Source organism: Paenibacillus oceani, from assembly GCF_014705615.1.
Taxonomy (GTDB): Bacteria; Bacillota; Bacilli; order Paenibacillales; family NBRC-103111; genus Paenibacillus_AB; species Paenibacillus_AB oceani.
On record NZ_JACXJA010000022.1, the window covers coordinates 115,343 to 168,947 of the forward strand.

General features: G+C 54.8%; 47 protein-coding genes and 1 pseudogene. 36 read left to right on the top strand and 12 right to left on the bottom strand.

Annotated elements, in window-relative coordinates:
- The first annotated feature begins 20 nt into the window (after window positions 1-20).
- The 3 genes from citZ (at window position 21) to mdh (ending at window position 3,849) form a co-directional block, all read left to right on the top strand.
- Window positions 21-1,133 (top strand): citrate synthase, encoded by a 1,113-nt coding sequence (gene citZ / locus IDH45_RS17560; protein ID WP_190929425.1) that lies wholly within the window; start codon window positions 21-23, stop codon window positions 1,131-1,133.
- Window positions 1,134-1,501: 368 nt separating this feature from the next.
- Window positions 1,502-2,800 (top strand): NADP-dependent isocitrate dehydrogenase, encoded by a 1,299-nt coding sequence (gene icd, locus IDH45_RS17565; protein ID WP_190929426.1) that lies wholly within the window; start codon window positions 1,502-1,504, stop codon window positions 2,798-2,800.
- A gap of 107 nt (window positions 2,801-2,907) precedes the next feature.
- Window positions 2,908-3,849, top strand: a complete 942-nt coding sequence (gene mdh, locus IDH45_RS17570; protein WP_190929427.1) for a malate dehydrogenase — start codon at window positions 2,908-2,910, stop codon at window positions 3,847-3,849.
- Window positions 3,850-4,590: 741 nt separating this feature from the next.
- Here the strand turns inward: mdh and IDH45_RS17575 are convergent.
- Window positions 4,591-5,376, bottom strand: coding sequence for a helix-turn-helix domain-containing protein (locus IDH45_RS17575; protein ID WP_190929428.1), 786 nt, complete (start codon window positions 5,374-5,376; stop codon window positions 4,591-4,593).
- A gap of 256 nt (window positions 5,377-5,632) precedes the next feature.
- Between IDH45_RS17575 and IDH45_RS17580 the strand changes: the two genes are divergently transcribed.
- From IDH45_RS17580 to IDH45_RS17600, 5 genes are all read left to right on the top strand, one after another.
- On the top strand, window positions 5,633-7,534 hold the full coding sequence (locus IDH45_RS17580) for a right-handed parallel beta-helix repeat-containing protein (protein ID WP_190929429.1): 1,902 nt from the start codon (window positions 5,633-5,635) through the stop codon (window positions 7,532-7,534).
- Window positions 7,535-7,558: 24 nt separating this feature from the next.
- Window positions 7,559-8,926, top strand: coding sequence for an ABC transporter substrate-binding protein (locus IDH45_RS17585; RefSeq protein WP_190929430.1), 1,368 nt, complete (start codon window positions 7,559-7,561; stop codon window positions 8,924-8,926).
- A 39-nt stretch (window positions 8,927-8,965) separates the two neighbouring features.
- On the top strand, window positions 8,966-10,117 hold the full coding sequence (locus IDH45_RS17590; protein WP_190929431.1) for an amidohydrolase family protein: 1,152 nt from the start codon (window positions 8,966-8,968) through the stop codon (window positions 10,115-10,117).
- Window positions 10,117-10,491 carry a Rieske (2Fe-2S) protein gene (locus tag IDH45_RS17595; RefSeq protein WP_190929432.1) on the top strand — a complete coding sequence of 125 codons (375 nt, stop codon included), beginning with the start codon at window positions 10,117-10,119 and terminating at the stop codon, window positions 10,489-10,491. Before IDH45_RS17590 ends, IDH45_RS17595 begins: the two co-directional genes overlap by 1 nt.
- A gap of 172 nt (window positions 10,492-10,663) precedes the next feature.
- On the top strand, window positions 10,664-11,053 hold the full coding sequence (locus tag IDH45_RS17600) for a hypothetical protein (RefSeq protein ID WP_190929433.1): 390 nt from the start codon (window positions 10,664-10,666) through the stop codon (window positions 11,051-11,053).
- A gap of 69 nt (window positions 11,054-11,122) precedes the next feature.
- Here IDH45_RS17600 and yfbR read toward each other — a convergent pair whose 3' ends face one another.
- Window positions 11,123-11,716 carry a 5'-deoxynucleotidase gene (yfbR, locus tag IDH45_RS17605; RefSeq protein WP_190929434.1) on the bottom strand — a complete coding sequence of 198 codons (594 nt, stop codon included), beginning with the start codon at window positions 11,714-11,716 and terminating at the stop codon, window positions 11,123-11,125.
- 87 nt (window positions 11,717-11,803) lie between these two features.
- Here yfbR and IDH45_RS17610 point away from each other — a divergent pair, with 87 nt between their 5' ends.
- Window positions 11,804-12,538 (top strand): glycerophosphodiester phosphodiesterase, encoded by a 735-nt coding sequence (locus IDH45_RS17610; RefSeq protein WP_190929435.1) that lies wholly within the window; start codon window positions 11,804-11,806, stop codon window positions 12,536-12,538.
- Between the two features lie 52 nt (window positions 12,539-12,590).
- On the opposite strand, the gene IDH45_RS17615 is transcribed toward IDH45_RS17610, so the two are convergent.
- Window positions 12,591-13,451 carry a polysaccharide deacetylase family protein gene (locus IDH45_RS17615; RefSeq protein WP_190929436.1) on the bottom strand — a complete coding sequence of 287 codons (861 nt, stop codon included), beginning with the start codon at window positions 13,449-13,451 and terminating at the stop codon, window positions 12,591-12,593.
- Between the two features lie 309 nt (window positions 13,452-13,760).
- On the opposite strand from IDH45_RS17615, the gene IDH45_RS17620 reads away from it, so the two are divergent.
- The 5 genes from IDH45_RS17620 (at window position 13,761) to IDH45_RS17640 (ending at window position 20,006) form a co-directional block, all read left to right on the top strand.
- Window positions 13,761-15,296: a fumarate hydratase gene (locus IDH45_RS17620; RefSeq protein WP_190929437.1), complete on the top strand. Its 1,536-nt coding sequence runs from the start codon at window positions 13,761-13,763 to the stop codon at window positions 15,294-15,296.
- Window positions 15,297-15,661: 365 nt separating this feature from the next.
- The gene (gene pnpS, locus IDH45_RS17625) at window positions 15,662-17,458 is read left to right on the top strand and encodes a two-component system histidine kinase PnpS (protein WP_190929438.1); all 1,797 of its coding nucleotides are present in this window, start codon (window positions 15,662-15,664) and stop codon (window positions 17,456-17,458) included.
- A gap of 234 nt (window positions 17,459-17,692) precedes the next feature.
- The gene (locus IDH45_RS17630; protein ID WP_190929439.1) at window positions 17,693-18,409 is read left to right on the top strand and encodes a response regulator transcription factor; all 717 of its coding nucleotides are present in this window, start codon (window positions 17,693-17,695) and stop codon (window positions 18,407-18,409) included.
- Between the two features lie 218 nt (window positions 18,410-18,627).
- The gene (locus tag IDH45_RS17635) at window positions 18,628-19,101 is read left to right on the top strand and encodes a ferritin-like domain-containing protein (RefSeq protein ID WP_190929440.1); all 474 of its coding nucleotides are present in this window, start codon (window positions 18,628-18,630) and stop codon (window positions 19,099-19,101) included.
- A 185-nt stretch (window positions 19,102-19,286) separates the two neighbouring features.
- Window positions 19,287-20,006: a DUF421 domain-containing protein gene (locus IDH45_RS17640; protein WP_317891230.1), complete on the top strand. Its 720-nt coding sequence runs from the start codon at window positions 19,287-19,289 to the stop codon at window positions 20,004-20,006.
- A gap of 56 nt (window positions 20,007-20,062) precedes the next feature.
- On the opposite strand, the gene IDH45_RS17645 is transcribed toward IDH45_RS17640, so the two are convergent.
- Complete coding sequence (locus IDH45_RS17645) at window positions 20,063-20,215, bottom strand: hypothetical protein (RefSeq protein ID WP_190929441.1); 153 nt, start codon at window positions 20,213-20,215, stop codon at window positions 20,063-20,065.
- 194 nt (window positions 20,216-20,409) lie between these two features.
- Between IDH45_RS17645 and IDH45_RS17650 the strand changes: the two genes are divergently transcribed.
- Window positions 20,410-21,348: a hypothetical protein gene (locus tag IDH45_RS17650; RefSeq protein ID WP_190929442.1), complete on the top strand. Its 939-nt coding sequence runs from the start codon at window positions 20,410-20,412 to the stop codon at window positions 21,346-21,348.
- Between the two features lie 666 nt (window positions 21,349-22,014).
- Here the strand turns inward: IDH45_RS17650 and IDH45_RS17655 are convergent.
- Window positions 22,015-22,974 (bottom strand): helix-turn-helix transcriptional regulator, encoded by a 960-nt coding sequence (locus IDH45_RS17655; protein WP_190929443.1) that lies wholly within the window; start codon window positions 22,972-22,974, stop codon window positions 22,015-22,017.
- A gap of 272 nt (window positions 22,975-23,246) precedes the next feature.
- On the opposite strand from IDH45_RS17655, the gene IDH45_RS17660 reads away from it, so the two are divergent.
- Window positions 23,247-24,131: an SDR family oxidoreductase gene (locus IDH45_RS17660; protein WP_190929444.1), complete on the top strand. Its 885-nt coding sequence runs from the start codon at window positions 23,247-23,249 to the stop codon at window positions 24,129-24,131.
- A gap of 395 nt (window positions 24,132-24,526) precedes the next feature.
- Window positions 24,527-27,073 (top strand): PAS domain S-box protein, encoded by a 2,547-nt coding sequence (locus IDH45_RS17665; protein ID WP_190929445.1) that lies wholly within the window; start codon window positions 24,527-24,529, stop codon window positions 27,071-27,073.
- A gap of 2 nt (window positions 27,074-27,075) precedes the next feature.
- Here IDH45_RS17665 and IDH45_RS17670 read toward each other — a convergent pair whose 3' ends face one another.
- Entirely contained in the window at window positions 27,076-28,821 is a 1,746-nt protein-coding gene (locus tag IDH45_RS17670; RefSeq protein ID WP_190929446.1) for a methyl-accepting chemotaxis protein, read from the bottom strand.
- A gap of 302 nt (window positions 28,822-29,123) precedes the next feature.
- On the opposite strand from IDH45_RS17670, the gene IDH45_RS17675 reads away from it, so the two are divergent.
- The 6 genes from IDH45_RS17675 (at window position 29,124) to IDH45_RS17700 (ending at window position 35,751) form a co-directional block, all read left to right on the top strand.
- Window positions 29,124-30,122 carry a PstS family phosphate ABC transporter substrate-binding protein gene (locus tag IDH45_RS17675; protein WP_397327085.1) on the top strand — a complete coding sequence of 333 codons (999 nt, stop codon included), beginning with the start codon at window positions 29,124-29,126 and terminating at the stop codon, window positions 30,120-30,122.
- A gap of 106 nt (window positions 30,123-30,228) precedes the next feature.
- Window positions 30,229-31,155, top strand: a complete 927-nt coding sequence (pstC, locus tag IDH45_RS17680) for a phosphate ABC transporter permease subunit PstC (protein ID WP_190929447.1) — start codon at window positions 30,229-30,231, stop codon at window positions 31,153-31,155.
- Entirely contained in the window at window positions 31,155-32,021 is an 867-nt protein-coding gene (gene pstA, locus IDH45_RS17685; RefSeq protein WP_190929448.1) for a phosphate ABC transporter permease PstA, read from the top strand. Before pstC ends, pstA begins: the two co-directional genes overlap by 1 nt.
- Window positions 32,022-32,035: 14 nt before the next feature.
- Window positions 32,036-32,788: a phosphate ABC transporter ATP-binding protein PstB gene (gene pstB, locus IDH45_RS17690; protein ID WP_190929449.1), complete on the top strand. Its 753-nt coding sequence runs from the start codon at window positions 32,036-32,038 to the stop codon at window positions 32,786-32,788.
- Window positions 32,789-32,810: 22 nt separating this feature from the next.
- Complete coding sequence (gene phoU / locus IDH45_RS17695; RefSeq protein ID WP_190929474.1) at window positions 32,811-33,470, top strand: phosphate signaling complex protein PhoU; 660 nt, start codon at window positions 32,811-32,813, stop codon at window positions 33,468-33,470.
- 55 nt (window positions 33,471-33,525) lie between these two features.
- The gene (locus IDH45_RS17700) at window positions 33,526-35,751 is read left to right on the top strand and encodes a GGDEF domain-containing protein (RefSeq protein ID WP_190929450.1); all 2,226 of its coding nucleotides are present in this window, start codon (window positions 33,526-33,528) and stop codon (window positions 35,749-35,751) included.
- 169 nt (window positions 35,752-35,920) lie between these two features.
- On the opposite strand, the gene IDH45_RS17705 is transcribed toward IDH45_RS17700, so the two are convergent.
- Window positions 35,921-36,676 (bottom strand): HAD family hydrolase, encoded by a 756-nt coding sequence (locus tag IDH45_RS17705; RefSeq protein WP_190929451.1) that lies wholly within the window; start codon window positions 36,674-36,676, stop codon window positions 35,921-35,923.
- Between the two features lie 267 nt (window positions 36,677-36,943).
- On the opposite strand from IDH45_RS17705, the gene polA reads away from it, so the two are divergent.
- The 5 genes from polA to IDH45_RS17730 all read left to right on the top strand — a co-directional run bounded on the left by polA (window position 36,944) and on the right by IDH45_RS17730 (window position 43,046).
- Window positions 36,944-39,586, top strand: a complete 2,643-nt coding sequence (polA, locus tag IDH45_RS17710; protein WP_190929452.1) for a DNA polymerase I — start codon at window positions 36,944-36,946, stop codon at window positions 39,584-39,586.
- 510 nt (window positions 39,587-40,096) lie between these two features.
- Window positions 40,097-40,954 (top strand): DNA-formamidopyrimidine glycosylase, encoded by an 858-nt coding sequence (mutM, locus tag IDH45_RS17715; RefSeq protein WP_190929453.1) that lies wholly within the window; start codon window positions 40,097-40,099, stop codon window positions 40,952-40,954.
- A 95-nt stretch (window positions 40,955-41,049) separates the two neighbouring features.
- Window positions 41,050-41,802, top strand: coding sequence for an MntP/YtaF family protein (locus tag IDH45_RS17720; RefSeq protein WP_190929454.1), 753 nt, complete (start codon window positions 41,050-41,052; stop codon window positions 41,800-41,802).
- A 78-nt stretch (window positions 41,803-41,880) separates the two neighbouring features.
- A complete protein-coding gene (gene coaE, locus IDH45_RS17725; protein ID WP_190929455.1) occupies window positions 41,881-42,477 on the top strand; it encodes a dephospho-CoA kinase in 597 nt (198 codons plus the stop codon).
- Window positions 42,474-43,046: a lytic transglycosylase domain-containing protein gene (locus IDH45_RS17730; RefSeq protein WP_190929456.1), complete on the top strand. Its 573-nt coding sequence runs from the start codon at window positions 42,474-42,476 to the stop codon at window positions 43,044-43,046. The genes coaE and IDH45_RS17730 overlap by 4 nt, the downstream gene beginning before the upstream one ends.
- 76 nt (window positions 43,047-43,122) lie before the next feature.
- Here the strand turns inward: IDH45_RS17730 and IDH45_RS17735 are convergent, their stop codons facing one another.
- Window positions 43,123-43,344, bottom strand: coding sequence for an alpha/beta-type small acid-soluble spore protein (locus IDH45_RS17735; RefSeq protein ID WP_190929457.1), 222 nt, complete (start codon window positions 43,342-43,344; stop codon window positions 43,123-43,125).
- Between the two features lie 405 nt (window positions 43,345-43,749).
- Between IDH45_RS17735 and nrdR the strand changes: the two genes are divergently transcribed.
- The 3 genes from nrdR to IDH45_RS34120 all read left to right on the top strand — a co-directional run bounded on the left by nrdR (window position 43,750) and on the right by IDH45_RS34120 (window position 46,604).
- Window positions 43,750-44,223 carry a transcriptional regulator NrdR gene (nrdR, locus tag IDH45_RS17740; RefSeq protein WP_190929458.1) on the top strand — a complete coding sequence of 158 codons (474 nt, stop codon included), beginning with the start codon at window positions 43,750-43,752 and terminating at the stop codon, window positions 44,221-44,223.
- Between the two features lie 735 nt (window positions 44,224-44,958).
- Window positions 44,959-46,377 carry a methyl-accepting chemotaxis protein gene (locus IDH45_RS34115; protein WP_223836750.1) on the top strand — a complete coding sequence of 473 codons (1,419 nt, stop codon included), beginning with the start codon at window positions 44,959-44,961 and terminating at the stop codon, window positions 46,375-46,377.
- The gene (locus IDH45_RS34120) at window positions 46,371-46,604 is read left to right on the top strand and encodes a hypothetical protein (protein ID WP_223836751.1); all 234 of its coding nucleotides are present in this window, start codon (window positions 46,371-46,373) and stop codon (window positions 46,602-46,604) included. The genes IDH45_RS34115 and IDH45_RS34120 overlap by 7 nt, the downstream gene beginning before the upstream one ends.
- A 189-nt stretch (window positions 46,605-46,793) precedes the next feature.
- Here the strand turns inward: IDH45_RS34120 and IDH45_RS17750 are convergent, their stop codons facing one another.
- Window positions 46,794-46,994 carry a hypothetical protein gene (locus IDH45_RS17750; protein WP_190929459.1) on the bottom strand — a complete coding sequence of 67 codons (201 nt, stop codon included), beginning with the start codon at window positions 46,992-46,994 and terminating at the stop codon, window positions 46,794-46,796.
- Between the two features lie 244 nt (window positions 46,995-47,238).
- On the opposite strand from IDH45_RS17750, the gene IDH45_RS17755 reads away from it, so the two are divergent.
- On the top strand, window positions 47,239-48,291 hold the full coding sequence (locus IDH45_RS17755; RefSeq protein WP_190929460.1) for a CobW family GTP-binding protein: 1,053 nt from the start codon (window positions 47,239-47,241) through the stop codon (window positions 48,289-48,291).
- 220 nt (window positions 48,292-48,511) lie between these two features.
- On the opposite strand, the gene IDH45_RS17760 is transcribed toward IDH45_RS17755, so the two are convergent.
- Window positions 48,512-50,149 carry an immunoglobulin-like domain-containing protein gene (locus IDH45_RS17760; protein WP_190929461.1) on the bottom strand — a complete coding sequence of 546 codons (1,638 nt, stop codon included), beginning with the start codon at window positions 50,147-50,149 and terminating at the stop codon, window positions 48,512-48,514.
- Between the two features lie 119 nt (window positions 50,150-50,268).
- Between IDH45_RS17760 and IDH45_RS17765 the strand changes: the two genes are divergently transcribed.
- The 4 genes from IDH45_RS17765 (at window position 50,269) to IDH45_RS17780 (ending at window position 52,690) form a co-directional block, all read left to right on the top strand.
- The gene (locus IDH45_RS17765; RefSeq protein ID WP_190929462.1) at window positions 50,269-50,676 is read left to right on the top strand and encodes a hypothetical protein; all 408 of its coding nucleotides are present in this window, start codon (window positions 50,269-50,271) and stop codon (window positions 50,674-50,676) included.
- A 135-nt stretch (window positions 50,677-50,811) separates the two neighbouring features.
- Window positions 50,812-51,126, top strand: a complete 315-nt coding sequence (locus IDH45_RS17770; RefSeq protein WP_190929475.1) for a winged helix-turn-helix transcriptional regulator — start codon at window positions 50,812-50,814, stop codon at window positions 51,124-51,126.
- 19 nt (window positions 51,127-51,145) lie between these two features.
- The gene (locus IDH45_RS17775; RefSeq protein ID WP_190929463.1) at window positions 51,146-52,063 is read left to right on the top strand and encodes a DsbA family protein; all 918 of its coding nucleotides are present in this window, start codon (window positions 51,146-51,148) and stop codon (window positions 52,061-52,063) included.
- Between the two features lie 210 nt (window positions 52,064-52,273).
- Window positions 52,274-52,690 (top strand): MarR family winged helix-turn-helix transcriptional regulator, encoded by a 417-nt coding sequence (locus IDH45_RS17780; protein ID WP_317891231.1) that lies wholly within the window; start codon window positions 52,274-52,276, stop codon window positions 52,688-52,690.
- 284 nt (window positions 52,691-52,974) lie between these two features.
- Here the strand turns inward: IDH45_RS17780 and IDH45_RS17785 are convergent, their stop codons facing one another.
- Both IDH45_RS17785 and IDH45_RS17790 read right to left on the bottom strand, forming a co-directional pair.
- The gene (locus IDH45_RS17785) at window positions 52,975-53,253 is read right to left on the bottom strand and encodes a hypothetical protein (RefSeq protein ID WP_190929464.1); all 279 of its coding nucleotides are present in this window, start codon (window positions 53,251-53,253) and stop codon (window positions 52,975-52,977) included.
- A pseudogene (locus IDH45_RS17790) lies at window positions 53,235-53,605 on the bottom strand (hypothetical protein); the annotation flags it as partial. The pseudogene IDH45_RS17790 and the gene IDH45_RS17785, both read right to left, overlap by 19 nt.

Sequence of the window (53,605 nt, forward strand, 5' to 3'; positions counted from 1 at the left end):
CCGAAAAGGAGCGAAATAAGATGACAGCAACCAAAGGTCTTGAGGGTATCGTAGCGACGACGTCCTCGATCAGCTCGATTATCGACGGCGTACTCACGTACCGGGGGATCGATATTGACGACTTGGCCGAGCATGCTTCTTTTGAAGAAGTCGTATATTTGCTTTGGTACGGCAAGCTGCCTAACAAATCAGAACTGGAGCAGCTTCACGCCGATCTGAGCGCTAGCGCGCCGGTAGCCGATTCCGTTATCCAGCAATTGAAGCTGTATCCGAAAAATACGAATTCAATGGCAGCCCTCCGTTCGGCGGTTTCCGCATTGGCGCTTTACGACGAGGAAGCGAACGACATGAGCCCAGCGGCGAATTTGCGCAAAGCGATTCGTCTGCAGGCGCAGCTTCCGACCATCGTCGCGGCGTTCGCACGTATTCGTGAAGGCAAGGAGCCGATCGCCCCGAAAGCGGGAGTATCGGTGAGCTATAATTTCTTGTACATGCTAACAGGCAACGATCCGGAGCCGATTGCAGTCGAAGCGCTCGACAAAGCTCTCGTCCTGCACGCCGACCACGAGCTGAACGCGTCGACGTTCGCCGCTCGCGTCACGGTAGCTACGCTGTCCGACATTTATTCCGGCGTCACTTCCGCGATAGGCGCTTTGAAAGGACCGCTGCACGGCGGCGCTAACGAGGCCGTTATGGCAATGCTGGAGGAGATTGGTACAAGCTCTGACGTCGAAGCTTACATCAACAACAAGCTGGCGAACAAAGAGAAGATTATGGGCTTTGGCCACCGTGTCTACAAAAACGGCGACCCTCGTGCGAAACATTTGCAGAAGATGTCCCGTGAGCTCGGCAAAATTACGAACAACATGAACTGGTACGACATGTCGATCAAAATCGAAGAGCTCGTAACCGGTCAAAAAGGGTTGAAGCCGAACGTCGACTTTTATTCCGCATCGGTATACACGTCCCTTGAAATTCCGCGCGACTTGTTTACGCCGATTTTCGCGATCAGCCGCGTATCCGGATGGACCGCTCACATTTTGGAGCAATACGAAAATAATCGTCTGATTCGTCCGCGCGCCGAGTACACCGGTCCGGTCAATCAGAAATACGTTCCGATCGAAAGCCGTTAAGCGAATCCGGAGTGTTCCTCTGCTCTTGAGGCCGTTCCCCAATTCGTAGTTGTCCCCCAAGTGTGGTACACTTGGGGTATCGGCGGCATGGATGGATTCAGATTTTGCCGCGAGCGGGGTGTTACGGACTGGGTGTGATTCTCTCACACAATGAGGGATTCACATTGGGTGTGATTTTCTCGTGCATATGAGGGATTCACACTGGGTGTGATTCTCTCACACAATGAGGGATTCACACTGGGTGTGATTTTCTCGTGCATATGAGGGATTCACATTTGCACAGGTCTGCGACTCCCGTTCTTTTGCGGGCATGAACGCCCTTACGCTGGCGTTTTCCCATATACTACTATTATCTCAGGAGGTTTCCCATGGCTCAATTCGAACATTACGCAGCGCCGACCGAAGGCGAGAAACTGTCGATCGTTGACGGTAAACTGGTAGTCCCTAATAATCCGATCATCCCGTTCATCGAAGGCGACGGCACGGGGCCGGACATTTGGGCAGCATCCAAACGCGTTCTCGACGCAGCTGTTGAGAAAGCTTACAAAGGCGAGAAAAAAATCGCTTGGTACGAAGTGTTCGCCGGCGAAAAAGCGTTCAACAACTACAACAGCTGGCTGCCTAACGATACGCTGGAAGCAATCCGCGAATATATCGTAGCGATCAAAGGTCCTTTGACGACTCCGGTAGGCGGCGGCATCCGCTCGCTGAACGTGGCTCTTCGTCAAGAGCTCGACCTGTACGTCTGCTTGCGTCCTGTTCGTTACTTCAAGGGCGTGCCTTCCCCGGTTAAACGTCCGGAGCTTGTCGATATGGTTATTTTCCGCGAGAACACAGAGGACATCTACGCTGGCGTCGAGTGGCAAGAAGGTTCGGCCGAAGTGAAGAAAGTGCTTGAGTTTTTGCAAAACGAAATGGGCGTTAAGAAAATCCGCTTCCCTGAAACTTCCGGCATCGGCGTAAAACCGGTTTCCAAAGAAGGTTCGGAGCGTCTCGTTCGCGCCGCTATCGAATACACGATCAAGCATGGCCGCAAGAGCCTTACGCTTGTTCATAAAGGCAACATCATGAAGTTCACCGAAGGCGCGTTTAAAAACTGGGGCTATGAGCTTGCAGAGCGCGAATACGGAGACAAAGTATTCACTTGGGCGCAATATGACCGCATCAAAGAAGAGCAAGGCGCGGAAGCGGCTAACAAAGCTCAAAAAGATGCGGAAGCAGCCGGCAAAGTCATCGTAAAAGACGCAATTGCCGACATCGCCCTGCAGCAAGTATTGACTCGTCCGACCGACTTCGACGTCATCGCGACGCTGAACCTGAACGGCGACTACTTGTCCGACGCGCTCGCAGCTCAAGTTGGCGGCATCGGGATTGCTCCGGGAGCGAACATCAACTATGTGACGCACCATGCGATCTTCGAAGCTACTCACGGTACAGCTCCGAAATACGCGGGTCTCGACGTCGTGAACCCGGGTTCGGTTACGCTGTCCGGCGTTATGATGCTGGAGCATCTGGGCTGGCTGGAAGCGGCTGACCTGATCTACAAAGGGCTGGAGAAGTCGATCGCCGACAAAACGGTAACGTATGACTTCGCACGTCTGATGGAAGGCGCAACGGAAGTTAAATGCTCCGAATTCGCTAACCTTGTTATCAAAAACATGGACTAATACGAGTTGTAAAATAGCGGAATTTAAATTCCGCTATTTTGCTTTAAATGGCGTCAATTTGTCTACAATGATCCTGTAAAGACCCGAACCAAGGAGGATTCTTTATTATGGCGATCAAGCGTAAAAAGATTACCGTTGTAGGTGCAGGCTTCACAGGGGCGACTACCGCGTTCCTGCTCGGACAAAAAGAACTTGGCGACGTTGTATTGCTCGATATCCCGCAGCTCGAAAATCCGACCAAAGGCAAAGCGCTGGATATGCTCGAATCGAGCCCGGTGCAAGGGTTTGACAGCAACATCGTCGGTACCGCCAACTATGAGGATACGGCAGGCTCCGACGTGGTGATCATCACTGCCGGCATAGCCCGCAAGCCGGGCATGAGCCGCGACGATCTCGTGAATACGAACGCCGGCATCGTCAAATCCGTGTGCGAAAACGTTAAAAAATATTGCCCGGATTCCTACGTGATCATTTTGAGCAACCCGGTAGACGCTATGACATATGTCGCTTACCAGGCGCTCGGCTTCCCGAGAAACCGCGTTATCGGCCAATCCGGTGTGCTCGACACGGCCCGTTACAACACGTTCATCGCCCAAGAGCTGAACGTGTCGGTTGAAGACGTCCGCGGCGTCGTTCTCGGCGGCCACGGCGACGATATGGTTCCGCTCGTCCGTTACTCGAGCGTCGGCGGCATTCCGATCGAAAAGCTGATCTCTAAGGAGCGCATCGATGCGATCGTACAGCGGACGCGCACAGGAGGTGGCGAGATCGTCAACCTGCTCGGCAACGGCAGCGCGTATTACGCTCCGGCGGCTTCGCTCGTCCAGATGACGGAAGCGATTTTGAAGGACAAGAAGCGCATTGTGCCTGCCATCGCTTTGCTGCAGGGCGAGTATGGTTACAACGACCTGTTCATGGGCGTGCAGACGGTTCTCGGCGGCGACGGCATCGAGAAAGTGATCGAGCTCGAGCTGACCGACGAAGAGAAAGCGGCGATGGATAAGTCCGCGCAATCGGTACGAAGCGTAATCGCGATCGTGAACGGTTAATTTTTGGCGGGACCCCGAAGGAAGGGGCTGCTCTAAAAATATCCGCCTGCCTGACAGGGGAACGTCCGGATTTACAAACAAAAGGACCTCGACATCCGACAAAAGGACCTCAGCTTCCACAGAAACGTGGAGGCGGAGGTCCTTTTTCTTGTGGAAAATTGGGTCCAAGTAAGGCTCAGCAAAATCAAGCAAATAATGGTGTGAGACAGCCCCATATTTATGGGGGAGACTTGTGCATCCCCTGCTTTTCGGGCAGGGAGGAGCGAATAGGGGTGGTTTGTACCCTTTATTTGGTCCGAAACCGGCTTGGACGGGAAAATAAGAGCGGTTTGAGACGGCTAAAATCGGCTGAAAGGGTGCAGATCCGTTCAGGTGGTGGATATAAGGGGTGCAAACCGCTTTTATTTGTTTCGATTAATCGAAAAGACCGAAAATAGAGGGTGCAAAAGACTGCTATTGGTTACTGAGCCAGTTCTAAGCCAGCTCCGAACCAACTTCTGATCCAACTTCGCCCCAGCTTCGCTTTAGCTCCGAGCCAACTTAGCCCCAACTTGGGCCAACACCGCTCCAACACGGCCCAACACGGCCCAACACGACTCTAACACAAAGCCGATACCTCTTCGTATCTTTCAACCAAAACGGGCATGGTTCGCATACCGGAGAAAAGCTGCTGCTGGTACAGGAACGGCCGCCCTCAAAAAAGCTCTCGTATAGATGTTCTTGATAAGTACGCAAGCCCAACTAGATTTGATGGTCGTGCCGGAACGCGGAAGGCGTCATGCCGACTTTCGCGCGGAACACCCTGCACAAGTAAGAGCCGTTCTCGTATCCGCAGCGGGAGGCGATCGCCTCGAGCGTATCGTTCGTCTCGCGCAGCAGCCGTTTCGCTTCCTCCAGACGAAGCCGCGTCGCATACTCAACCGGGGTACAGCCGTATGCCAGCCGGAATCGTCGGGTCAGCTCAGACGGCTTAATGCCGAGACACCCGGCGATGTGCTGCATGCGGATTTCTCCGGCCAGCTGCCGGTGAATATAACTTGCCGCCTGCTTCATCAGCGGGTCAGTCGTTTTTTTGCGATGGAGCGCCTGCTTTCGTTCCTCTTCGCACAAGTACAGCAAATCCAGCAGCATATGGCTGGCGTAATGAATCATTCCGGAGCCGCCGCCGTATGCGACCCAGCTTTTGCGCAAGTAGGAGTAAGTGGAAGAAAGCCGATTAACGTCGCCGATCGACACATTCCCAACAGGAAGCTCGGAGAGGGCTCCATCTGCTCCTGACAGCGCGGTGAATTGGAAGACGTGAAAGGAGATGTCCCCGAGCGATTGACGTCTGAAAACAGTGCCGGGAGGGCAAAACACGAGGTCTCCGAAGGAAGCCCGGCCGTGAAACGTCCCGATTCCATAGTCGAACGCCCCCATTTCCGCACCGATCAATACATAATTGTGATGGGTTTCATCGCCTTTGATAAATCCGGGCTGAGGCCCAGCGCATGTATACGTTTTCACTTCCAGCATCGCACTTCCCAATCTGCACTCCCCCCTCGGCGGCTGCAGCTGCCCGTTTCACGATCCCTCGAGATTACCATAACGAACCGTCAGGTCCAGCGTCAAGACCAAAAAAAGTGTCAGAAATAACTAAACTGCGTGTATTTCGCTTCAAATTTTGTGGAGGTATGATTAAAGCGAGATCTCGATGTATGCGCATACAATCCTCCGCAGAAAGTGCCAGTCAGACGGAAGCTGCAAGATCAGCGTTTACAGGTGGACGATAAGGAGTGATGGGATGCGGCAAAAACGGGAGAACGAGCAGAAAAGCGAAAGCCTGCCGGAAGACAGGTCGTCCGAAGTCCGGATTAGCCGAAGAAGACTGTTAACGTTAGGGGCCGCCGGCACCGTCGCCGTAACGGGAACGCTGCTGGGCGCCTCTGTAAGTATGGCTCGCCAGGAAGGCGATGTCACCCGCAGCGTCTATGGGGAGCCGGACGATTGCAGCAGCTGTGAGCCGTTTATTCGGCAAGTAGCCGAAGAGGCCGCCTCGGAAACGGTCCAGGAAGCTTTGCTGGGCGTGAATCTGAAGACAGACTGGCTATTCAATGTGAAGGAGTTCGGGGCGAAGGGAAACGCCAAATACCGGAACCCGGCCAACGGGCAATATTATCAGGACAGCGCCTACACGATGCCGGCCGATGACGACACCGCTGCGTTTAACCTGGCACTTCTCGCCAGCGAGGAGCACACGGGAGGGAACAATACGCCTCTCAAAAGAACCGTATTCGTCCCTGCGGGCGATTATCTGATAGCCGGAACGGTATATGTGCGCAAAGGCCAGCATCTGAAAGGAGACGGAATCGGCTCGGTGCGGATCTTGATACCGGTAACAAGCAGAACCGAGCCTACCTTTCTGATGGGTCGCGCGGTCATCGGCGGTGTAATGCAGGTCGATTCGGGCGGGTTGGCTCCGAGCATATCGGATCTGTCTACAGAAGGCGGTTCTACCGTATCAGCCGTTTTCGATTGCGGTACGACGGCGGGGATCAGTTTGTTCAACCTGTTCATCACGGCGGCCGGGATCGGCGTCGCGGGAGCCGCCGGCGATCTGCAAGCTTACAATCTGACGGTCGATATGTGCCAGATCGGCATGGTGCTGCCGGACCGGGGCCAGCGGAACGTAATCACCGCATGTTCGTTTTTCTGGAACAAGATCAGTATCCGGGTGACCGGGTCGACGTATGACACGATCATCTCGGATTGCAACTTCGCCTTTAATTCCTTTCAGGACATTGAGCTTCGGGCGCCGACGGATGGAGGCAGCATCAAAAACGTATCGATCCGCAACTGCAATTTTACGGCTAACGGGCAGTACGCGACTTATTCGGGAGCGATTATATTTTATAACGTCAGCGATACGGATGTGGCTATCTCGGACTGCGCGTTCCGCAACCTGTACGGCTACGGTGTCGTCTCGCTCGGCACATCGGCGAATAATGCCGTTGTCATCTCCGACTGCATCTTCGATGGCAACAAGACGCATCACGAGTTCGTCCAAGGCACGACCTCCAAAGGAATCAGCATGGGCAACAACGACGTAACCGTGTCCTCCTGCCTGTTCCGCAACCTGAAGGGCGGGTACGCGATACGGGTCGGAGGGACGAGTGGAAGGCTCATGGTCGATAACTGCAAGTGGAGAGGCAATACGGCAAATTATTTCATCGAGGTGACGGCTGCCGGAACCGAGGTGACCGCCGTACACAATACCGGCGACGATGTGTTGCCTCTAATCAATTGCTTCACCGGAGCGAAAGTGTTCTTGGCCGATAACCAAAAGTGGCTAGGGACCATTCAGACCGGGTCGTCCAAGAAATATGTCAAAATACCGACCTTCGACGGCCAGTTGAATGCGCTCGTCCGGATAACCGCCAACCCGCTGCCGGGAGGATCGGCCGCCTACAGAAAGACCGCCCTCTTCTCGGTATACCGGTATACCGATGCGGCCGGCGGAGCGGCCACCGACTATATAGCCAAGACGCTGCTTTCGCAGGCGCCTGCCGGGACAGCGCCCGCGATCGACATCGATCTCGCGCTGGATACCGTAACCGGCGGCGGATCGGGCGGATCGGTGCCGAACCGGTACGTGATCGTTGCCGTGCCGGAATCATGGACCAAGCTGGATATCGCCGTAGAGTGAACCGGATCACAAGGGGGATTTCGCATGAAGACAAAGAAGAGACAATGGTTAGGTTTTAGTCTTGCGATATGCATAGGCGTCGTGTCCGGCTGCTCCGGCGGTTCCGGTACGGGAACGAATGGGGGCGGCGGAAGCTCGGGAACCGGCGGGGGAGAATCGCCTGCTCCTGCGCCCGCGCCTGCCGCGTCAACCGAACCGGTGGAGCTCGTATTCTGGTTCCACGTCGGTTCGATTACGAACAACGATGGCTTTATGAGCGCCTTCGGGAACAAAATCAAAGAAAAGTTTCCTCATGTAACGCCGAAGTTTATCGCCCCTTCGAACAGTGTCAACTTGAAATCGCTGGTCGAATCCAAACAGCCGATCGATATTTTTTATGACGCTTACGGCCAAATATACAGTTATTTGATGGAGTACGGCTTGCAGTACGATATCTCCGGTCTGATTCAAACTCACAAATACGATGTGTCGCGTCTGGAGCCGACCGCGGTAGCGGCGATGAGGCAAATCGCGGGCGGCGGGATGTACGGGCTCCCGGTAACGGTTGATTCTGTCAATCTGATATACAATAAAGCGCTTTTTGAGCGATTTGGCGTGCCAGCCCCGAAGGACGACATGACGTGGGACGATGTATATGAATTGACCAGGAAGATGAGCCGGACCGAAAGCGGCGTGCACTATTACGGGATGGGCATGTCGCCCGGGGCGGTCGCGAACGGCGATCCGCTGTCTCCCGTGTTTATCGATCCGGTCAAGCACCTGGGAATGTTCGCCTCGGAGAAGCCGAGACGGATGTTCGAGACGCTGACGCAGTTTTATCGGATTGCAGGCAACGAGGTCGATTCGACGACTTCCGCTTACGCGACGCAGCTCAAGCTGTTCAGCGAGCAGCGGCTCGCGATGATGCTGGGACCGAACGCGCTCGGAACGAGATATTTTGCCGATAAAGATCCTCATCTCGAATGGGACATCGTATCGTATCCGCGTTACAAGGAGGCGCCTAACGCTGGACCGCAGCTGTCGCCGGGATACTTCCTGATTCCCGTCACCAGCACGCATAAGGAGACGGCGTTTCAGGTGGCGGCCTACGTCACGAGCGAGGAATTCCAGAAACATCTGGCCCGCCGCGGGTATTCGCCGGCTCTGCAAGGCGCCGATATTTGGAGCGAATACGGCAAAGACTTGCCGTACATGCACAATAAACATCTGAAGGCGATGATCCCGGATCGGCCTGCGCCGATCGCGCCGTTATCGAAGTATCAGGCGCTCGCGGCCCCGGAATTTACCCAGATCTTCCACGATATCGCGACGAATGCGAAGGATATCAATACCGCCTTGCGGGAAGCGGACGAGAGGATCAACAAGAAGATCGCCGAGCAAATGGCCAAGTAAACCTATAAATAAATAGATGATCACGGGGGAGAGAAACCAATGGAAACGATTCATCCGATTCAACCTCTTACTGGAACTGGAACCAAGCCGAAAAGGAAACGCTCCATCATCGACTGCGACCTTCATCTGGCCCCTCTGCGCGGGGGATACCAGGCGCTGAAGCCGTACATGTCCCGGTATTACCGGGAACAGATTGAGACCTGGGGACCGCGGGTGCCTGGGCAAATTGGCATGTACAACAACGGAGGGACAAACGGCACAATGCGGGACCATAAAATGCCCCCGGGAGACGAGACGGTCGCGCTCGATTATATTCGATCGAACCTGCTGGATAAATATCAGATCGACTACGGGATCATCACCGGCATGGACTACGGGATCAATACGATACCGGATACGGACTATGCGGCCGCCGTGTGCTCCGCGTGCAACGACTATACGATCGAGCACGTTCTTGCAAAGGAGCCCCGGCTGAAAGCTTCCATCATGATTCCGAAGCAGGACTCCGAGCTGTCGGCCAAAGAGATCAATCGCGTCGCCTCGCATCCCGGATTTGTCCAGGTTATCGTCTCGAACGGAGCCGAGAAGCCTTACGGACACAGGAGGTATTATCCGATCTACGAAGCTTGCGTCCGTCATAATTTGCCGTTTGCGATCCATGTCAGTATGGAAGGAATCGGGATCAATCCTCCTCCGACCGGAGCCGGTTATGTTTCACACTATGCCGAGTACAGGCTGGCCCGTGCGGGTATTATGATGACCCATCTGGCGAGCTTTATCTATGAAGGTGTATTCGAATTGTTTCCGACGCTGAAGGTCGTCATGATCGAAGCGGGCATGATGTGGATTGCTCCGGCCTTATGGCGAATGGACCAGGATTGGAAGGCGCTGCGCCACAATACGCCGTGGGTAAAGAAGCTGCCGAGCGAATATTACCGGGAGCATGTGCGGGTGACGTCGCAGCCGATCGAGCTGCCGGCCAAGCCGGAGATGTTTTTGCCGATGCTGGAGGCGATTCATGCCGATCCGTGTTTAATGTTCGCATCGGATTATCCTCATTGGGACTTCGATTCACCTGCGCTCGCCTTTCCGAAAATGCCGGACCCGCTCTGGGAACGCATCTTTTATACAAATGCTGCGGAGTTATACGGATTGCCGCAGCGAGGCGCGGCAAAGGGAGGGAACGACTAATGCCCAGCTACTTGGCAGGCCGTGTGTCCGAGATCCTTCCCGGCACGCGAAAGATCGTTGAATTGAACCGCCGCAGCATCGGGATCTACAATATCGACGGACGGTTCTATGCGATACGCAATCTGTGTCCCCATCAGGGGGCGCCGTTGTGCGAAGGCATTACATCAGCTTACGTCACCTCTCCGAGGCCGGGCGAGTTCGTATACGAGCGGGAGGGCGAGGTAGTCCGGTGCCCGTGGCATTTCTGGGAATTCGATATCAAGTCGGGCTGCATGATCGTCGACCCGGCGACGAGAACGAAGACGTATGACGTAACGGTGGAACGGTACGACGTCTCCGTAGAAGACGGCAATGTGATCGTTCATATGGCATAAGCGCAGGCCGGTCTGAAAAGCAAGCACCGGCCATACAGCCCGATCTCGGCAGCAGGCACTTGTTACACGTTCGTGACAAATGTCCGGAAAGATTTGTATCGGGACAGCCTTTCCGATATACTACATTTGAAACGAACTGCTATACGCAGAGATCGAAGGAGGCCGTTCAGCCGTGCATCAAGCGATGTATGTCGTGCATGTCATTTGCGCGCTTGCGCTCATTTTCTACATTTTGCTTCCGTTTTTGGCAGGAGGCGCGGTTAATCGTCCGACCGCGGTAGCGCTTCACCGCGGCAACCGGATCGGACAGTACGTTCTCATTCTGGCGTTTTTGTCCGGAGGGTATATGGTCAGCAAGGCCGAATATTCGGTATGGTGGATGGTGATGGCGATCGTACTCGTCCTTGTGATGTTCGCCATGACGGGGATGTCCTCGAAGCCGTTCAAGAAGCTGATCGCCGGAGACTCCACGGCGGCCGCCGTACGCAAGCTGCGGACGTTCACGCTGATCAACGGGGTCAGCTACGTGCTGCTGATGGCCATGATGCTTGGACCGAAGTAACGCAATACGAACAACCGGACTTTCCTATCCAGGGAAGTCCGGTTTTCGTCTTGTTGCACACCGGCCTTGTTACGGAGCCGGTTCGTTAAGCTCGTCGAGCGTTTTCTCGAAGCTGGGGGCGAGGTGCTGCAGAAAGTAACGGATCTCCGGCATATCGAGCTTGTCGATCGACTGCTCGATCTGTTTTTTGGCTACGGCGAATTCGCGATTGCCTGCCGACAGCTCGGAGGCGCATTTCAGATAAGCGTCCAGCAGATCGGCGCCTTTCATATAGCGGGCATGCTCCGGATCGGTATTTTTGCCCTCGATCAAGGGACCGTATACGTGCTGGAGCTCCGGAGGGACCATATTGACGAGCCGCTTCGCCGCGTGCTGTTCAATTTCGCGGAAGTTGCGCAAAATAACGGGATTGTGATGTTTGACCGGAGTCGGGATATCGCCTGTGAATACTTCCGTCGTATCGTGGAACAGCGCTGCGGTGACGATTCTCTCCGTCGGCAGACGACGGCCGTAAACGACGTTGGCGATCGTGCACAAGGCGTGCGTCAGCAGCGAGACGTGAAACGAATGCTCGGCCACGTTTTCCTTATGGACGTTGCGCATCAGGCTCCATCGCTCGATGTAGCGAAGACGGTATAAATAAGCGAGAAAATGACTTTCCATCAGCTTCACCTCATCTGCATTATACAAGACGGTTTTTGGGAAAACCAGCAAGCGGCATTAGCCCATATAGCGGAGGCCAGATACAATATGAGAACTACGCACCGTCAAATCGCGATAGTCGGCCATCGGGGAGCGGCCGGCGAGGCGCCGGAAAATACGCTGGGCTCGTTCGCGCTTGCCGTGGAGCAAGGGGCGGATGCGGTCGAACTGGATGTGCATCTGTCCAAAGACGGAAGCATCGTGGTTTGCCATGATGCGAAGGTGAACCGGACGACGACGGGGAGAGGGGCGATCGCGGAGTTGCTGACAAGGGAGCTGAAGCAGCTCGATGCCGGGATGTGGCACTCCGACAGGTACGCCGGGGAACGTCTGCCGCTGCTGGAGGAAGTATTAGACCTGCTTCCTCCGGCCGTAGGCGTGAACGTGGAGATAAAGATCGACAGCCCGGAGCTTCGGGACGGCCTGCTTCGTCTCCTTCGCGAACGGAGTATGCTGCAACGGGTGTTCGTATCCTCTTTCCACCATGGGGGGTTAACCCGTATGAAGCAGGAGGAGCCTGGCCTCCGAATCGGTCTGTTGGTCGACAAAAAGCCGATCATGCCGGAGGAAGCCGCGCGCAAATACGGGGTGGAGCTGTATTCGATGCATCCCCATCACAAGCTGGTCAACCGGCAGTGGATGGAACAGGCGAACCGGCTCGGCATCCGGGTATATCCATGGACGGTGAACAAAGTTCCGCGTATGGCGGAGTTAATCGCGTTGGGCGTGTCGGGCATCATCACCGACTTCCCGGCTCGCTTGCGGGCGCTGCTGAACAACTAAAAGGCCGCGGGCTCATACGGACCTCCGGTTGGTCGCGTCCCGCGGCAGCTTGTTATCGGATCACCGTTTCGATGCGCCGCTGGATCGTCTGGTGCAGCACTTCCGGCGAAATATGCGGACTGCCCGCATTGATACGCGGGATCTGCATCTTGTTCACGCTTCGGGTCGCCATCTCGGGCACGATCGTGAAGGCGTACTCGATGCCGGCTTCTCTCAGAAGCTCGGAGGAGATCTTATCGTACACGCCGTACGGGTACGCGAGCGTATTGACCTTCTCCGGACCGAGCGGCGTTAACCTTTGGATGCATGCCCGGGTGTCGGACACGATTCTTTGCCGGTACTGTTCTTCCGTCTCCTTTCCTCCGTCCGGGGTAGGCAGGCGGGTGACCATAAACGGCGCGTCGGGATTGTCATGCATCCCTTCCGTATGGCATTGCGCGCTTATAATGCCCGGCATCGCCGTCGTCATCGTCCGGATCTCGTCCGGGGTCATGAAGGTTGGCGTATGCTCGCGCGGGTTGTCGTGTTTGTTCGTAATGATAAAGTTCGCGGCCGGGATTCCCATCCGGGTCAAGATCGGATAAGCGTTCGCATACACGCTCTCGTATCCGTCGTCGAATGTAACGAGCACGGCATTGTCGGGGACGGCGGCGCCTTCCATAAAGGCCAGAAACTGCTGCAGCGAGATGAACGTGTAGCCGTGTTCCCGCAAATAAACGAGCTGCTCCTCGAACAGGTCTGTCGTAATCGTGCCGGAGCTTTCGTCTTCATTATAGATGTGATGATACATCAGGACAGCCACCTGTTCGGCGTACATCGTCTTGCCCTTAGAGACGCCAAGGACCGGCATGAGCAGTGCGATTCCGGCGACGAAAAATATCAGGGTACGGATTAACAGTTTGGTTCGATTCATAGCGGGTTGGACTCCTTGTGCCGGAACTTGTCCGGTTCCGGATGATAGACGGTTTGCGAGCTTCTTCTCTCTGCCAAGAAGCGTCACGGATTCACAATGGTTGGGCTGCATTCCTTTCCTTATCCTTCCGCGTCGAAAACTCTTCAAGGAGAGACGAGGTTGCAAGCCTCGATGATCCGAGCTGCCTTTGCCTTTAGGCATGGGAGTCGATACCGTTGTAAACGTTTGGCTTCATCTGGTATGATCAGGTTATATACGATTCACCCATCATCCCATACTTTTAGACGGCCGAAAGGAGCAGCATGTTTCATGCAACATTTTAAGGAAAGCATTTATAAGCTGATCGTAGAAACTTCTACCAATTTGCCGGCCGACGCACGCCGCGCGATTCAGCGCGCCCAGGAGAGCGAGGACGAAGGGACGCGAGCGGCTCTGTCGTTATCGACGATTTCCGAGAACATTACGATGGCGGAATGCAACGTGTCGCCCATCTGCCAGGATACCGGCATGCCGACTTTTATTATACATTGCCCGGTCGGAGCAAACCAGATCGAAATGAAGAAGAGCATCATTGAAGCGGTCCGCCAGGCGACGAAGGACAGCAAGCTTCGCCCGAATTCGGTCGACTCGCTGACCGGTGCGAACAGTGGCGACAACATCGGTCCGGGCGTTCCCGTCGTTCATTTCGAGCAGTGGGAAAAAGACGACGTCGATGTGCGGCTTATTCTGAAAGGCGGCGGCTGCGAGAACAAAAACATTCAATACAGCCTGCCGGCCGAACTCGAAGGCGTAGGCAAAGCCGGCCGCGACCTGGACGGCATCCGCAAATGTATCATGCACGCCATCTATCAGGCACAGGGACAAGGCTGCAGCGCCGGCTTTATCGGTGTAGGCATCGGCGGCGACCGCACGACGGGTTACGAGCTGGCCAAGCATCAGCTGTTCCGCGCAGTGGACGACGTCAACCCGAACGCCGACCTGCAGAAGCTGGAGGAGTATGTCTTGGCGAACGCCAACAAGCTCGGCATTGGCACGATGGGCTTCGGAGGCCAAGTGACGCTGCTCGGATGCAAAGTAGGCGTGATGGACAGGCTGCCGGCGAGCTTTTTCGTATCGGTTGCTTACAACTGCTGGGCGTTCCGTCGTCAAGGCGTGTTGCTCGATGCGGCGACAGGCGAGATCAAGGACTGGGTGTATGAGGGCGGCAGCAACGTTGCGATGGCCGATCCGGCGGACAAGACGAAGACAGGTGGAGAAGGACGCCGCGAGGTGGTGCTGCAGGCGCCGATCACTGAAGAGCAGATTCGCCAGCTCCAGGTTGGCGACGTTGTCGTCATCAACGGCCTGATGCATACCGGCCGGGACGCGCTTCACAAATATTTGATGGATCATGACGCTCCGGTCGATCTCGACGGACATGTTATCTACCACTGCGGACCGGTTATGGCCAAGGACGAGAGCGGGGAATGGCATGTCAAAGCGGCCGGACCGACGACGAGTATCCGGGAAGAGCCGTACCAGGGCGATATTTTGAAAAAGTTCGGGCTTCGCGCCGTAATCGGCAAAGGCGGCATGGGACCGAAAACGCTCGCTGCGCTTCAAGAGCACGGAGCGGTCTACTTGAATGCGATCGGCGGAGCGGCCCAGTATTATGCGGAGTGCATCAAGAAAGTCGACAGCGTCCATTTCATGGAGTTCGGCATCCCGGAAGCGATGTGGCATTTGCAGGTGGAAGGGTTTGCTGCGATCGTAACGATGGACTCGCACGGCAACAGTCTGCACGCGGACGTCGACAAAAACTCGCTGGAGAAGCTGGCTGACTTTAAAGAGCCGGTATTTAAATAACGGTCCGGTATTGTTCGAGTCGAACGTTATGCCGGAACGATCAGTATGAACGGGAAAGGCCCTGGTATCCGATACCGGGCTTTTCTTTTGCCGTCGGACGTTTACAAAATCTTTACTGGAAAAAACGGAAGGGGCGGACTACGCTATATAAGTTGAACTAAATCGGCTTATATAATTAAGATATCCGATTAAGCTTGGCCCCTGCCGGCAGTCCTGGGGCGTAGAAGGCCGCGCTTACGGATTTCGGGAATTCGGGGATAATAGAGGAGAACTGTGCCGGATTGCAGAGGCCGGGGTCCCGGTACAAGATCTGCTGTTTGCGGACGATGGGGAATGCAGACTGGCAAAGGAGCGAATAACTGTCCATGAAAAAGTTCAGAACGCGGCTGACGCTTCTGTTTGTGGTTCTGATCGGCTGCTCCGTGCTGGCTGCTGCGGTATTTGTAGCATTTATGCTGGAGAGGTCGCATATGAAAGCCCTTCAGGACGGCATGAAGCGCGAGATTCAAATTATTATCGCTACGGCGGAAGGAAGCATTCAGCAGTTTGAACGCCGCAACAGCGATTATTTTACCGAGAGAGCGGTATATTTGAAAGAGTCGGCCGACTCGCGCGTGACGTTCATCTCGGCCGACGGAGTCGTGCTGGGCGATTCCGACCTAGACTCGAAGCAGATGGACAATCACTTGTCGCGCGAAGAAATCCGTCAAGCGCAACAGTCCGGAGCCGGTTACTCGGAGCGGCGCAGCGAATCGACCGGCCAGAACATGTTGTACGTCGCGATGTCGGTGCGCAACGGGGCGGACACCGTAGGATTTATCCGGCTGTCGATGGGGCTTGAAGTGATCGAATCGACCATTAGCAACCTGTGGTGGGGACTCATCGGCGGATTGCTCGTCGTGTTCGTCATCGCCGGGCTGATCAGCTTTCGGGTAGCGCACCAGCTGACCCGGCCGATCGAGCGGATTACACGGGTAGCGCGGCAAATATCGAATCTGAACTACAAATCGCGCGTTTACTTGCGCAACCGGGACGAGATCGGTCAGCTTGGCCAGGCGATCAATACGATGGCGGACAGTCTGCAACTGCAAATGCACCGCATCCTCGAGAATGAAAGCCGGCTGTCCAGCGTGCTGGACAATATGGTGAGCGGGGTCGTCATGATCGACGCCGAAGGCAGGATCGTGCTGGTCAATCGTTCCGCAGAAGAGATACTTGGCTACTCGTCCAAAGATTTTATCGGCAAAAGGTTCGACAGCGCCAATCAGCCGTACGAGCTTGTGCAGATGATTAAGGAGTGCATCGAACGCAACGAGCGGATTCGCGATGAGATTTTGTTTTATTTCCCGGAGGAACGAATTCTCGAGGTGAATCTGGTGCCGATGCAGAGTGTCGACGACGATTGGCTCGGGCTGGTTATTGTTCTGCACGATATTACCGCGTTCCGCCGGCTGGAGCGGGTGCGCAGCGAGTTTGTGGCGAACGTCTCCCATGAGCTGAAGACGCCGGTGGCCGCCGTGAAGGGGTTTGCCGAGACGCTGCTTGCCGGGGCGATGAATGATGCGGATACCGCCAAATCGTTTCTGCAAATTATATACGATGAGAGCGAGCGGCTGAACCGGCTGATCGGCGATATTCTGGAGCTCTCCAAAATCGAATCGAAGCGGGCGCAGCTGCAATTTTCTCCCGTTCATCTGCATAGCTTTGTCGGCAAAACGCTGGATATGATGCGTCCGGCGGCTGACCCGAAGCAGATCGGGCTGGAGATGAAGGTGGATGAGGACATCTACATGGAGGCCGACGAAGACCGGCTGCGGCAAATTATGATCAACCTGCTTTCCAACGGGATCAACTATACGCCGGACGGCGGCAAGGTGAAGGTATCGGTAGAGACGGTGGAGGCGGACGCGGAAGACGAGGCGGAGAAAATACGGATCGTCATCTCCGATACCGGAATCGGCATACCGAAAAAAGATTTGCCGCGCATCTTCGAACGGTTTTACCGGGTCGATAAAGCGAGGTCGCGCAGCTCCGGAGGCACCGGGCTCGGGTTGTCGATCGTGAAGCATCTGGTCGAGCTGCATAAAGGCACGATCCGCGTGGAGAGCGAGCTGGGGCTCGGGTCGAGATTTATTTTGGAACTGCCGGTCATTCAGCAATAGAAGGTTCGGGATCAGGCGGGGAGCGGGCGGGTGAGGCGGCAGGTACTGGGCGGGGGAAGCGTGGAAAATAGAGAAATGGCGCCGATTCTGTTGCAGGACTGTCTGCTTCGCTCCTGTTCTTTATCGGAGTTTAGTCAAACGTGAAATTTTGTGGTAAGATTTTATTATCGTAAACCATTCTCCGGTTCAGGGAGAAGATGAATCTATTTATGCAATGTTTCGCAGGGGGGCTCCATGCCGAAAAACATTTTGGTTGTCGAAGACGAACCGACCTTGGCCCGGCTGCTGTCGTACAACTTGTCGCAGGAAGGCTACCAGACGAAGGTGGTCGACCATGGCGGGGAAGGGCTGCAGACCGCGCTTCAGGAATCGTTCGATTTGATTATTCTCGATATTATGCTGCCTGGGATGAACGGTTTTGAAGTGCTTGCCAAGCTGCGGCAAAAGGGCGTGAAGACGCCGGTGATCATACTGACGGCAAGGAACGCCGAGGAAGAAGTGGTACAGGGCCTCAAGGCCGGCGCTGACGATTACATTACGAAGCCGTTCGGGGTGGCCGAGCTGCTCGCAAGGGTATCGGCCGTCATGCGCCGGACTGGGACGGAAGACACGTTTGCCGTCGAGGAACCGGGAACGGATAAAGTGATTCAGATCGCCGATCTGAGAATTTATCCCGAGAAATACGAGGTCGTCCTGAACGGCGAGCAAATCCAGCTGCGTCCGAAGGAGTTCGAGGTGCTGCTTTATTTGGTGCAGCGGCCGGGCGTCGTAGTGACGAGAGACGATCTGATGAATATCGTCTGGGGATTCGATTATGTCGGCGGACAGCGTACGGTTGACGTCCATGTGAGCTCGCTGCGCAAAAAGCTTGAGATGAACCAGGAAACGGTGCAAATCGATTCGATTCGCGGTCTGGGCTACAAATTAATCGTGCATACGACCAAAAAGTAGGTCCATTTCCCGGGAAATGGGGGCGGCGAACGATAAACCGCGATGCTTTTTGTAAAATGATGCTGAAAAATCGCTTTCTCTTTATCGAGAGGGCGATTTTTTGTTTATCTGTCTATATCGACAGCTTGTGCTCCGGGCGGGTTTTTTCTGGATACGGGAACTCCATTGGGCATATGCGCATACGGTAACAGTAGATGATTGGAAGGGAGGAGAATCCCATGTACTGGATATCTCCATATTGGGTTCGTGCTGATTTCATACCGGTTTGGGCTACAACGATGCAGCAGGCGCTGAACCTGATCAAGGAGGCCGTTCAAGGAGAACGAAACGACGAGTTGTTCTACGACGAACTGATCCAGCTTGCCCCGAATCGGCAGCAAGCGGCGATAATCGAAGGAATCCGCAACGACGAACGGACACATAACCAGATGTTCCGGGATATGTACATGGCTCTAACCGGCCAACTGGTAACCGGTATCAGCAACGAAGCTTACATGAAAGTTGAATCATATGTCGAAGGGTTGGAAAGAGCGCTTAACGGCGAGCTGGCTGCGGTCGAAAAATACCGGAAGATTTGGTTTGGCCTGCCTGCCGGTATTTACAAGGATACCGTCTTCGGCATTATATTGGACGAAATGAAGCATGCGGACAAGTACAACTACTTAATTTCGTTAAACCGATCGGGAAGCTAGCCTGGGTTGCGACCGGGTCACGAGAGCTGCTCCAACAGACATTTTGGCTAACGGCTTCCGGCAGGGAGGCAGGCTGTCACCTTCAAGCCAAAAACTTATTAATCCGGCAATTTCCGGTTAAGGATTGTCCAAAGGAAGCATACTATGCCAAGGAACCGACTTCCAATCCAAGGAGACATCAGCTCGTGGCCGAATATATGCATATTTTTTTTCGTACCATGATTGCGTTCATAATGCTGCTCGTAATCGCGCGTATTCTTGGCAAACAAGTACTGTCCAATATGACGTTTCACGATTTTGTTACCGGTATTACTTTGGGAGCTATCGCCGCCAATCTGGCGTTTAATCCCAAGATCGAGTCTTCGTATCTGGTGCTTTCTCTTGCCGTGTTTACGACGACTTCCTTTGTGATCGCGGTAGTATCCATCAAAAGCAGAAAAGTGCGGAAATGGATCACAGGCTCACCGACGGTTCTGATCGAGGGAGGGAAACTATTAGAGGGCAATATGAAAAAAGTGAAATATTCACTGGATTCGCTTATTCAATCGCTGCGCGAAAAGGATGTGTTCGATCTCCATGAAGTTGAGTATGCGGTGCTGGAGGATAACGGCAAGCTGTCGGTACTCAAAAAGCACGACTATCGGACCATCACCAAAAAAGATTTGCATATTACGCCGAAGGCTCCGACAAACTTCCCGATCGAACTCATTATGGACGGTCAACTAATCGAACGGAATCTGAACGAACACGGCGTCTCGCGTAAGTGGCTGGAGTCTGAATTGGAGCATAAGAATAAGCGGATATCGGATGTTTTCTATGCGGTGAAAAGCACAAGCGGCAAGCTGATGCTCGATTTTTACCAGGACGGCTTAAAACAGCCAATCGATAAAGAACTGAACACATAACACAAAACGCCCCTTGTTTCCGGAACCGGATAGGGGCGTTTTTGGCTATAGGAGGGCTAAAAAGCGGCACTATCCGGCTCGATATTAATTCTCCCGTCCTGTTCGGTGTCGGTCTCATCAAGTTCGTCGTCTTGCCTTAAGCCTGGGCGTTCGTGGGCTTCCAAATCTTCGCCGACATCTTGCAGTACGGCCTGTTCCCGCTTATCCATCGTGTTCCTCCTTTCTGCTCGAACGTTAGCCTTTCCCGGGAGCATGGGCGATATTCGTTCCGGTACCAGAAAGCAGGCCCGGTCACCCGCCTTTCATACTCATCGCACCTGACGATTAACTGTTTTCGTATGGACTGAAACAAAGCGGGGCTTCTTTCGTAAATAGAAGAAACCGAATCTGGGAGGGAATGCCCGTGTGGGAAACGTTGAACCGGAAACTGGACGAAGCGAATGAGAAACGGCAAAAAAAGTTGAAGTACGAACGCCGGTTAACCGATATGCAGGCCCGCATCCGAGAGGTGCAAAGTCAGATTCCCCGGCTGGAGCTGAAGCTGGAGAAGGAAAACCGCGATGTGGAGCAATTGACGAAGCTGACGCTGACTAGTTTATTTCATACGATTTTGCGCAGCAAGGAGGAGCAGTTGGAGCTGGAGCGGCAGGAAGCGCTTCGTGCGGCGTTGCAGTTGCAGGAAGCGAAGGATCAGCTGGCCCAGTTGGAAAAAGAACGAAGCGAGGTCGGCCTGGCGCTGGCGGAGGTGAGGTTAGCCGAGCAAGAATATGAAACGCTGATGCGGGAGAAGGAATCGAAGCTGCAGCAGTATTCGGCCGAGACGGCAAGTCAAATCGCCAGGATGGACGAAGAAGCGGCCTTTACTTCGGAACGCCATGTGGAGCTGCGGGAGGCTGTCGACGCCGGAGAGCTGGCGCTGAATCTGCTGCGTCAGGCGGAAGGGAGTCTGGGCAAAGCCGAAGACTGGGGAACGTGGGACATGCTGGGCGGAGGCACGGTCAGCACGTATATCAAGCATGGCCACATCGACGATGCCCGTTCCATTATTCGTTCGGCGCAGCTCCGGATGCGTCAGTTCGAGAAGGAGCTGGCGGATGTGGGGCGGCATTCGGCGATGAGGATCGAGATTAGCGGCTCTTTGGAGTTCGCCGATTATTTCTTTGACGGATTGATTACGGACTGGATCGTTCAGGGGCGGATTCAGAACTCGCTGGAGCAGGTCCGCAAAGTGCGCCAGAACATGGCCCGCATCGTGGCTGATCTGCAGCGCGAAAGGGCGACAGCGGAAGCCGAACTGACAAAGCTGCGCTCTCGCCGGACGGCGCTGATCGAAGGGGCTTGAATCGCTTCCGGAATGTGAATGGTTTCTGGTGTCGGATCTGGCCGATCGTATCTTGCTTAACGCTAAAAGAAACGGGCTATGCAAGTATGTAAGTATCCAAGTACCTATTGGATTTCCTGTGCAAGTCCGATTCAAGTTACTGTCGGAGCACCCATTCGATTGCCTGTACAAGTATCGATCCAAGTTATCTATTCAGGCACCTAACCGAGCGTCTATCAAGTCCCGATCCGTGTCTAACCGGGATCGTGGTGGTCCGATTTCGATTTTCGGGTGTGTCGTCACTTCGAAAAGAGCGATCCTTATCCCTTATTTTGATGAATAATCGGTTTCCTGTGGAAATAAGAGCGGTTTGGAGCTTTTAATTTCCCTCAATAGAGTGAAATTATGGAAGGGATGCTGGAATAAGATGTGCAAACCGCTCCTAAATGCAAGCTTGGACACGGAATTTGCTTAATAAGACATACGAACCGCTCTAATCGGGTCAACCGACAAAAGAAGCACTACCCGCTCACATTGGATCAACCAATAAAAAGAAGCACGCCCCGCTCTCAATAGTTCAACCACGGAAAGTAAACGCCCATTGATACAAAATTGAAAACCATCCTAGCCTGGCATCTCGCATACGCCATTCGCAACCCGAACCTCTCGCGATTACCGGCCGCCAGGTTAGGGTTCCCCGTACAGAGCCGCCGCGCCCCGCGCCATCTCCGCGACTTTGGTTCGCAGCTCCGCCGGTTCGGCCAGCTCTCCGTGAGGGCCGAGACTTAGCGCGAACCGGCACGCTTCCTCCTCGCTTTGGAACCGCATCCGGCACGGCACGCGTCCGTCTTCGCCTGCAGTCCCTTGTTCCAGCACTTTGGAATATTTCCAGTACATCGTCAGATGGGTATAGGCCGCGTCGATCCGAAACGCCGCTTCGAACCGGGGCAGGGTCGTGACGAACTGCTCGGTCGAAGCTTCCCAGTAGGAAGCGAGCTGAAAGCCGGGAGGCCGCGCGGAAGCTTCGTCCAGCATCTCGCACTGGACGATCCGGGCGATGCGGTACGTTCGCGGCTCTCCCTGCACCCCCGCTACGAGGTACCAGACGGTTCCCTTAATGACAAGTCCGAGCGGATCGACGACCCGTTCGGAGACGCCTGCTTTTCCTTTATCGTAAGACAGCTTCACTTGCCGCTCCCGCAGTACCGCTTCCTGCAGCAGGGGGAGCGGTTCGACCGATTCGCCGGAATCGTGCCAGCCCGCCGCATCGATATGAATCCGCTCGCGGACGAACTCGGCCGTCCGGCGGCCGACGCTCGGCAGCGCGGCCAGCAGCTTGATTAGCGCGCCCTCCGACGCTCGGCGCAGCCCGAGATCGTGCAGAACGCGTTCCGGAGCGCCTACGAATAACGAAGCAATCTCCTCCTCATGCAGCCCGGTCAAGTTCGTCTTGTATTCGTTCATCAACTGCCAGCCCCCGCCGGTGCCCCGCATCGCCATAACCGGCACGCCCGCGCTGCCTAACGCCTCCATATCGCGATGAATCGTCCGTTCGGATACTTCCAGACGGTCGGCCAGCTCCGCCGTAGTTATCCGGCCGTAGGTCTGAAGCAGCAGCATAATCGATAACAGTCGATCGGCTCTCATTCGTCTCTCCTCCCGAAATTTCAATCGAATATCCCCACTATATTTCAATATGACAAAAGGTGTCAACAATGAACGAGTATACTGGATTTATCGGCATAGGCGAAGACATCGGCATCGAAGAAGACACCGGCACGGCATCGACATGTAATCAGCCTCGAATCGGAGCCGGCTGTGCCCGAATAGCCCCGGCAAGCACTGGGGACGCGGTATTGGCTAGCTCAAGCGCCGGGTTGCCGCTAAATGCTCGAAATGAATGAAAAGGAGAGATTCGGATGAAATCAACGAAACCGTTAGCCGGAAAAGTGGCCGTCGTCGCAGGAGGGACGCGCGGATGCGGGAGAGGCATTTCCATTATGCTGGGCGAAGCGGGCGCGACCGTTTACGTGACCGGCCGGAGTGTGAGAGGGCATGCGGCGACGGCCGGCAGGCCCGAGACGATCGAAGAGACGGCGGAGCTTATCCGCGCCAGGGGCGGACAGGCAATTGCCGTACGCACCGACCATACCGTAGAAGCGGAAGTGAAGTCGCTGTTTGAGCGTGTCCAGGACGAGCAGGACGGCCGGCTCGACATCCTCGTTAACGATATATGGGGAGGCGATTCCTTGACCCAATGGGAGACGCTGTTCTGGAACCATTCGCTCGACGACGGTTTGCTAATGCAGCAGCGCGCGGTTACCACTCATCTGATTACGAGCCATTACGGCGCTCCTTTGATGGTTGCCCGCAAACAAGGGCTGATCGTGGAGATCACCGACGGCTGTGACTACCGGTACCGGGGGAATTTGTATTACAGCCTCGCCAAAATCAGCACGATCCATCTCGCGCAGGCGATGGCGGCCGATTTGCAGCCTTACGGCGTAACGGCGCTCGCGCTGACGCCCGGCTTTTTACGCTCGGAAGCAATGCTGGATCTGTTCGGCGTAACCGAGAGCAATTGGCGGGATGCAATCGCACAGGACGTGCATTTCGCCCAGTCGGAGACGCCTGCGTATATCGGCAAAGCGGTTGCCGCTCTCGTTGCCGATCCGAACGTTGCCGCCAAGTCGGGGAAGGCGCTCATGTCCGGGGATTTGGCGGAGGAGTATGGATTTACGGATGCGGACGGCACGCAGCCGAACTGGAATGCGTACTACAAGAAGACATTTGCGGACCAATAAACAGGCGGCCGCAGCAGACGGGGGACGCTGCCGCCCGCCCGCGCTGCGGCCGAATTGCGTAAGGTCACCCGGCGAGCGGCAAGGGTCCCGTATGCCGGCAGCTATAGCGACCGACCTGCTTGCAGCCGGCAAAGTTCCCGGCTTGACGGCGTCCTTCCCAGCCGGCAGCGCAGCGTGAAGCGGAAGAACGGCGGACCCGCACGTCGTTCGACCTTCGTTTCAACCGTTCGGAGAAGGGAGGCAGACTCCTTCGCCGCACCGGCTTCGGCATCTATGCCAAACGCATTATTTTTTGCATAACCGGCATCTTTCGAGTTTTTTTCCAGCCCGATCCTTGATACAATGAAAACGCTGTTACCGTATCCATACAGTCGGTTTCAAGAGGGAGCTTGGGGATGGAAATCATAGCGGAAACCTATAACGGCTGGCTTATTTTGTTTTCTTTTGCGGTTGCTGTCGTATCTTCCTATACGGTCGTCACCTTGATCGGCAGGCTCGGGTATCGCAAAGACCAGCTTCGTATTTTCACCTCCGCATTTATGAACAGCATCGGTTTATGGGCCGTCCATTACATCGCTTTGACGGCTTACGGACTTCCGCTTCCCGCCGATCAGCTCTTTCCGTTTTTTTTCTTGTCCGTCACCATCTCCTTTTGTACGTCCTATGCCGCGATGAGTTTATTCTCGGGGAGTTCGCCCGGCCAGGATAATCTGATCGCCGGCAGCCTATTGATCGGCAGCGGAATTATGGCAATCCCGTTCATCGGGATGCAGGCGTTACGCGTCTACACCGAGGTCGAGTACGATCCGCTCTGGATCGGCTTCGCCTGGCTTCTGGCGTCGGTGGACGCTTATTCGTCGGTATGGCTCGCTTACCGGCTAAGGCGTCACGGGTTCGTCTGGCGGCTTGCCTGCTCGTTCCTGATGGGGATCGGGATTATCGGCGTCCACTTTACTTTCATATACGGAACGACCTTTCGCTCGACGATGCCGGGGATGGAGTCTTGGTCCATTTCGGTCAATCAATTATTTGCAAGCGCTGTAGGCATGGCCGCCCTGTTCATCTTGGGCATATGCGTCATGATGGTGCTGGTCAACCAGCGTCTGCGGGAGGCGGAGCAGAAGTTCAGCTCGTTGTTCGAGAACAGTCCTGATCTGGTGTTGTTCATCGATCGGGAAGGAGATATCGTCCGCTCCAACCCGAAAGCGTCGGAAATCGCAGGGTACGACCGTTCCGAGCTGACCGGACGCAAGCTGATCGAGCTCATCTCCCCCGAGGAGCGGAAGCAGGCGCAGGAGAGCTTCATTAAAGCGATGTCGGGTTATGGGCATGAGCTGGAAATCGGAGTTGTCGCCAAGTCCGGGGAACGGGTGGAGCTGTGGGTGTCTTCGATCCCGATGATCTTTGACGGTATCCGGGAAGGGATATGCGTCATCGCCAAAAACATTACGGCCGACAAAAAGATGAAAGAAGAGCTCAAAAGACTGACCGAGCGGCACGAGCTGATTTTGAACACGATGGTGGACGGCGTGTACGGTCTCGATATGGACCGCAGGACCGTATTCTGGAACAAAGCGGCGGAAGCGATGACCGGATTTGCGGCAGAAGAGCTGATCGGCCGAAAAGCACACGGCTATGTGCATCATTCGTACCCGGACGGCTCTCCTTACGAGGAGGACGACTGTCCGGTGTACTCCGTGCTGGAAGATCCCAGAACGCATACCATATCCGAGGATATGCTGTGGAGGAAGGACGGCACTTCCTTTTTCGTCGAATATACCGTTAGTCCGATCGTAGGCTCCAGTTCGGATTCGGCTGCCGCGGTAGTCACCTTTCGGGATATTACGGAAAGAAAACGGCACGAGAAGGCTTTGCTCCAGAGCGAAGCCCAATACCGGACGCTAGTGGAAAATTTGCCGGATGCGCTGATCGTCGTCAAGGAGGACAAGAGCGTGTACGCAAACGATACGGCGGTCCGGATGCTTGGAGGGAGCCGGAAGGAAGACGTGCTGCGCAGAACCGTGTTCGAGAAGCTGAGCCCGGAATGCATGGAGCTCGACCGGCTGATCCAGGCTCCCGAACGCGAGGAGCAGTTGCCGCTGCAATCGAGCGAGCATCGATTCAAACGGCCGGACGGACAGATGCGCGACATCGATATCATTACGTTCTCCGCCTGGTATGAAGGCAGTCCGGCCCGGTACATGCTGATGCGCGACGTGACGGAGCTGAAGCAGGCGAGAGAGCTGATTCAGCGTTCGGAGAAGCTTGCGGTAGCGGGAGAGCTCGCCGCCGGTATCGCGCATGAGATCCGCAATCCGCTGACGGCGATCAAAGGATTCATTCAGCTGATGAAGGAACGGATAGCGCCGAGCTATTACGAGGTGATCCAATCGGAGATTAGCCGGATCGAGCTCATTACCGGCGAATTGCTCATGCTCTCAAGGCCGCAGGCGATTCTGTACCAGCCGCGGAATATGGCGGTGCTGCTCGATCACGTGGCCACCTTGCTCGAGACGCAGGCGATCATGTGCAATGTGGTCATCGTTCGCCGCTATAATACGGCCTCACTGAACGTGAGCTGTGACGAGAACCAGGTCAAGCAGGTGTTTATCAATCTGGTGAAAAATGCGATCGAGGCGATGCCGGAAGGAGGGACCGTTACTCTGGAGGCGCGGATGGAGGCGGATGAGCTGCTGATTGCCGTGCGCGACGAAGGAATCGGCATCCCCGAAGACAAACTGGGCAAGCTCGGCCAGCCTTTTTATACGACCAAGGATAAAGGGACCGGTCTTGGACTGATGATCAGCATGAATATTATCGAGCATCATGAGGGGCGGGTTCGGGTGTACAGTCAGGTCGGTAAAGGAACGGAGTTCCAGGTGCTGCTGCCGGTCGTCCGTCCTCCCGAGACTGCGGCGGAACACGGCTTCCCGCTGAATTGAGCTTACGGGCCGTCTCTCCTGGCCGTAAGCTCCGTATCGTAAGGTGTCCGGAACTTGCCGATCTCGCCGAACAGGCCGGCTGCCAGCTCGTGCATCGCACCCGCCTGCTCGGCCACTTGCCGGACCGATTCGTTCTGCTCGGTCGAGGCCGAGTTCACTTCCTGAACGCCTGCGGCTGTCTCCTCCGCGATTGCGGCTACGTGCTGAATCGTGCCGATCAGGCTGACGCTGGCTTCTTCACCCCGCACCACCATCGCGTGAATCAGCTCGGTCTGACCGCTCAGGCCGGCGATCGATTGCTGAATCGTCCGGAACGATTCCAGCGTATCGCCCACCTTGCCGGATTGCGCCCGCGACGCCGCCCCGGCTGCCGCCATCTGACTCCGCACCTCCGCCATCTGCTGCTGCAAGGACCCGACGATCCCCGCGATCGACTGGGCCGACGTTTTCGTCTGCTCGGCCAGCTGTCTCACCTCGTCCGCGATGACGAGAAACCCTTTGCCGTGCTGGCCGGCGCGAGCCGCTTCAATCGAAGCGTTCAGCGACAGAACGTTTGTCTGGCTCGCAATCTCCGTAATTGCCTGAACGATTTTCGTAATATGGGCCGTGTCCGCAACGAACGTCTCGACTGCCAGATCGGCTTGCCTCAGCAGCCGATCGGCCGTCTCCGCCGCATCCTGGAGCTCCGATACTTTGGCGGCTCCTTGATCTGCATACTCCCCGGTTTGTCCGCTTAACCGTTTCATCTCGTCGGCGGACCGGGAGATCGCCTCGATTTGACCGCCCAGTTCGGAGACGAGCTGGGCGCTTCGCTCGACGTGGGAGGCCTGCTGATCCGCCCCTTGCGCGATCTCGCCGATTGCCTTCAGCACATCGCTGCTGACAGACGAGGTCGTCTGGGCGAACCGGCTGAATCCGGAAGAGCGGCCGTTCAGCTCGACGCCGATCTCCCGCATACGGACCAGCATCGTGCTGACGTTATCCATCATCTTGTCGAATCCCCGGCTGAGCTGCCCCAGCTCATCGTGGGCGCTGGAGCCGATGCGGTGCCGCAAATCACCTTCCCCGATCAATCCCATCGCCTGCTTCATCTTATGGATCGGCTTCTGGAACGAACGAATGATGTACAGCGATACAAGGAGAGCCAGCATAACGGCCGCTGCGGATACGTATAGCGCAATGGCCTTTACCTGCTTCGAGAGCTGTTCCGAACGCTGCATCGAGGCTGCGGCCGATTCCGTATACTTTCTATTAAATAAGTCGGCTTGCTCGAATATGTATTCTTTATGTACTTGCGACAAGGAGAACTGCTGATCCAACAGGCGTCCGGCTTCGCTGGCCGGGGCGCTGCGAAGCGTGTCCAGAGCGGCATGAAACGTGGAAGTGAATTCGCCGGAGACGGTCACCAGCGTGGCGCTCCATTTCCTTTCCTCCGAGCTGGAGGCCGTATCGGCGATCTGCTTGACATGCTCCGCGAACGATTTCTCGATCTGCTCATACGAGGCCGCATGGTCTTCCTGTCTCGTGACGACGAGCCCCGCGTGTAAAGAGGCCAGCTCCAGCACTTCCTGCTTCATCTTCATCGCAAGCAGCTGCTTTTCGGTTTCCGCGTTCTGCAGGGCGATTTGCCGCTCGATCTCGGCTTGCATATACGTTTGAAATCCGACGGTTCCCGTCAGCGCAAGAACGATCGCGGCAAAGCCGGCGGCGAGCTTAAAGCGCATCGTAACTCCCCGGGGTTTCCCCATCCAAAACTCCTTCTTTACAAATGCTGTGCGCTGCATCAAGCAGGTCTCCCCTTCCCATATCTTTCTAATGTCAGGTTCACACTCAGTATAGGAAAGGATCGTTAACGGACCGCCCGTTTTTTGTTAACGGATTGTAAATGTTGAGAAACGCAGACGCCCCGGCGGTTACGGCGAGAGTCTGAAACAAATATCGAAATATTTAACACTCCGTTTACAAAACATTAAAATTGCGAAAACATAGCGGCACTAGAATAAGTTTTGTAGGCAACAAGCAACATAAAAAAACGAACTGAAGCGAAGGAGTGGTCGAGTTGTTAAGCAACACGATGCGTAAAGGAACGATTATGATGTCTTCCGCGGTACTGGCTTTGACTCTTGCGGCATGCGGACAAAAACCGGCGGACGATAACAAGACGAGCGGAGGAGCGACTCCTGCGCCGACAAAAACCGAAGCGCCGAAACTTAGCGGAGAAATTAAAATCGACGGCTCTTCCACCGTATATCCGATCTCTCAAGCTGTTGCGGAAGAGTTTATGAAGAAAAATAAAGACGTAAAAGTAACGGTCGGCTTCGCCGGCAGCTCGGCAGGCATCAAAAAGCTGCTAAATAAAGAAATCGACATCGCCGACGCTTCCAAGCTGATGAAACAGGAAGAAATCGACGCGATTAAAGCGAAAGGCGACGACGTCGTCAAAATGCCGGTAGCCTTCGACGGAATTACAGTCGTCGTAAACTCGCAAAACGACTGGGCCAAAGATATTACCGTAGCCGAGCTGAAGAAAATTTGGGAGAAAGACAGCAAAATTACGAAGTGGAGCGAAGTTCGCGCCGGATGGCCGGATCAGCCGATCAAATTGTACGGTCCGGGAACGGCTTCGGGTACGTTCGAGTACTTCACCGAGGCGGTCAACGGCAAAGCGAAGGAATCCCGCAGCGACTTTACGCCTTCCGAGGATGACAACGTATTGGTCAAAGGCGTAACGGGCGACAAAAATGCGATGGCTTACTTCGGTTACGCCTACTACCTCGAGAACAAGGACAAGCTCAAGGCGCTCGCGATCAAAGTCGACGACAACGCACCGGCAATCGCGCCTACGGCAAAAACGATCGAAGACGGCACGTACAAGCCGCTTTCCCGTCAAATCTACATGTACCCGCTGAAATCGGCGCTGGACCGTCCGGAAGTGAAAGAGTTCATCAAGTACTATATGAGCGAAGACGGCAAAAAGCTGGTGGAATCGGTCGGTTACGTAAAACTGACGCAAAATCTGTACGACGAAAACTTGAAGCACGTGAAATAAGTTGAATCAAAGACGGTTATACCGTGGCTACTCATGGCTATGCAAGGCCGGGGCACTGCCGCGGTATTGCCGTGTTCGACAAGCCACTTTCAGTAGGGGGCGTACAATGCAGAGCACGCAAAATATGGAGAAACCGCTCAACTTAAAAATGAAAAAAAAGCTGATTTCGTCGGATGCAATTATGCCGAAGCTTCTGTTCCTGTTTGGCATGCTATCGATTTTGACGACAGTCGGAATTGTCTTGATCTTGCTGCTCGAGTCGGGAAAGTTTTTTGCCAAAGTGCCGATTTGGGAATTTTTCACGGGCACGAAATGGACTCCGCTGTTTAACGATCCGCAATTCGGCGTATTGCCGTTAATTGTCGGTTCTTTGATGGTTACTCTTATCGCGAGTATCGTCGCTTTGCCGATCGGAATCGGCAGCGCCATCTATTTAAGCGAATATGCGCCGCAGAAGGTTCGCTCCTTCTTGAAGCCGGTGCTGGAAATTTTGGCCGGCGTTCCTACGATTGTGTACGGTTTTTTCGCACTGACGTTCGTCACGCCGATCATTCGTTATTTGCTGCCGCAAACCGATATGTTTAATGCGCTAAGCGCAGGAATCGTCGTCGGCATTATGATCGTTCCGATGATTTCCTCGCTCAGTGAAGACGCCATGGCGGCCGTACCCCAGTCTCTGAGAAATGCCGCGTATGCGCTTGGCTCTACCAAGCTGGAAGTATCGACGAAAATTGTCGTCCCGGCTGCTTTCTCCGGTATTGTCGCTTCGTGCGTGCTCGGACTGTCCAGAGCGATCGGCGAAACGATGATCGTCACACTGGCTGCCGGCGCTTTGCCGAACATGTCGTTTAACCCGCTCAAGAGCATCGAGACACTGACCGCTTATATCGTGTCGGTAAGCTCCGGGGATACGACATACGGATCGGTTGAATATTTGACGATTTATGCGGTGGGCATCACGCTGTTTGCCCTTACGCTCGGAATGAATATTATCGCGGGTTACATCGCCAGAAAATTCAGGGAGGAATATTGATGAACGCTTTTCCCGAGGATCGCAACCTGGCCAAGCGAAAGCGCAAAAACAAAATATTCCAGACTCTGTTTTTGATGTCGACCTGTTTTGGCGTCGTTGCGCTCGCGTTATTGCTGATACAAGTGTTAAGTCAAGGAATCGGCTGGCTGAATTGGGATTTCCTAACCAACTTTTCATCGCGGATTCCGGAAAATGCCGGATTCAAAGCGGCCATATTCGGTACGCTGTGGATGATGTCCATTACGGCTCCGCTGACGTTTATCATCGGGGTAGCGACGGCGATTTACCTGGAAGAATACGCCAAGGATACGAGGCTGAGCCGGATTATCCAGACCAACATCTCGAATCTCGCCGGCGTGCCGTCAATCGTCTTCGGCTTGCTCGGCTTGACGATATTCGTCCGCCTGTTCGGATTTGGCAACAGCATCTTATCCGGCGGCCTGACGATGACGCTGCTCGTGCTTCCGATCATTATCGTCGCTTCCCAGGAGGCGATCAAAGCAGTCCCGATGTCGCTTCGCCATGCTTCGTTCGCGATGGGTGCGAACCGCTGGCAGACCGTGCTGCGCGTCGTGCTGCCGTCCGCCTTCCCGGGCATTCTGACCGGTACGATCTTGTCGATGTCCCGGGCGATCGGGGAGACGGCGCCGCTGATCGTTATCGGAGCGGTCGGCTACATCGCCTTTACACCGGAAAGCTTCTTCAGTCAGTTTACCGTTATGCCGATTCAAATATACGGCTGGGCGAGCTTGCCGAAGGCCGAGTTCCAAAATGTCGCAGCCGCCGGTATTATCGTTCTGCTGATCGCACTACTCGGCATGAACGCACTGGCGATCTACCTGCGTGGAAAATTCCAGAAAAAGTGACGGGGGGGCGCGATATGGCTATCGTAGATATTCACAATCTAGACTTGTACTATACCGAATTCCATGCTCTCAAAAAAGTAAACATGGCGGTCGAGGCCGGCTCGATTACGGCATTTATCGGACCGTCAGGCTGCGGCAAATCTACGCTGCTTCGCACGCTGAACCGGATGAACGATATGACCAAGGGCGTCCGGATCGAAGGCGCCGTATCGATCAACGGCACGAATATTTATGACAAGGACGTGAACGTAGAGACGCTGCGCAAAAATGTCGGCATGGTGTTCCAGCAGCCGAACCCGTTCCCGAAGTCGATCTATGACAATGTGGCTTACGGTCCGCGCATTCACGGCATTACGAACAAGCAGGAGCTTGACGATATTGTCGAGAAAAGCTTGCGCTCCGCGGCTTTGTGGGAAGAAGTGAAAGATTATATGAAGAAATCGGCCTACGGCCTGTCCGGCGGCCAGCAGCAGCGGCTGTGCATCGCCAGGGCGCTGGCGGTTAACCCGCAAATTTTGCTGATGGACGAACCGACCTCGGCGCTGGACCCGATCTCCACGCTTAAGATCGAAGAGCTGATCCAGGAGCTGAAAGAAACCTATACGATCATCATCGTAACCCACAACATGCAGCAGGCCGCGCGCGTCTCGAACCAGACCGCCTTTTTCCTGAACGGCGAAGTGATCGAGTTCGCCGATACGGTCAAGTTGTTCTCCAACCCGGAGGATCAGCGCACGGAAGATTATATAACCGGTAGATTCGGTTAATCGGGGGGAATTTGCAGTTATGATGACGAAACGGCAAAATTTCGATTCTTCGCTGGGCGATTTGCGCAAGCAGCTCATTGAGATGGGGAACATGGTGGAACAGGCGATTCTATCGTCGGTCCGTTCCTTGAAGGAAGGCAATCTGGAGCTGGCGCGCAGCGTGATCGCCCAGGATGCCGCCGTAAACGCGATTGAGGAGAGCATCGACGAGGCCGGCACGCGGCTGATCGCGACCCAGCAGCCGGTAGCCAAAGATTTGCGCCGCATCTTGATCGCCTTCAAAATGGCCGGCGATCTGGAGCGGATGGCCGACCTTGCCGTCGATATCGCCAAAGTTACGCTGCGGATCGGCGAGGAGCCGCTCATCAAGCCGCTGGTCGACATCCCCCGGATGGCGGAAATCGTCCAGGTGATGACTCGCGACAGCATCGAAGCTTACGTGAACGAAAACGTCGATCTCGCTTACCGGATGGCCAAGATGGACGACGACGTCGATCAGCTGCACAGCCAGATTTTGCGCGAGCTGTTCGGTTATATGGTGGAAAATCCGCGTACGATCAATCAGTCGCAGCTGTTGTGCTTCGTCAGCCGTTATTTGGAGCGGATGGCCGATCATGCAACGAATATCGGGGAAAGCGTCGTTTATCTGGTGAAGGGCAAACGTCCGGATCTGAACGCTTGAGTCCGGAACGGCGCCGTACGGATCTTAGATACAGAAGTAGCGGGCGGGGGAGTCGATGGTTGGTCTTGGCGGGGAAGAAACCGGAATAATAGCGGACCGGCTGAAAGGCCGGGCTGTCGGTTTGATATACATGGACATAGGCTGGATGCCGGAGCTTTCGAACGATAAGGGGCGATGGCCCGGCGAGCGGGTGCGCGGCTCCGTTGAGCTTCTGTTCGGCCAGCTTCGTTTGGAATGGCCGTCCTTGTTCTCGCTCCATACGGCTGGGGACGATTTCTTTCTCTATGCCGAGCTGAACTCGGCCGCTCCGGACGCCGAACTGCAGCTGTTCAGGATGGGCATACAGCTGAGAATGAGGCTGAAGCGCCATCTGACCGAAGAGCTTCGGCTGGAAGGATTTGCGATTCGGCTGGGCTGTGAGCCGCTCGTACCGTCCGCTCATCAGCAACCGTCCGATACGATCTACGATGCAGTCAAACGGGCGATCCGCGAAGCGCAAAGCGCCGGCGATTCGGAGTCCGGCCACCGGGTTCGGCGGACCGAACGGTTTCTCGCCATTTTGCAGGAGCGTTCCATCCAAGCAGTGTATCAGCCGATCGTATCGCTTGCGGGCGGAGACGTTTTCGGCTACGAAGCGCTGGTCCGGGGACCGAAGGGCACTGACTTTCAGTCCCCGCGGGAACTGTTTGCATTTGCCGAGGACGAAGGACTGCTTTATTCGCTCGACCGTCTCGCCCGGGAGAAAGCGATTGCCGGCTGCACGGGGCTCGAGAGCGACCAGCGCCTGTTCATCAATATCCCGGCCGATGTGATTCACGATCCCGATTTTACCCCGGGACAGACGCTCGGGCTGCTGGAGAAGATGGGACTGGCGCCGCACAATGTCGTCTTCGAGATTACCGAGCGGTGCTCGATCGAAGATTTTTCCACAGCCAAAAAAATATTGCAGCATTACCGGAGCCAGGGCTACCAGATTGCCATCGACGATGCGGGGGCTGGCTACTCGTCGCTGCAGGCGATCGCCGAGCTTCAGCCGGATTATATCAAGGTGGACCGTTCGCTGATCCACAATATCCATAAAGACAAGATCAAGGAGCATATGCTCGAGACGTTCGTCGCCTTCGCTGAGAAGATGAACATCCGGATTATCGCCGAAGGCATTGAGCTGCCGGACGAGCTGTTCAAGCTAATGCAAATGGGTATCCATTTCGGACAAGGGTATCTGCTCGCACGTCCTTCGAGCGAAATGGCGGGCATCGACGACAACCTCGCCCGGCAGATGGCGGATATGCGGACACGCCGCGGGAGCATGCACAGCTTCATGACGATTGGCACGATCGCCTCTCAGGTGCGCACGTTCGATCCGGGCACTCATATCTCCGAAGTGGCGCGTTATTTCAGGGAGTACGAGAACGAGTTATGCGCCGTCGTTGTCCAGGGCGGAGCGCCGGTCGGGCTGGTCATGCGGGAGAAGCTGTTCCAGCAGTTGGCCGGGCAATACGGCATCCCGCTCTACTGGAACCGCCCGATCAGCAAACTGATGGACTGCAACCCGCTCATCGTCGACGAGCTCGTTCCGCTAGATCAAGTATCGCAAATGTCGACTGCGCGGGAAACGAACAACTTGTACGATTATGTCGTCATTACTTGCGAAGGCGCTTTCCTCGGGACGGCTTCGATCCGTTCCATCTTGGAGTCGATTACAAAGGTGCGCATCGAGCAGGCGCGGATCGCCAACCCGCTGACCGGACTTCCCGGCAACCTGCAGATTCAGCGTGAGCTGGGCAAGCGGATTATCGAATCCCGCCGTTTTTCCGTCATCTACGCCGATCTCGATTTTTTCAAGTGGTATAACGACCGGTACGGCTTTCAAAAAGGGGACGAGCTGATCCAGTTCACGGCTGACGTCTTGCAGGAGGCTTCCGGGCTATGCGGGCTTCCGGACGATTTCGTCGGACATATCGGCGGAGACGATTTCATCGTGCTGTCGCGGACGGATTCGCCTTATAAGCTGTGCGAGGAGATTATCCGGAGGTTCGATTCCGGGGTAGTCGTCTTTATGGACCCGGAGATGCCGGGACAAGCGGTCGACCGCGAAGGCCGGCCCGTGCAGACGGACCGTGTCAACATATCGCTCTCCCTGATCGTCTGCGAATGCGGCACGGCTGTAACCGCCGAATATATATCGAGCGAGGCGGCCAAGCTGAAGAAGCGGGCGAAGGCGCATATGGGCAGCGTTTATTTCGGAGAGCGGATCGGACAACGGACGGTTTCCGGTTAGCGCATACGTCAGAACCGGCTCGAAGGTCGACGAACGGAATGGAATCTGCCAGCCGCCCCTTTCCAGCCGCAAAACCGACTCCCTTGGGAGACAGAGACAGGCTGTTGACATTGCTGCCGGCTCCTATTATTCGCCTGGCGGTGGTCAGAAAGGTCAGACAGCGGCCGCTCTATTTACCGGTTAGCCGTTCTTTCAGCTCCGTTAAGCTCCGGACGACCGGAACGTTCACGTTCCCGGCCTGGCGGGAGCTTTTTTTGGTTTCGGACCGGTTCAGCCAGACGGCGTTCATGCCGCTTTTCACCGCTCCCTCGATATCGTTTTTCCACGAATCCCCTACCATCACGCCTTCCTGCGGCCGGATGGCGGCGGAGCGGACGGCAAGGCGAAAAATAGCCGGGTCCGGCTTACGGCTGCCTGCTTGGTCCGAGGCAATCAAATGTTCGCTGCGAATGTAGGACGACCAGTTCAGCCTGGCGATTACTTTGCGCTGATGCTCCTTGCTTCCGTTCGTAATGATGCCGATCGTATGCGTCTCGGACAGCGCCGCGAGCGTGCCTCCCGCATCGGGGAACGGGACGGCGTGAGCGCGCATCTGACGTTTCATCTCCCGGAAAAAAGAGCTGACGAACGCGTCGTTCACCTGGAACGGATACCGGTGGAGCGCAGCCTCCAGACACTGCTTTTTCGCCTCCTCCAGCTCCCGAGGCTTGCGGGCCAGCAGCTTGGCCTTCTTGGTCCATTCCGAGCGGTATGTGTCCAGTACGCGCTGAGGGTTCCAATCACCCTCGCTATGATCCCATCTTCCGGTAAAATCGACCAGTACGCTCAAAAAGCATGAATCAAATGAAGATTTCGGATCGATTAACGTATTGTTCATATCGAAAAATACGATTTTTGCCGTTTGCGGATTCCATTGGCGTTTCATCCCCCCGCCTCCTAACCGTATTCTCGCAGCGGTGTATTAACCGCCTAAGCGAAGCCTGCCGATTGCGGCGGCGGGCGCTCCTCTTCCCATAACTATGCAAGCGCGGCAGTTCATATGTGCCGATCGATATGCTATGATGAAGGGAGGATTTTTTCAAGGGGCCTGGCAGGCTCCGATCCGAAGTTTCTCTTAGTGCGTGTTTCAAAAAGTCCGGTTTTCAGCAATGGACTTTTTGAACAACCTCTCTTATGGAATGGGGTGTGTGTTATGGAAAAATTGATCTTGATTGACGGCAACAGCATCGCCTACCGCGCTTTTTTTGCGCTCCCGCTCCTTAGCAACTCGAGCGGACTTCACACGAATGCCGTATTCGGCTTCACGACGATGCTCCTGAAATTGATCGAAGAGCAGAAACCGACGCATTTCCTCGTGGCGTTCGATGCCGGCAAAGCGACGTTCCGACACGAAGGATATAAAGAATATAAGGGCGGGCGCGAGAAAACGCCTCCGGAGCTGTCCGAGCAGTTCCCGCTTATTAAAGAACTGATCCAGTCGTTCTCGATCAACCAGTACGAGCTGGCCGGCTATGAGGCGGACGACATTATCGGCACTATGACGAGGATGGCGGACGAGCGAGGCCTCGACGTGATCGTCGTATCGGGCGATAAAGACATGCTGCAGCTGGCGTCGGACCGAGTGACGATCGCGCTGACGCGCAAAGGGATCAGCGAAGTCGACTTGTACACGCCTCAGGCGATTCAAGACAAATACGGGCTCGTGCCGAAGCAGATCATTGATTTGAAAGGCTTGATGGGCGACGCATCCGATAATATACCGGGCATTCCGGGCGTAGGCGAGAAGACGGCGCTCAAGCTGCTTCACCAGTACAGCTCCGTCGAGGAAGTGCTGGCCAAGGCCGACGAGATTACCGGCAAAATGCAGGAAAAAATTAAGCAGCACGCCGACGATGCCAGAATGTCCAAAGAGCTCGCGACGATCTTCCGCGAGGTTCCGATGGAATTGCAGCTGGACGAGCTATCGTACAATGGCTACGAAGGGCCGACGCTCGGCGCGATGTTTCGCAAGCTGGAGTTCAAGTCGCTGCTCGAGAAGATGGATTTGTCGGGAGGAGAGCCTGCCGTAGAAACCTCGATCGAGGTCGAGATTGTCGGCCGGGAAAGCTTGGCCGCTCTAACCGATGCGTTCACGGGCGTGACTGCGGTTCATATCGAGGTGATCGGTGAAAACCCGCACGTATCCGAGATCATCGGACTTGCCTTCAGCACGGCCGAAGGGGCAAACCGATTCGTTCCCGCCGAGCTGCTTCATATTCCGGAAGCCGGACGGCTCCGGGACTGGCTGGCCGACGACAACGCCCCGAAGATCGTCTACGATATGCACCGTACGGAAGTGGGGCTGCACTGGAAAGGCGTTCCGCTGCGCGGAGTGTCGTTTGACGTGCTGATCGCGGCTTATTTGCTCGATCCGACGGAGTCGACGCATACGCTGAGCGAACTGGCTGGGCGGTACAAGCTGCCTGTCATAGCGCTGGATGAGAACGTGTACGGCAAAGGCGCGAAGTTCAAAGTGCCGGAAGCGGACGTGCTGAGCAAGCATCTGGCCCGCAAAGCGGATCTGCTTCGGAGGCTCGTTCCCGTGCTGCAGGACGAGCTGGACAACAACGAGATGCACCGGCTGTACTATGAGCTCGAATTCCCGCTGGCCCGCGTGCTCGCTTCGATGGAGAAGCAGGGAATCCGGGCTAACGCCGACGGCTTGAAGCAGCTTGGCGGCGAGCTCGGCCAGACGATCGAGAAGCTCGTGGACGGCATCTACAAGGCTGCGGGAAGCGAGTTCAACCTGAACTCGCCGAAGCAGCTCGGTGAAATCCTGTTCGACAAACTAGGCCTTCCGGTTGTCAAGAAGACGAAAACCGGCTACTCGACCGATGCCGAGGTGCTGGAGAAGCTCGCTCCTTACAACGAGGTCGTGAGCAGCATCTTGATCTATCGTCAGCTCGCGAAGCTCCAATCGACGTATGTCGAGGGACTGCTTAAGGAAATCCGCGGGGAGACGGGCAAGGTCCACACCTATTACCAGCAAACGATCGCAGCGACGGGACGGCTCAGCAGCCAGTTCCCGAATCTGCAAAATATTCCGGTCCGGCTTGAAGAAGGCCGGAAAATCCGCAAAGTGTTCGTCGCCAGCGAGCCGGACTGGCTGATCCTGGCCGCCGACTATTCCCAGATCGAGCTGCGGGTGCTGGCTCACATATCGGGGGACGAGAAGCTGAAGGAAGCGTTCCGCAACGATATGGACGTTCATACGAAAACGGCCATGGACGTCTTCGGCGTGTCCGAAGCGGACGTGGACGCCAATATGCGCCGTCAGGCGAAAGCCGTCAACTTCGGCATTGTATATGGCATCAGCGATTACGGCTTGTCCCAGAACCTGAACATTACGCGGAAGGAAGCGGCCCAGTTCATCGAGCAATATTTCGCTGTCTTCCAGGGCGTCCGCCACTATATGGACGATATCGTCCGGCAGGCGCGTACGAACGGTTACGTGACGACGCTGCTGCAGCGCCGCCGGTATTTGCCGGAGATTAACGCCTCCAACTTCAACTTGCGCTCGTTCGCCGAGCGGACTGCGATGAACTCGCCGATCCAAGGCTCCGCCGCGGATATTATCAAGCTGGCGATGGTACAGCTCGCCGAGCGGATGGCGAAGGAGAAGGTGCGCAGCCGGATGCTGCTGCAGGTGCATGACGAACTTGTATTCGAAGTCCCGCAGGACGAGCTGGAGCTGATGAAGCAGCTCGTGCCGGAAGTGATGGAGAGCGCGCTGGCGCTTGACGTGCCGCTGAAGGTCGACGTCAACTACGGCGACAATTGGTATGAGGCGAAGTAAGCGGCAGGTTGGTTGGCAGTGTGGCGAGTTGGCTGGTTCGCTTGTGCGAGTGCGATGTGCGGACAGGATCTCCAAAATAACGATTCAACCGGTTGCACTACCGTAGCGTTTAGGTATTAGAACCGGCGTATCGGCCTGATAACAAACGTATCTGTCAAATAAGAGCTGATAGCAGCTCTTATTTTGGTCAGATTGCGAGAATGAGTGAGAATAAGAGCGGTCGGTTTGAAGCTCTTATTTTACCCCCTTGGTCCAATTATTAAGCTGCGAAGCCGAAATAAGACGTGCAAACCGCTTTTATTAGTCGAAGTCACCGTGAAATGCCCAAAATAAGAGTCCCAAACCGCTTTTATTGAGGACACGCGACTCGAACTGGGACACTGGGTAATCGACATGAGCACGAAGTGGAACAAACACAAAAGCGAAACACAAAAGCGGAACCCAAGAACCCAAGAACCCAAGAACCCAAGAACCCACTACAAGAGCACAACAAGAGGGAGGAATCACGTCATGCCGGAATTGCCGGAGGTGGAGACGGTGCGCCGAACGCTGGAGCAATTGGTGGCCGGTAAAACAATCCGCTCGGTAGCCGTTCATCTGCCGCGAATCATTCAGCGTCCCGACGACAAAGCGGTGTTTTGCGCGATGCTGGAAGGACGCACGATTCAAACCGTGGAGCGGCGCGGGAAATTTTTGCGCATTTTGCTAGACGGTCTCGTCCTGGTTTCGCACTTGCGGATGGAGGGGCGGTATGGGGTGTATAAGGCCGGCGAAGCGGTGGGAAAACATACCCATGTCGTCTTCCATTTCACGGACGAAACCGAGCTGCGCTACAAAGACGTGCGTCAGTTCGGTACGATGCATCTGTTCAAGCCGGGCGAAGACTTGAGCCAGCCTCCGCTGAACAAGCTCGGCATAGAGCCGCTTGACGAGAGCTTCAGCTACGCATCGTTCCGCGATACGGTTGCAGGGAAAGGAACGAAAATCAAGCCGCTTTTGCTGAATCAAGAATACGTGGTCGGTCTCGGTAATATTTATGTAGACGAGGCTCTTCATAAAGCCCGCATCCATCCGGAACGACCCGCCGAATCGCTTACGAAAACGGAGCTTCAGGCGCTTCACGCCGCTATCGTATCAACGCTGCTGGAGGCCGTTGAAGCCGGAGGCTCTTCGATCAAATCATACGTGAACGGACAAGGCGAGATGGGGATGTTCCAGCAGCAGCTCGCGGCTTATGGGCGCAAGGACGAGCCGTGTCCCCACTGCGGGGAAGCGATCGTCAAGACTGTGCTTGCAGGCAGGGGCACTCATTTCTGTCCGAGTTGCCAGGTTTTGAAGCCGAAGCGCATCGCACGGAAGCACACCTGAAATAACGGCAGTGTCGGCACCTTATCGGAAGAAGCTTCATACGATGATCGTACCTACGGTCATTGAAGAGAAAGCTTTTGAACAGGAGGGTGTTTATGCTGCCTTTTCTTTCCCTAGCCTTTTTGGCGCTTGCGGTCAGCCTCGACGGTTTCGGTGTCGGAGTCATGTACGGTTTAAGGAAAATCCGGATTCCGCTTCTGTCGATTGCAATCATCTCCGTTTGTTCGGGCTTCGTTATTTTTGCATCGATGCAAATTGGCGCCTTTGCCGCCCGGTACTTGCCGCCTGCTTTTGCCAAAGCGATGGGGGCCGTCATTTTAATCGGAATCGGAATATGGGCGATTATTCAAATGTGGAGGCAGCGCCAAGACAGCGGGCAAGATTCGTTGACACCAGCTACCGTTGATCCGCAAACCGTCCGAATGGGAGCAGGGACACCGGCAGTTTCGCTGCAAGCGGAAGCCAAGCAGACTCAAGCTCAGGCTCAAGCCGACGAAGGCGGAATTCGCACCGTACTCCGGATCGAGATGAAACGGATGGGACTGGTAATCGAAATATTGCGTACGCCGTCACTCGCCGACGTAGACCGATCCGGTTACATATCTTCCTCGGAGGCGGTGCTGCTCGGCGTTGCTTTGTCGCTGGATGCGTTTGGAGCGGGAATCGGTGCCGCATTTATCGGCTTCGCGCCGGTGTTGACGGCTGCTGTCATCGTGGTGGCCAGCGGATTATTTATTACGCTCGGGCTCCGGGTTGGGCTGACGTTTGCGGATACCCGGTGGCTGCAAAGGCTGGCCGTTCTTCCCGGCTGCATCCTGATTGCTATGGGGATTATGAAGTTAATGTAACCCGGGCTGTTCACTAATCGGAGTTGTCCGAGCGCGCTATGAACATGACCAATACGAAGTAAAGGTGTGTAAAAACGTATGAATATCGGATTAACCGGGGGCATCGCCTGCGGCAAAAGCACGGTAGCCGCCATGTTGGTCCGGCGGGGAGCGATTCTGATCGATGCCGACCAAATTGCCAGGGAGGTCGTACTCCCTGGCGCTCCGGCGCTCGGTGCCGTGGCGGAACGATTCGGCGAGTCGGTGCTGAATGAAGACGGCAGCTTGAACCGTAAAGCTCTCGGGGAGATCGTTTTCAAGGAGGAAGCAGCGCGCAAAGACCTGGAAGCGATTCTTCATCCCCAAATCCGGGCGATGATGAAGGAGCGGATGGAGGAAGCGAACCGCCTAACGCCGGACAAGCTGGTCGTGGTGGACGTTCCGCTATTGTTTGAATCGAAGCTGGAGTTTATGTTTGAGGAAACGCTGCTTGTATATATACCCCGGGAGCTGCAACTGGTCCGTCTGATGGAGCGTGATGGAATATCGGCCGAACAGGCGGAAAGGCGGCTGGCTGCGCAAATGCCGATCGATGACAAGCGTGCTCTTGCCGATGCGATTATCGACAACAGCGGAACGCTGGAGCAGACGGAACGGCAGATCAACCAATATTGGACAAGAAAGGGACTGGGATGAAAGTATTACGCAAAAAGCGGGTATTTGCTATTCTGTTCATCTTGTTTCTCGTGTTGCTGTTTTATAATTCGGATTGGCTGGGCAAGTTGTTATATCCGATCCGCTATGAGAAGGACATTACGATCAGTGCCCAAAATTACGAGGTTGACCCTTTTCTGATTGCCGCTATTATTCGTGTCGAAACTAACTACAATCCCGAGAAAATCTCCAAAAAGGGAGCGATCGGCTTGATGCAGCTTATGCCGGATACCGCCGAATGGATCGTCAAGAAGGCCGGTTATGCGGAGGAAACGTCCAAATTGCTGCATCGGGCGGACGTTAATATCGAAGTAGGTGCCTGGTATTTAAATTCATTGTATAATCAATTTGGCAGCAACAAGATCGCCACGCTGGCCGCTTACAACGCGGGACCCGGCAATGCCCGGAAGTGGCTGGACAACGGCACCTGGGATGGAACGTTAAAAAACGTCGACCAAATTCCGTTTGGCGAAACCCGGCACTATATCCAAAGAGTGTTATATTACTATGATAAATATGTCGATCTGTACAAATACCAGTTCCCGGCATGATATAATAAATGGGAAAATGCCGGACAAGCTTCGGCTAGGAAGCTTACCCGGCACTTCTCAGATAGGATACATAAAATTAACGAGCTTGTCCGGACAACTGTTGTTCGGCGATTTGTACCAGTCTGCGGGTGATGTTGCCCCCGATCGAACCGGCGTCACGAGTAGCCATGTTACCCATGTAACCGTCTTGTGGAATCGCGATGCCAAGCTCTTGAGCTACTTCATATTTCAGTTGGTCGAGAGCGGCGTTCGCTTGAGGAACTACAAGCTGGTTGCTGGAACGGGATCCTTGTGCCATGTCGTTTCACCTCCTTGTTTGATTGTAACTGTATTATGTGCGTATTCCGGCAGTTCATAACAGGTAGTGAATGGTAATGTGCTATCGACTCCGTTAGAAGGTTGGATTGCGGGAGTTGAAGCAGCTAGGCAAGGCTGGGGCTCGAGAACACGATTATCAAAAGAGATTGCACGCCTGCGCGCCCTCGCCATATGTCTGGTGAGATGTTGAGGAACGGAGTGCTTACGAAAGTGACTTTGCCTTGAGAGGCAAAAGTCAGTAACGCTTACGAAGTAAGCAATTGCCTTAAGGCAATTGCTCAGGAGATGCTTACGAAGTAAGCAATTGCCTACAGGCAATTGCTCAGCAGATGCTTACGAAGTAACTTTTGCCTTGAGAGGCAAAAGTCTCAGGAGGGAAGCCGTCATGAAATGCCCTTTTTGCGATTATTCCGGAACGAAAGTACTCGATTCCCGTCCCGCAAACGACAACAAATCGATCCGGCGCCGCCGGGAATGCGAGAGATGCCAACGGCGGTTCACCACGTTCGAGATGGTCGAGGAAACGCCGCTGATCGTCATTAAAAAGGACGGCAGCCGGGAGGAATTCAGCCGCGACAAAATGCTCAGAGGGCTTATCCGCGCTTGCGAGAAGCGGCCGGTGTCGGTGGAGCAGCTTGAAGCGATCGTCTCCGAGGTCGAGAAGGAAATGCGCAGCCAGGCTCATGCCGAGGTGGCGAGCCGGGATATCGGGGAGATTGTTATGGAGCAGTTATATCCGGTCGACGAGGTGGCTTACGTCCGCTTTGCCTCCGTATACCGTCAATTCAAGGACATCAACATGTTCATGAAGGAACTGACCCAGTTGCTGGGCAAGCATACCGACCCAACCGGCAAGTAGCAACGACATACTGAAGACGATAAACGGCAGTCCGTCCAATGGCGGCTGCTGTTTTTCGTTAACTGGAGCCAGGAAACTCAATCCCTTCTACACAAACGTGCGGGCTGCACGTCAAAGGACCGTCCGGATACCTTGAACCAGACGGTTTTCCCTAGAACGTCCCGCTTTATGAAAAATGGCTTTGCAAACGCAGCGTGGCAGAGCAGGACACGTTACTCACTCCGTTCCACCTCCCTAACAAAACCGGTACGTTGTCGTCTGACCACATTGCGCTAGTGATCCGAAACCGCAACTCCCTCCAGGAGAGTCATTCCATTTTAACCTTGCCGTTGTTACCTTTCAACATTATCCCAGTAGACAATATTTCTCTTTTCTTAATACAAAGATCGACAAAAAACATTTGATAAATAGGTATATGTTCATGTACTATAAGGTTGAAATGTGGAAAATAATCGAATTATATCGAATTGTGTCGAAAATTTCTGATTCGTAAGATCCATCTCCATCGGAAGGAGGAAAATAAAAAAATTTGGTTAAAGCCGGTGGAATTGCTGGCGGTTAAACAGAGCATTCCAGCATTTCGGACTTATTCGTTGTAGGGCTGTTCAGACGTCTAAGCGGCGGAAAACGACTAGAATCTCTTCATCCAGAGGCCATATGGCATGGCACCTGTCAGACATGTACAGCATCCGTAACTAGACCGACTACTACATAAAGGTGGCTGACTTTGCAACTATGAGATCCCTGTTCCGATTCCGGTCGATTCGTACCAAATTAATTTTGCTATGTTCGCTGCTCCTTCTTGTGCCGAGTCTTGTCATCGGCATGATCGCTTATAATCAATCGAAAGCCAGCCTGGATCTTGGCGGTCAAGTCCAGCTCAAAAATGACGTCCGTTATGTAATAGCGATGATCAATGCTTTGGATCAGCAAGTGAAAAAAGGGCTGCTGCCGCTGGAAGAAGCGCAAGAAACGGTCAAGCAGCAAATGCTCGGCGCGAAATCTGCCGACGGCAAACGCCCGATCAACAAAAAGTTCGATCTTGGCGAGAGCGGTTACATGTTCATATATGACGATAAAGCGAATGTACTCGCCCATCCGTTGCTGGAAGGTCAAAATTTCTGGGACACGAAAACACCCGACGGGGTTATGCTCGGACAAGAAATCGTGAAAAAGGGGAAAAGCGGCGGCGGTTTTGTATTTTATGAATGGACGCTGCCAAACGATCCGACTACGACGGCTCCCAAAATCAACTATTCGGAGATGGAGCCGAACTGGGGCTGGATTATTAACGCAGGCACATACATGAGCGATTTTAACAAGGGTGCCAATGAGATCTTTTACGTCATTATTGTGACGCTGGTGATTGCTGTTGCTGCAGGAGGGGTGATTATCACCGTATTCTCCAACAGCTTGACCAGACCGCTGGCCGAGATCGCCACCAACGTGGAACAGATTGCGGAGGGAGATTTAACGAGACAGATCCAGATCCGGACAAACGATGAGGTCGGCCAATTGGGCGTAGCGGTTAATGCGATGGTGGACCGGCTGAAGCTGCTGATTGAGGGAATCTCGCAGACGGCCCAAAGCGTAGCGGCCGCTTCCCAGCAAATATCCGCCAGCACGGAGGAGATCGCCAGCGGCAGTACGACCCAGGCGAATGCTTCGCAAACGATCGCCGAGTTGTTCAAGGAACTGTCCGCCGCGATCGATAACGTCGCGGGCAAAGCGGAAGAGGCGGCGGAGCTTACGAACGAAACTTCACAAACCGCCATGGAGGGCGGCAAGGCGGTTACCGCCTCCATAAACGGCATGAATCGTGTGAGCGAACAGATGGCGCGGCTCGAACAAGACTCTGGCCGGATCGGCGAAATTATCGAGGTGATCGACGACATAGCCGAGCAGACGAATCTGCTTGCCTTGAATGCTGCGATTGAAGCGGCCCGAGCAGGCGAGGTAGGAAGAGGGTTTGCGGTAGTCGCCGAAGAAGTCCGCAAGCTCGCGGAACGAAGCAGCGAAGCGACCAAGCAGATTACGCAAATTATCAAGGGCATGCAGTACAACACGAAGCAAAGCGTCGAATCGGTAGCGGACGGTGTTGAGAAATCGGTTGTAACCGGGAAAGCGTTTGATAATATTAAGAATGCATGTTGAAAGTAGCCGAAATCGCTGCGGCGAGCGAACAACAATCCGCTCAAACCGGCGAGGTGATGCAGTCGGTCGAATCGATCGCTGCCACTAGCGAGGAGGCGGCGGCAGCCTCGGAGCAAACGGCGGCGATCTCGTATTCGCTGGCCCAGTCGGCGGAAGAGTTGAACGCCTCGCTGTCTCTTTTTAAAGTGAGTGCGACGAATGTCTCTTTCAAGAGCGGCCCGGCCTGAGAATCTGGAGACCGGTGTCCCGAAAGTAACTCATATGACATGGAATGTCGCCATTTGTGCAAACGAAAGGACCTCAATTTCCACGGTAATGTGGAGGCTGAGGTCCTTTGCTCGGGGGGAATCGGTTCTGCGTGAAGCTAATAAAATCGCCAAATGATTTGGAGAAGCCCCAAATCCACTAAACAAAACTTATAAACCGTTGGTCGTTGAATTGCTCCGCGTATTTGTAAGTCCCGTCAACAGCACGGCCGGAATGTCTTCCAGCAAACTATCGTCATCGGTTCCGCGGTAATTGGGATCGTTTTTGATCGCATATGCTTCGCCTTCGGTTAAGCGCCGCATATTGCCTGTATATTTTGGCTCAAGCGCTTCGATTTCTTCGTGTTCCATCAGGCAGCCCTCCTTTTTCCCGTATATTGCCCGGGCTTTCGGACCGTCATGCTTGGAACTTGATGGGCTGCGTGAATGTAATGATAATTATTACTATTAATTTGACAAAACGGGTGTAACTCTTTAATGTTAAATTAATAGTTGAACGGACGAATCGCCTTTCTTGACTGATCGGAACGAAAAAGTATTTGGTCGCCCGTTCAACTTTATCCAACATACTTCTAATTGAAAACGGTGAACCTATATGAAACGAAACCCGACACCAGTCTACCTGTTATCCGGATTTCTCGGCAGCGGGAAAACGACCTTATTGAAAAGATGGCTGGAAGCGGCGGAAGCGGGAGGCCGCAAGCCGGCCGTCGTGATGAACGAGCTGGGCGAAGTGAACTTCGACGGCATCGAGCTTGGAGACGACGTGCGTATGGCTGAGATGCTTGGAGGCTGCATCTGCTGCACGGTGCGGGGCGACCTGGGTACGGAGCTGCTGAAGCTGATTCAGGAGCACGATCCGGATATGATCCTGATCGAATCGACGGGCGCGGCCAATCCACTTGAGATTATCGATGCGGTGACGGATGCGTCGATGCTGGAGCGGGTCGAACTGAGGCGGATCGTCACGGTTGTGGATGCCGGGCATTTGCAGGAGTGGGCGCGGAAAGGAAAAGGTTCTACGTACCGGCTTATGAAGGAGCAGATTAGCTGCGCTTCGGTCATTTTGCTGAACAAAACCGACCTGCTCCCGGAAGCGGACACGGGGGAGATGGAGCGGCTCGTCCGCGAATGGAACGGATACGCCCCGATCTACCGTACGGTAGGAGCGGAGATCGGGATCGGGCTGCTGGAGGAACCCGCCGAAGGCGGCTCTGTGGCGAATCATAGTTCCGTCCTTGCTGCTTCCGATGAGACGGGCCCCTCGTGTTGCTGTGGCGGAGCGGCTCACGAGCATGACTATGTACATGAGCACGATCATTCGGAATGCTCGGAACCGTCGCATCATCCCGAGCACCACCATACCCATGAGCACGTGATGGCGTATACGCATTATTTCGAAGGTCCGATCGACAGCGAACGGTTCGAAACGATGATGGGCCGCCTGCCTGACGGCGTATACCGGGCCAAAGGCATTTTGACGTTCACGGATACCGCCTCCCGGTTCATGTTCCAGTACGCCTACAAACAGCTCGATCTGATGAAAATTATGCCTCAGGGCGTCGTTCCCGATGTGGCCGTCTTTATCGGAGAGCACTTCGACAAAGTGAAGTTGGAGCTGGACATTCGGGCTTTGAGCGAGTCTTAAGCGATAGCGGCTAACTGGCAAACTATGAGGCGTATCTATAGAAGGCGGGCTAAAAGAACCTCCAATTCCACTAAAGTGGGTTGGAGGTTTCTTGTTTAACGTTATAGCATGCTTAAGTTTACTAAAGCGTTAAAACGGTAAAATGCAACATTTTTTACTAAGAAAAGCCTCCGCTAACGCAGGTTCATTCATCGTGGAAAGGGTTTGTTACAAGCTTTTCTTACTTCTGTTTTACGGTTAGCACGAACGTTTTCGTGTCGGCGTGACCGCCGCTAGTAAGTACCGCCGTCAGTACAACCGAGGCGTCCCCGCTGCCTGCGGCCGGCCGGGAAACGGTACCGTCGCTCGCGACAACCGAAGTATTGCTGGATACCCACTGAACATTCGAGCCGTATGGCCCTTTTGCCGGCAAAGTGATCGATCCGGTTACATTCGATGATGATTGGGCTTCTCCATATACGATAGCCAAAGATTCCTTGTCTGCCGCTACTTTCTGCGCATCCGTCAATTGCTGCTTGACGGTCAGAGTGAACGATTTCGCATCCGAGTACCCCCCTGCCGAGATTATCGCGTTAAGTACGACCGTCGCATCCCCTTGTCCGGCCACCGGCCGGTTAACCGTTTTGCCGTCGTTCGAGATGATGAAAGGATTGGCGGAAACCCACGTAATCGCGGAACCGTTCACGCCCGAAGCCGGCAGCGTCAACGATTGCGTGACGGCAGATGCCGAGTCCGAGCCTCCGTATACGATAGCCAAAGCTTCTTTATCCGCCGCTACGCGCTGCGCATCGGTCAATTGCTGTTTGACCGTCAAAGTATACGTTTTAATATCCGAAGAACTTCCATAAGTGATAACGGCCGACAGGACGACGGAAGCGTCTCCGCTGCCGACGGCAGGACGGTTCACGATCTTGCCGTCATTCGAGATGACAGATGCGTTGCTGGAGATCCAGGTTACCGCAGAGCCGTTCGGCCCGCTCACCGGCAGCGTTAACGGGCGTGTAATGCTGCTTGCCGTATCCCCTTCGCTAAAAGTAACGGCTAGCGTCGCTTTGTCGGCGGCAACACGCTGGGCGTCCGTAAACGACTGTTTGACGGTCAGAGCGAATGTTTTCGTATCCTTAACAGTCCCGTAAGTAATTGTAGCCGTAAGCGTTACGGCGGCATCGCCTTGTCCCGCAGACGGCCGGTTAACCGTTTTGCCGTCGCTTGTGATGATGGAAGCGTTGCTGGACGTCCATGTGATCGTGGAGCCGTTCGGCCCGCTAGCCGGCAGTGTCAAAGGCTTTGTAACGGAATCCGTTGTATCCCCGCTACTAAACGTGATTGCTGTTGCGGCTTTATCGGCTGCCACCCGCTGAGCGTCCGTCGTTTGCTGTTTCACGATCAGATGGAACGTTTTGACGGCAGTTGTTTCCCCGTAACGGATAGTTGCCGTAAGTGTGACGGCTGCGTCACCCTGGCCGACTGCAGGTCGATTGACGGTTAATCCGTCGTTCGAGATAACCGAAGTATGGCTTGATGTCCATGAAATCGTCGAACCGTGTGAACCTACAAGCGGCAAAGCCAACGGCTGCGTAACATGATTGGCGGAATCCGTACCGCCGAATGTGATCTCCAGCTTTTTTTTGTCCGCTTCAACCCGCTGCTCCTCCGTCAAGTCGGAATGCTGGAGCTTACGCTCCATCGCCCGGCGTATGGCCTCCCGGGCAGTGTCGTTTTTCTTCCCGCGTTCCAGTGCATTTTCCAGACCGGTCTTTTTCGCTTCGTGTTTGTTCGGATGGTCCGCTTTGGCGTAAGCGGCGCCGGTCATCAACAAGGTGAAAGCCGCCGTGCAGATCAATATTTTCTTCTTCATCCTGCGTATCCTCCCCATTACTTTTCTTGAATACTACGTAATTCGTTTACGTTACTATATATTGGGGGGTGAGATATCGTAATGAGGAAAAAAGTGGGCGGTTTACCATCCGTTCTTTTATGAACACATCAGGAACGCTCGCCGTTACAGGCACTATGCTTACAAAAGGAAGTTCGCTTGCCGGCAGCATAACGGACAGCGTCTACGGGAGTGCAGCGGACGGCGGTGTAACCGGAACGCTTTCACCCATCCTGTACCGAATCAGATATTGCGGAATGTCGCTCAAGCGGCTGACGATCGATTGCAATGTCGATAACGTCGTGACCAGTTCTTCGGCGCGGCCCCATCACCGGACTTTTATAAACGACGGAGAGGGTTACATCTATTTGCTGGAAGACTTAAAGGTCATTGCAAACGGAGTATGGGTGTTCCGCGGTGACGTGAACAAACGGCACGTTTATATGCAGCAAGGCCATCCCGAACCGAACGCAGGCATCTACGTGAAGCTGCTTCCCGGACCCGGTTGAATGCTTATCTGTTCGGTCCGATCGTTATTTTGTAGGGCAGACCGGGGTGGGGCGGACTTAACGGTCAAAAAGGTTGAACATCACTTGATATATTTTTTATATCTGATATACTAAGTATATAAGGGGGCGATACTTATTCAAGTTTGTCCGTACCTGGAATATGCGTTCAGCATTTTGGGGAAGAAGTGGAACGGGTTGATCCTGCACGATTTGTCGCTGTGCCCGGACGGTGCCGCCCATTTCTCGGAGATACTGAAAGACTTGCCCGATATTACGCCGAGAGCTCTTTCTTTGAAATTAACCGAGCTGGCCGAGAACGGGTTTCTCGAGAAACAAGTAACGGCCGAGCCGGCCGTCGTCATCACCTACCGGCTGACGGAGAAGGGGCGGGCTTTGACAGCGGCGCTGGGGCCGGTTCAACAATGGGCCTTGCAATATCGTGACCGATAACTTGAAAGGGGAGCATACAATGAACAACAACAATATGATATGCGATCTGGAAACGGGAGTATGCGGCGATCCCGGCGAAGACGCTGTGGAGACAATCGATTTGAACGAGCCGCAGCGCCAGGTTCAGCTCTATTATGTAACCGATCCGATCTGTTCGCACTGCTGGGCGCTGGAGCCGGTACTGCGGAGGTTTGAGACGCAGTACGGGCACTACGTCCAGTTCCGCACGGTGATGGGGGGACTGCTCGCAAGCTGGAACGGCTTCGCCGACGCCGGCAACGGAATCAGCCGTCCTGCCGATGTGGCGGGGCATTGGAGGGAGGTCGGCGAGCATTCGCGTATGCCGATCGACGGTTCCTTATGGCTCGATAACCCCGTGTTGTCGTCGTATCCGCCGTCCCGCGTCTATAAGGTGATTCAGCAAAAAGACGAGAAGCTCGCCTCCGTATTTCTGCGCAAAGCCCGGGAGGCCGTCTTTGTATGGAATCGGAATATCGGGCAGGATCAGGTGTTAACGGATATCGTCAATGTTATGGGACTGGACGGCGCCGCGATCGTAGAGGAAGCAGGCAGCCCCGAGACGCAGGCGATGCTGGAGGCGGATTTTGCGTTATCCCGGTCTTTGGGCGTTCGCGGATTTCCGACGATCGTACTCGTGAACGAAGAGCGGAAGGGAGTCAAGATCGTCGGGGCAAGGCCGCTTGACACTTACGTTGCGGGACTGAAGCAGGCGCTGCAGACCGAATCCTTGCAAGCGAAGCCGGTTCCTGAACTGGACGAGCTGCTGCAGAAGGAAGGACGCCTGTTTTCCAAAGAAATCGAGGTTCTGTACGATCTGGAGCAGCAGGAGGTCGGTTCCTATATCGAACAAAAGCTGCTGGCGGGAAGCAGCACCGTGAAAGAAATGTTAGGTGAAGTCTACTTGGAGCGAACATAAAGCTAGGTATGGAATAGAAGCCGAGGGCGCCCTGCTTACTGCAACTGGAGTAAGGGGGCTTTTTGGCGTTTATTTGGCTAACCCAATTTCCGTCTGTTGTAAAAAAAGTCATGCATAAGGATGCTTTCGTTTGACTAACGGATGGCGGTTCTTTATATTTTAGAAAGTTGAATATATAACTCTTCAAATAAAAAGGGGGCCGTTCAAACCGTGGAGGATCGTCCGGAGTATATCGATATTCAGGCCGTTATGTCGGAGATGCGGCAGGTGCAGCAAAAATCGAGAACGTTTGTGGAGCTGTTGACGCGTAACGACGTGTTGTCGCAAAATCATATCACGCTGCTGATGGATTTGAAATTGACCGGGAGCATGCGGATTACCGATATTTCCGAGCGCTTCTTCATTACGGCCGGCGCGGTGACCTCGATGTGCGACAAGCTGGAGGATCAGGGGCTTGTATGCCGGATTCGGACGAAGGAAGACCGTCGGGTGGTGATGGTCGCCTTAACCGAGGCCGGGGAAGAGAAGGTGAGTGAAATTTTCAAGCGAATCCCGCCGCAGAAGCTGCGCACGATCGCGGACGTGTTCAAGCAAGTCAACGAGCTGATGGACCGGATTGTCGAATGAGAGGAGCGGCTGACTGCCTTCGGCAAGGCCGCATATATAGCGCTTTGAAGCAAGAAAGGTACAACCGCTCCGAGACGGGAGGAGGCTGCACCCTTTTTTGTATGCGCTCCTTTCATGGGAGCATCTATTTCACCATATGGCGGACGACTCGAAGCCGAATCGCACTATCAGGCACCGTTACAGGCGAATCCCCGGGGTTGAGCAAGGTGACGCGAACCAAGCCGGCACTGTTTGCGCAAGCTCGAAAGAAGCGGAACGATATCGGCAAGCGGCATCGCTTCGATCTACCAGCCGTATTCCACTCCCTCGACCGTAAACGTTTGAGAGACGGCGGATCGGGCGGCTACGGCAGCGGAGGCGAACGTGACGGCAGTCAGGGGGGCATGGCCTTCGACGCTGTAATCGATCACCTGCAGCAGTCCGGGGGAAACGGCCCCGTCCTTGTAAACCGGATTGCCAGCTCCCAGGCAGGGGGAACGAAAGAGAACCGGTCCGCTCAAGGGGGCGGTGTTATAAACGTAAATGTGCGCCGAGCTGCCGCCGCTCAGCGTATCGCTTTCCAACTGCCAGCTTCCGGCCGCTTGCAGGCGGTAGCCGGCGCCTTCTCCAGGATTTTCAAGACTTCCGCCATGATCGTTTCTTCTTGGCTGCAGAACAAATCGTATTGTTCTAGCAGCGCGGAGAGTTCAATTCTGGCTGCTGCGAGTCCTTCTGTAAGCCCGATCGAGGCCATTGCAGTCGCGCAGAGCCGCTCTGCCCTCTTGATGCCTACACCGCGTTTGATTTCCGTCTTCCAGTGTGTGAGAACGCCTTTGGCGCCTGTAAAGACGATCTCCTCAGGAGTCGGAAATGCGCGCATGCTCATCAGCGAGGCTTTGCCTTCCCAGTCCTTGAATACCTGTGGATATTCGGGGA

Bases quoted from the DNA above. Each gene is read 5' to 3' on its own strand.
- IDH45_RS17735 (WP_190929457.1), bottom strand. From the start codon at position 43,344: ATGGCACAAGGATCCCGTTCCAGCAACCAGCTTGTAGTTCCTCAAGCG.
- IDH45_RS17645 (WP_190929441.1), bottom strand. From the start codon at position 20,215: ATGGATAAGCGGGAACAGGCCGTACTGCAAGATGTCGGCGAAGATTTG.
- icd (WP_190929426.1), top strand. From the start codon at position 1,502: ATGGCTCAATTCGAACATTACGCAGCGCCGACCGAAGGCGAGAAACTG.
- IDH45_RS17630 (WP_190929439.1), top strand. From the start codon at position 17,693: ATGCCGAAAAACATTTTGGTTGTCGAAGACGAACCGACCTTGGCCCGG.
- citZ (WP_190929425.1), top strand. From the start codon at position 21: ATGACAGCAACCAAAGGTCTTGAGGGTATCGTAGCGACGACGTCCTCG.
- IDH45_RS34120 (WP_223836751.1), top strand. From the start codon at position 46,371: ATGTTGAAAGTAGCCGAAATCGCTGCGGCGAGCGAACAACAATCCGCT.
- IDH45_RS17760 (WP_190929461.1), bottom strand. From the start codon at position 50,149: ATGAAGAAGAAAATATTGATCTGCACGGCGGCTTTCACCTTGTTGATG.
- pnpS (WP_190929438.1), top strand. From the start codon at position 15,662: ATGAAAAAGTTCAGAACGCGGCTGACGCTTCTGTTTGTGGTTCTGATC.
- IDH45_RS17595 (WP_190929432.1), top strand. From the start codon at position 10,117: ATGCCCAGCTACTTGGCAGGCCGTGTGTCCGAGATCCTTCCCGGCACG.
- IDH45_RS17665 (WP_190929445.1), top strand. From the start codon at position 24,527: ATGGAAATCATAGCGGAAACCTATAACGGCTGGCTTATTTTGTTTTCT.
- IDH45_RS17610 (WP_190929435.1), top strand. From the start codon at position 11,804: ATGAGAACTACGCACCGTCAAATCGCGATAGTCGGCCATCGGGGAGCG.
- IDH45_RS34115 (WP_223836750.1), top strand. From the start codon at position 44,959: ATGAGATCCCTGTTCCGATTCCGGTCGATTCGTACCAAATTAATTTTG.
- mutM (WP_190929453.1), top strand. From the start codon at position 40,097: ATGCCGGAATTGCCGGAGGTGGAGACGGTGCGCCGAACGCTGGAGCAA.
- phoU (WP_190929474.1), top strand. From the start codon at position 32,811: ATGACGAAACGGCAAAATTTCGATTCTTCGCTGGGCGATTTGCGCAAG.
- nrdR (WP_190929458.1), top strand. From the start codon at position 43,750: ATGAAATGCCCTTTTTGCGATTATTCCGGAACGAAAGTACTCGATTCC.
- IDH45_RS17750 (WP_190929459.1), bottom strand. From the start codon at position 46,994: ATGGAACACGAAGAAATCGAAGCGCTTGAGCCAAAATATACAGGCAAT.
- IDH45_RS17655 (WP_190929443.1), bottom strand. From the start codon at position 22,974: ATGAGAGCCGATCGACTGTTATCGATTATGCTGCTGCTTCAGACCTAC.
- IDH45_RS17755 (WP_190929460.1), top strand. From the start codon at position 47,239: ATGAAACGAAACCCGACACCAGTCTACCTGTTATCCGGATTTCTCGGC.
- pstA (WP_190929448.1), top strand. From the start codon at position 31,155: ATGAACGCTTTTCCCGAGGATCGCAACCTGGCCAAGCGAAAGCGCAAA.
- IDH45_RS17635 (WP_190929440.1), top strand. From the start codon at position 18,628: ATGTACTGGATATCTCCATATTGGGTTCGTGCTGATTTCATACCGGTT.
- IDH45_RS17730 (WP_190929456.1), top strand. From the start codon at position 42,474: ATGAAAGTATTACGCAAAAAGCGGGTATTTGCTATTCTGTTCATCTTG.
- IDH45_RS17590 (WP_190929431.1), top strand. From the start codon at position 8,966: ATGGAAACGATTCATCCGATTCAACCTCTTACTGGAACTGGAACCAAG.
- IDH45_RS17585 (WP_190929430.1), top strand. From the start codon at position 7,559: ATGAAGACAAAGAAGAGACAATGGTTAGGTTTTAGTCTTGCGATATGC.
- mdh (WP_190929427.1), top strand. From the start codon at position 2,908: ATGGCGATCAAGCGTAAAAAGATTACCGTTGTAGGTGCAGGCTTCACA.
- IDH45_RS17615 (WP_190929436.1), bottom strand. From the start codon at position 13,451: ATGAATCGAACCAAACTGTTAATCCGTACCCTGATATTTTTCGTCGCC.
- IDH45_RS17670 (WP_190929446.1), bottom strand. From the start codon at position 28,821: ATGGGGAAACCCCGGGGAGTTACGATGCGCTTTAAGCTCGCCGCCGGC.
- IDH45_RS17775 (WP_190929463.1), top strand. From the start codon at position 51,146: ATGAACAACAACAATATGATATGCGATCTGGAAACGGGAGTATGCGGC.
- IDH45_RS17620 (WP_190929437.1), top strand. From the start codon at position 13,761: ATGCAACATTTTAAGGAAAGCATTTATAAGCTGATCGTAGAAACTTCT.
- IDH45_RS17720 (WP_190929454.1), top strand. From the start codon at position 41,050: ATGCTGCCTTTTCTTTCCCTAGCCTTTTTGGCGCTTGCGGTCAGCCTC.
- coaE (WP_190929455.1), top strand. From the start codon at position 41,881: ATGAATATCGGATTAACCGGGGGCATCGCCTGCGGCAAAAGCACGGTA.
- pstC (WP_190929447.1), top strand. From the start codon at position 30,229: ATGCAGAGCACGCAAAATATGGAGAAACCGCTCAACTTAAAAATGAAA.
- polA (WP_190929452.1), top strand. From the start codon at position 36,944: ATGGAAAAATTGATCTTGATTGACGGCAACAGCATCGCCTACCGCGCT.
- IDH45_RS17700 (WP_190929450.1), top strand. From the start codon at position 33,526: ATGGTTGGTCTTGGCGGGGAAGAAACCGGAATAATAGCGGACCGGCTG.
- IDH45_RS17765 (WP_190929462.1), top strand. From the start codon at position 50,269: ATGAACACATCAGGAACGCTCGCCGTTACAGGCACTATGCTTACAAAA.
- yfbR (WP_190929434.1), bottom strand. From the start codon at position 11,716: ATGGAAAGTCATTTTCTCGCTTATTTATACCGTCTTCGCTACATCGAG.
- IDH45_RS17580 (WP_190929429.1), top strand. From the start codon at position 5,633: ATGCGGCAAAAACGGGAGAACGAGCAGAAAAGCGAAAGCCTGCCGGAA.
- IDH45_RS17660 (WP_190929444.1), top strand. From the start codon at position 23,247: ATGAAATCAACGAAACCGTTAGCCGGAAAAGTGGCCGTCGTCGCAGGA.
- IDH45_RS17705 (WP_190929451.1), bottom strand. From the start codon at position 36,676: ATGAAACGCCAATGGAATCCGCAAACGGCAAAAATCGTATTTTTCGAT.
- pstB (WP_190929449.1), top strand. From the start codon at position 32,036: ATGGCTATCGTAGATATTCACAATCTAGACTTGTACTATACCGAATTC.